The sequence below is a fragment of the Thioalkalivibrio sp. ALE19 genome (genome assembly GCF_000428605.1).
Taxonomy (GTDB): Bacteria; Pseudomonadota; Gammaproteobacteria; order Ectothiorhodospirales; family Ectothiorhodospiraceae; genus Thioalkalivibrio.
This window is the reverse complement of sequence record NZ_AUAG01000027.1, coordinates 1-55,055: the sequence shown is the minus strand read 5'-3', so window position 1 is coordinate 55,055 and position 55,055 is coordinate 1. Positions and strand designations below refer to the sequence as shown.

The window sequence follows — 55,055 nt, the reverse complement described above, 5'->3', positions numbered from 1 at the left end:
TGATAGTCCTGCACCGCCACTCCGGGGCTGAGCTGCTTGATGGCGACGGCGACGCCATCGCGCAGTTCCGCCAGGGCGTCGTCCTCATCGCGACGGATGCCGAGGGCGGCACCCAGCAGACCAAGGATGGCCGAGCGGGAAGGGTGGCGCGCGCTGCGACGAATCTCGCCGGTTGCGGCCTCTCCCCAGCTCGCCATCGGCGCGTATAACTGGAATACGAGGTAGCGCATTTCTTCCTCCTCAGCCGGCGGCGACGAACTGCTTGAGTTCATCCAGGCTGCCGGAGCCCTGGAGGGCATTCATGGAGCAGCGGTCGTCCGCGCAGGCCCCGTACACCCGGTCGAAGTTTTCCATCTGCCGTTCCAGTGCCTGGATGGCGTCTTCGCCCTGGCCCTTCACCGGCTTGAGGAAGGCCACGGAAAGCGAGCGCGGCTGCTGTGCGCCTTTCTCGGCCAGCACATAGGAGGCATAGGCTCGGGAGCCGAAGCTGTTCTGCTTGCCCCGTGGCGCCACCTTCACGGCCGCCTCGATCAGAGCCTGGATGGAGCGGTCGGCGAGTGCCTGGTCGCCGCCCAGGTTCTCGATCAACTGCTCCCGGTCGATGCAAAGGTAGCTGTAGAACACCCCGGCGGCGAAGCCGGTCTCGCCAATATGCCCGGCACCCATGTCTTCTTCGCCCGTGTTCAGATCGTCTACGGCGGTGAAGTAATCGTCCTCGACCACCACCGGATGGACGGTGATGGCGTGCGCGACCTGGCAGGCGGCCTCGACGTTGTAGACGGGGTGGGCCGCCAGCATCCGTCCGAACAGGGCGATGTCGGCGGCAGCGGGGTTGGTGCGCAGCAGATTGAGTTCATCTTCCGTCGGTTCGCGGTTTTCCTCGACCAGCGTGTCACAAAGCGCGTCCACGGCCTGGTGCTCTTCCGGGCTGATGTGCGCCAGCTGTTCGATTTCGACGCTGTCTTTCTGGAGCTTGCCGAAGACGCCGGCGATCTTTGCCGCCCACTCATGAGCGGACTTTTCCTTGACGCCACCTTTGAGCAGGCGCTGCTCGACTTCGATCCCGAGGCGCTTGGTCCGGGTGCCAAGGCTGTCGGCGAGGGCGCTCTGGAACACATCCGAGGTGCGCCAGTGGCGCTTGAGGCTCTGCGAGGAAACCCGCAGGCGTTCGACGCCACCCATGCGGGCGGTCTTGGGCCGGCCGATGTCGTCGCGGTTGAGATTGGCCGGCGGGTAGGACGTAAGCATGTGCAGCTGAATGAAACGGCTCATGATCGATTCTCCGTAAGGTGTTGGGGCCTAGCTGGCGTTCCGGGATTTTTCGTAGGTCGCGAGTGTGGTGAAGTAATCGTTTGCCCAGCGGACGGCGAGCCGGCGGTCGGGCCTGGGGGCCAGGTCGCCGCCTTTCTCGCGGTTCCAGTGGAGGATGTCGTCGGCCAGCGAGACCACGTTGACGTCCCTCTTCAACAGTCGAACTGCGCGCCGGATGCGGCGCAGGAAGTCATCCAGGTCATCGCTGCGCAGCAGCTGCTGGAAGCGAAGTTCGCTTACGCGTGGTTTGCCGCTGCCGGCTTCGGATTCCGAGCCCATGGCGGTCGCCAGACTCCTCGTAGAGTCGTGGCTGTTGACCTCCGCCAGGGCGGCGGCCACGCAGCCCCAGGCGCGCATATCCCATGTACCGCGGCGGCCCGGGGGCAGGGCGAACCAGAGATTCCGGAACCCTTCGGTCAACAGCGCATCGTCGGGCCCGCTGGCATGGCGCAGTTCCGCACGGGCTGCCCTGTCGTCCTCTGCGATGCGTTGCCACCATTGAAGGACGGTGTCCGCGACACCTTCTTCATCCTCGCGGTCCCGCAGGGCCACCAAGTGAAGATTGAATGCGTGTTCGTTCATGCGGCTTCCTCCTGTTCCGCCGCCTGGCGGAGGTTCTTCATTTCCTTGCCCTTGAAAAGCCAGCCACGGAGTTTGCCGCGTGCCGCGATGACCCGCTTGAGGTCCGCGGCTTCGGTCTCGCCGGACAGGGCCAGGTCGTCAAAGGTGTGCATGGCCTGGTCGCGCAGGGCCTGCTGCCACCGCTGCGCAATCTGCGGGGGCAGGCCAGCGCGGCGCGGCAGTTCGGCGGGCATGTCCTTGAGGCAGCCATAGAACGCGCCGGTGGTTGCCTCCCATACGCGCTGATCGACGAATGTGAAGTCGCCTTTGGCATCGCCCGGGCGGTTGAACCATGCGGCCTTGACCGCCGACCGCGTCTGCCAGGCCGCCTTTTCCGCGGCGTCACTCAGCTGGCGGACCCAGTGAAGCATCCGGTCCCGGTGTTCTTCGTCGACGGCGACCAGCGGCATCTCGGTGCTGTACCAGCCGCGAGGTTTGTTCTGCTTGAGGTCGTAGCCGAACACCCACAGCCGGGCCTGGCGGGAAACGGTTGTCGTGTCCGATGCGAACCTGAGGGTGTCGGCCTTGGTGGTCAGGTAGTCCTGCACGACCTGCGCCGGCAGGTTTCCCTGGTCCTTCTCGTCCTTCAGCACCAGGGATTCCCAGTGGCGGTAACCAATGCCCCCGGGCTGGCCTTTCTGGGAGAGCGGCGGGTCCGACTTTTTCGGGTCGAACCGAAATGGGGTCAGCGGCTGAATCCAGCTGCCATCGTAGTTGTAGCCGTAGTTGGTCACCCGCATGCTTCGGACGCGGCGTTCGTCATGACGCCCGCAGACACGGCACTCACAGGTTTCATCCTCCACTTCGAGGCGGAATCGGTTGGGCATGGCCCAGTACACATGCAGCGGATGCATGTCATCCGGAGTCGTCGTGAGCGTGGGAGAGCCTTTTTCGCTGGTTCGGGTCGGCACAAGCCACGGAAAGATGTGGCCGTCGTCCGGCTGCGGGTCCGGATAGGTGAACCGGTCGCGGCTGAGCAGATTGAGCAGCAGCTTGTGCCACAGCGAGGCTTCCTTGTCATGAGGCAGGACCAGGGTGGTCAGTGGCCCGCCGCCTCGCAGCCCGACACGATAGCCGGTGCCGCCCGCCGGACCGGTAAGCTGCATGGTGAGCAGGGCCAGGCCAGCGCAACGGGGGCACATCTCCTCGCCCACCCCGCGTTTCACGAAGTGATCGGTATTCTGCTTGAGGCCCTGTTCGCCAGGGGCTTCGATCAGAAGGCCCGCGGCCGGGGCTGTTTTGGCCTGTTCCATAGGATCCAGGTCCTGCATGAAGCGGGGGCCGTCGCCGAACAGTTCGAATGTTCCGGCATACGGGGCGAACCGCGCCTGCAGATCGTCCGTCGAAGATGGCTCCATCCACATCTGCAGCCACTGCTTGCGGCTGCCCGGGGCGCTGGCGGTTTGCAGCAGCCCGATCAGGAACTGCCAGGCCGAGCCCTGAAAATCCGCGCGGGGCAGTGCAAGGTCAACGAATTCCGGGTTGGCCACAGCCGTGGGCGGGCCGTATTCCACCCCGCCATCGTGCCGCCGAAACGGCAGCCAGGGGTCGTTAATCAGATTCATGCTTTTCTCCTTCTCCTGGGCTTCGTGCGATGACTGCACCCAGGGTTTTGTCGTACTGGCATGTGTCTTCTTCGGTGGGAAGCCAGAAAACCGTGTCGCGGAGAAAGCGGTGCGTTTCGCGAAGGCGGTCCGCTTCCGATTCCAGTGCCTGTGGCAGGGGCGGCAGTCGGCGTGCCTGGCTTTCCCGTAGCTGTACCGTGCTCATCGCCCATGGGTGCCGTTCGTGCTCGTGCAGCGGTAGCAGGCGGCCATCAGTCTCCTTCACCAGGGCGACAGAAATGGTCTTCTCGTTGCTGAGTCGCGTACCCAGTTCCTGGTCGTCGTCCCAACCGGCTCCGTCGAGCTGGATCTGGTATCCCCGTTCCGGCCTCAGTGCATTGAAGCGGGCCACCGACTGGGCGACGTTCTGGTCGGCGTAGTGGTCGTAGTGACTGTCCTCGAGTCCTTCCGGGAGCACGCGTGTGTCGCCGTGGACGGCTTCGAGGAGGGTCCGCGCCCGCTCGGGAAGGCGGATGGCCCCTTCTTCGCGCAGGATGCGGCAGGTGTTCCAGAGCTGTGCGGTGTCGGGGTAGACGTAGCCGGTGCCGCGTAACGAGGGCGGCAGCCAGTTCGGCTCCGGTGTCTCGGTCCATTCCGGGGCCAGCACATGGAGGGTCGGGGCCGGGCGGTCCTCTCCGGCCTGAGCGTGATCCACGCGGTTGCCCCGGGTATCGCGCCGGTGTCGGTGGAGCCGGCCGGCGCGCTGGATGACGAGGTCGATCGGGGCCAGGTCGGTGACCAGGACATCGAAATCCAGGTCCAGGCTTTGTTCGACCACTTGCGTGGCGACCAGCACCTGGCCCTGCCTGTCTGCGGCCGTGGAGTCGGAGCCGAAGCGCTGCAGGGCAGCATTTTCGATGCGCTGGCGATCCGCCATGGTGAAGCGGGCATGGAACAGCATGGCCTGCTCCGGCGAGGCGAGCTGTTCGCTCACCTGCTGATAGGCCGCGATGGCATCGTCCACGGTATTGCGGATCCAGCATGCGCAGCGGCCCTCGCGGGCGGCACCGAGTACGAGGTCCAGGGCCTCTTCGGTGGTGTGGACGAATTCCACCGGCAGGTTGCGACCACTGAAGGGGCTGGCCGCCAGCGGTGTTTCGTCGACTTCGGCGCCCCGCACGTGGGTGGCCAGCGGGAAGCTGTCGTTGTTCAGGGTTCCAGCGGTGTTTTCGTCGCGGCCTTGCTGCCAGGCACCAACGAGGTCTTCCCGCAAGATCCTCGGCATCGTGGCGGAGAGCAGGATGGCCGACCCGCCCTGCCGCGCGTGGGCGTCCAGCAAGGCCTTGAGCAGACCGCTGGTGTAGGTGTCGTAGGCATGGACTTCGTCGACGATCAGCACCTTCCCGGCGAGCCCGAGCAGGCGGAGGGGCTGATGCTTGCGCGGGAGGACGGCGAGCAGGGCCTGGTCGATGGTGCCCACACCCACCTCGGCCAGCAGGGCCTTCTTGCGGTTGTCGGCGAGCCACGCGCGGCAGGCGCTGCCCGCGCTGTCTTCGGTGTGCGTGTAGGGGGCGTCGTTGCTGGTGGAGAGAACAACGGATTGCCGGAAGGTTTCGTTCAGGTCCCGGGCGCCGTGGGCCAGGATCAGCGAGGGCTCGGTGTCAGGCGGATAGAGGCGGCGATAGTAGCTGCCCAGGCGCCGGTACATGGCGTTGGAAGTCGCCATGGTGGGCAGGCCGAAGTACAGGCCTTCGTGCTGGCGTTCTGCGAGCAGTCGGTGGGCCAGGGTCAGGGCGGCTTCGGTCTTGCCGGCGCCGGTGATGTCCTCCAGCAGAAACAACTGGGGGCCTTCGGCCAGCGGTACCGTCTCGGCCCAGGCCTGGAGGGGCGTGGGCTGGAATCCGAAGGCCGACGTAAAGCCGGGGTAGGAAACCGGGTGTGGGCGATGAAGGAGGCCCGTTTCCGCCAGGGCCCGGTGGGCTCGTGGCAGGGCCGTTTCATTCCAGTATTGCTCCAGCGGAACCGGTTCGGCCTGATAGGCAAAAATATCGGCATTCGAACCCAGCCAGTCGGCGAGCACGGCCACGCCGGCGATCTGCCAGCTTGCGGGCGCCAGAGTTTCTTTACGCCACGCTTCGTCGGCGAGCAGTTCGCTGGGCCAGGCCGGCTGAAGCAGGTCTTCCGCAGCGCGGGCGAAGGCTTTCAGGGCGCGAAGATCCTCCTCCAGGAAGGCCGCACTCAGCGGCGCACTGCCCCCCTGGACCGGCTTGCCGTGGTGTCCGAAGAAGCAGCCCATCCACAGGCTCAATGCGTCTTCCTCGTCCATCAAGTCCAGCCTCGATGCCCCGGCTTGCAGGCGCTGTTGCCGCCTGACGGGCAGGAGATGTTCGTTCCAAACCCGTGCCCCGAGACTGTCGTGCCTTTCGCTGTAAGGCAGCCCGGCAGGCTGGACCAGGAATGGAAGTGGCGGACGGGCGAGACCCTGAAAGGAGCGGGCGAACTTTCCCAGATCGTGAAGGGCGAGGGAGTAGACGAAGAAGGAAACCAGCGTCTCCGCATCCATGTGCAGACTGTCCGCCAGTTGCCTCGTTCGGGTGGGGGCACCCTCCAGCAGCACCTGACCGACGGCTGCCACATCAAGGGCATGGAACGGGAGCAGGTGACAGGGGACGTTGGTCGAGCGCTCTCCGTTGGCTTTGCCCCAATAGCGAAAGAGGAGTGGAATCTCTCCCGCCGAGGGTTCCGTTGTATCTGGCCTCTGTTCCATGGGCCTCGCTCCATCATCCGTTGTCTGGCCACCCTGCCATCTCGGCGCGGCATATTCCATGGCTGGCGGTCGGGTTATCGCTGCTACGCCACCATTGAAGCACCCGAGGTGGCTCACACAGTGAGCCGCCCCCGTACGTTGAGGTGACGATTCAGGCCGCTATCCACGAAAACCGGCCGAAGTGATAATAGTGGCCATCGCTATTTTCACGCGAGAACATGGCCCGCAGCGGGCCAGGAGGTATGCGCGGCGAGGAAGGTTCAGGTGTAACGGGCGGCGGCTTCGCGCAGGGTTTCGGCGACGCGCTGGCGCAGGGATTCGGGGGCGATGACTTCCACGCCGGGGCCGTGGCGCAGGATTTCCTGGATCAGTTCGGTGGGGTCGGAGTAGGGGATCTGCAGTTCCCAGGTGTCGCCGCGGTACTGGCCGATCTGGTCGGGGTGCCAGGTTTCGTCGGCGACCCAGCGGGCGTGTTCGGGGGTGAAGCGCAGTACGGCCCATTCGCTGGCGGGGCCGGTGAAGATGCCGAAGGCGGCGCCGATGTGGCGGTCGAGGTCGGCATCGGCTTCTTCGCGCAGGGGGGCGTCCTGCACGGGGGTGGCGGCGCGGATGCGTTCCAGGGCGAAGGTGCGCAGGGCTTCGGCGTTTTCGCACCAGGCGATCAGGTACCAGTTGTCGCGGTAGTAGAGCAGGCGCTGCGGGTGGATGCGGCGGCGGGTGGCGCTGTCGCGGGCGCGGCCGTGGTAGTCGATGTCCAGCGGGTGGCCGGCGAGGGTGGCCTCGGCGGCGACGCGGAAGGTGTCGGCGGCGCTGGTGCGGTGGGCCTGGGGCTGGATCTGGATGCGCCGGCGGAGTTCGGTGGAGTCCTGGCCGCCGGTCTCCAGCAGGCGGCGGATGCGGGTCTTCATCGGGCCGATGACGGGGGCGAGCAGGCCCGGCTGCATGTCTTCCAGCAGCTGTTCGATGGTCAGCAGGGCGAGCAGCTCGGATTCGTTGAACCACAGCCCGGGCAGTTCGAAGGCCGGGGCGTCGGGGTCGTAGCGGTAGCCGTTGGCCTGCGCGTCGTACTCGATGGGCGCCTGCATGAAGTCGCGCATGTATTCGATGTCGCGCTTGAGGGTGGCGCGCGACACTCCGAGCTGTTCCACCAGCTGCGCCAGCGAGGGCGGCTGGCGGCTTTCCTTGAGCCGGCGATGCAGGTGGAAGATGCGTTCGGCGCGGTTCATGGGGCGGATCCGGCGGCGGATCAGTGCAGCCGGCGGCTGACGCGGATGATCTCGTCGTCGGAGGTGAGGATCTCGCGCTGGAAGCCGTGGCGGCGGGCGAGGGCGAGCATGCCGTCGTTGTGGCGCAGCACCTCGCCGAACAGTTCGCGCAGGCCGTTGCGCCGGGCGGAGTCGATGATGGCCTCCATCAGCAGGGAGCCCACGCCGCGGCCCTGCCAGGCGTCGCTGACGACCACGGCGAATTCGGCGCTCTCGCCGTCGGGCTCGGTGGTATAGCGGGCCACGCCCACCTGGACTTCCTGGCCGTCGGCGTGATCCACGGCGATGAAGGCCATCTCGCGGTCGTAGTCGATCTGGGTGAAGCGCACCAGCATCTCCGGGGTGAGTTCCTCCAGCGAGCGCATGAACCGCAGGTAGCGGGTCTTTTCCGACAGGCTGCGCACGAAGGCCTGTTCGATGGCGGCGTCTTCGGGGCGGATCGGCCGCAGTTCCAGCTCGTGGCCGTCGCGGGTGGTGACGGTGTGCGCCACGTGCCCGGGATACGGGTGGATGGCCATGTGGGCGTAATGGCGGGTGTCGTGCCCGGGGTCCGCCAGTTCGATGCGGGCGTCCACGGCCATTACCCCGTGCTCGCCGGCCTGCAGCGGGTTGATGTCCAGCGACGCCAGCTCGGGCAGTTCGCAGGCCATCTCCGAGACCCGCAGCAGCACCTGCTCGACAGCCTCGCGCGGTACCGGCGGGGCGCCACGGAACTCGCCCAGGGTGCGCGCGGCGCGGGTCTGGTCCACCAGGCGTTCGGTCAGTGACTGGTTCAGCGGCGGCAGGGCGATGGCCTGGTCGCCGATGACTTCCACCGCGGTGCCGCCCAGGCCGAAGGCGATCACCGGGCCGAACACCGGGTCGCGCGAGATCCCGACGAGGAGTTCGCGCGCATGCCCGACCTCGGACATGCGTTCCACGGTGACGCCTTCGACGTCGGCGTCGGGGAAGTGCTCGCGGATCTGGTCCAGCATCTCCTGGGTCTGCTGACGCACCGTCTGCACGCTGCGCAGGTTGAGCCGCACGCCGCCGAAGTCGCTCTTGTGGCTGATCCCGGTTGCGCTGATCTTGAGCGCCACCGGAAAGCCCAGGGTCTCGGCGGCCAGCATCGCGTCGGCCGGATCGCGCGCGAGGATGCTGGGGTTGGTGGGGATGTGGAAGGCGGCCAGCACGGCCTTGGACTCGCGGATGCTGAGGACCTTGCGGCCGTCGTTGCGGGCGTTCTGCAGGATCAGGCGGGCGCCCTCGACGTCCGACGGGGTCTCGTCGCACAGCGGGCCGGGGGTCTGCAGCAGCATGCGCTGGTTGCGGCGGTGTTCGATCAGCCAGGCGAAGGTCTCGATCGCCGCTTCGGGCGTGCGGTACTGCGGGATCCCGGCCTCGTCGAAGCGCCGGCGCGCGCTGGCCACCAGCGGGTCGCCCATCCAGCAGGCCAGCACCGGCTTGCGGCTGTTGCGCGCCTGTTCGATCACGGCCTCGGCGCAGGCGTCCGGGTCGGTCATGGCCTGCGGGGTCAGCAGCACCACGGCCATGCTCACCCCGGGGTCGGCCAGCGTGATGCGCAGTGCCTCGCCGTAGCGTTCGGCGGTGGCGTCGCCGAGGATGTCGATCGGGTTGCCGTGCGACCAGTGACCGGGGAGCAGGTCGTTCAGCGCGTCCATGCTCTTGTCCGCCAGGCTGGCCAGTTCCAGGCCGAGGTCGGCGGCGCGGTCCACGGCCATCACCCCGGGCCCGCCGCCGTTGGTGAGGATCGCCAGGTTTTCGCCGCGCAGGCGCATGCCCCGGGCCAGGATGTGCGCCGCGGAGAACCACTGCGACACGCGCTCCACGCGGACCACGCCGGCGCGTTCCAGCGCGGCATCGAACACCGCGTCGGAGCCCATCATCGCGCCGGTGTGGGTGGCCGCCGCCTGGGCGGTGGCCGCGTGGCGCGCCGACTTCAGCACCACCACGGGTTTCATGCGGGCGGCGGCGCGCAGGCCGGAGAGGAAACGCCGGGTGTGGCGGATGCCCTCGACGTACAGCAGGATGCCCTGGGTCTCGGGGTCGACCGCGAGGTAGTCCAGCAGCTCGCCGAAGTCGACGTCGGCGGCGTCGCCGGTGGAGGCCACCCCGGAAAAGCCAATGCCGGTGGACTGTGCCCAGTCCAGCACCGCGGTGACCAGCGCGCCCGAGCTGGAGACCAGCCCCAGCTTTCCGGGCAGCGCCTGGTTGTGGCTGAAGGTCGCGTTGAGCCCGATCCGCGGGCGCATGATGCCGAGGCAGTTGGGGCCGATCAGGCGCATGCGGTAGCGCTGCGCGATTTCCACGCATTCCTGCTGCAGGCGCTGGCCCTCGCGCCCGGCCTCGCCGAAGCCGGCCGACAGGATCACCGCGCCGCGCAGGCCGGCCTCGCCACAGTTGCGCAGGATGGCGGGCACGGCCCGCGCGGGCGTGGCGATCAGCGCCAGGTCCACGCGGTGCTCGCCGGGGCGCAGTTCGGGCACGCAGGGCAGCCCCTGCACCGTGTCATGCTTGGGATTGACCGGGACCAGCGTGCCTTCGTAGCCGGCGGTCAGCAGGTTGGCCAGGACAGTCTGGCCCACGGCCCCCTCGCGCTCGGTGGCGCCGAACACGGCGACGCCGCGGGGATTGAAGATCTTGTCGAGGATATGGGTGCCCATGCATGCTTCCTGCGGTGGTGGATCCGATGAATTGGTGCTGCCCGGAGGGGCCTTCATAACATGAATCTTGCCTTTTTATCTCCCGATGCCGGGCTGGAACACGACAACGGGCCCGGGCATCCGGAGTGTCCCGAGCGGCTGACCGCGATCCGCGACCAGCTGGTGGCCGGCGGGCTGGACCCGTGGATCCTGCATCGCGAGGCGCTGCCGGCCGGACGCGCCGACCTGCTGCGGGTTCATACCGAGGCCCACGTGGCACAGGTGCTGCGGCATGTGCCGGCGGGCGAGCGGGTCATGCTCGACGGCGACACCGCGCTGTCCCCCGGCAGCCACGAGGCGGCCCTGCTGGCGGCGGGCGCGGGCATGACCGCGGTGGACTGGGTGATGGGCGCGCAGGGCCGGCGCGCGTTCTGCGCCGTGCGTCCGCCCGGGCACCATGCGCGCGCCGACCGCGCCGCGGGCTTCTGCCTGTTCAACAACGTGGTGATCGCCGCCCGCCACGCTCAGGCCCGCCACGGCATCCGCCGCATCGCCATCGTGGACTTTGACGTGCATCACGGCGATGGCACCGAGTCGCTGGTGGCCGGGGACCCGTCCATCCTGTTCGCGTCGTCGTTCGAGCATCCGGCCTATCCCGGATCGGGCGTAACGCCACTGGGCGCTAACTGCCTCAACGTACCCGTGCCCGGTGGCTCATCCGGCGGACAGTGGCGCGAGGCAGTCGCCGCGGCCTGGTTCGAGCGGTGGGATGCGTTCGCCCCCGAGCTGGTGCTGGTGTCGGCCGGTTTCGATGCCCACCGCGAGGACGAACTCTCGCGCCTGGCCCTGAGCGAAGACGACTACGCCTGGATCAGCGCGCGCATCGTGGAGCTGGCCGAGCGGCACGCGCAGGGTCGGGTGGTCTCCATGCTGGAAGGCGGCTACGCCCTGCACGCGCTGGGGCGCAGTGCGGTGGCCCACATGCGCGAGCTCGGAGGGCTGTAACCCCCGGCGCTATTCGTGCGCGGCCACGCGGTTGCGGCCGCGACGCTTGGCCTCGTACAGGGCCTCATCGGCGCGCTTGAAGGTGTCCTTCAGCGGTTCCCCCGGCTGGTGCTCCGATACCCCGATGCTGACGGTGATATGGCCGGGGCCCGGGAAGACTGCCTTCCCGACCCGCGAGCGCAGGGTTTCGGCGACCTTGCGCGCACGGGGCAGTTCGGTGGCCGGCAGCAGGATCATGAATTCCTCGCCGCCCCAGCGGCCCACTACATCGGACTTGCGCAGGCGGTCCTGAAGGACCCGCACCAGGGTCTGCAGCACCTCGTCGCCCACGTCGTGGCCGAAGGTGTCGTTGACGTCCTTGAACCGGTCCAGGTCCAGCAGCAGGATCGAGAACGAATCACCGTGGCGGTCGGTGCGGTGGGCCTCCTGTTCCAGCAGGCTCTCCAGGTGGCGCCGGTTGGGCACGCCGGTCAGGCGGTCGTGCAGTGCCTGGCGTTCCAGCTCCGCCTCCAGGTGCTTCTGCCGCGAGATGTCGTGGAACACCGCCACGTAGTGTTCCACCGGTCCGTCGTCCCCGGATCGCAGTGCGGTGATGGACATGTACAGGGGGATCCGCGTCCCGTCCTTGCGCCGGTCCCAGACCTCGCCTTCCCAGTGGCCCTGCTCGTCGAGGCGGCCGAACAGGTCGGAATAGAAAGACCGGTCGTGCTCGCCCGATTTCAGCAGCTCCCGCGGGTTGGTGCCGATCGACTCCGCCGCGCTGTAACCGGTGATCTCCTCGAACGCCGGGTTGGCCCGCAGGATTCGCCCGTCGGCGTCGGTGATGAAGATCGCATGGCTGGCGCGGAAGGTCGCCGCCAGCAGTTCCAGCTCTTCCTCCAGTTCGCGGCGTTCGGTGATGTCGACCAGGTAGCCGTGATAGTGATCAACCGCCCCGAATTCATCGCGTTCGATGGTGGTGAAGTCGAGCATCCAGCGCCACCCGCCATCACGGTGGCGCATGCGGTAGGGGCTGTGCTGGAAGTTCGCGCTGCGGTCGTCGGTGTGCGCCAGCACTTCCCGGTCCAGGCGTTCGCGATCGTCGGGATGCACCAGATCGTTGTGCGGCCTGCGTTCCCCGGCCAGTTCCTGCGGGTCGTAGCCCAGGATCTCGCGTACGTTGGGCGAGACATACTGGATGGGCCAGCCCGGGGCGTTGTCCCAGGCAAAGACCAGCGTCGGACCGGCCATGAACAGGTTGCGCTCGCGCTCCAGCGCCAGGCGCTGTTCGCGCCGGGTCAGCTCATGTCCGATCCACTGCGCCATCAGGGTGATCAGGTCGCGCTCGAAGGGCACGAAGGGCTCGCGCGGGTGCCGCGCGACGAAGCTCAGCACCGCGCGCAGTTCGCCGTTCACGTGTACCGGCATGCCGAAACATGCGCCGGCCGCGGGCGTGTCCGAGATGCTGCAGCCGTCGGTCCGGGCCTCCGGGGCATGGAAACCCACCGGGCCGGTTTCCGCGAGGGCGTTGTCGCAGAAGGTGGCACCCGTTTCTCCGGCTTCCCGCGGGCCCTCCGGCCAGTCGCCGGCGGCCTCCAGGATGCGTCGGCTGCCGTCGTCCACCCGCACCAGGCGGCCGTGGTCCATGGCGAATTCGCGCAGGCCGAGTTCCAGCAGCGCGCGCAGCTTGCCGGCGTCTTCGGTGTCCGCGGTGCTGGTGATCCGGTGCAGCTCCTGCAGGGCGTTCTGCCGGCGCTGCTCCAGGGCCTCGCGCGCCTTCTCCGGGCGGATGGCACGGATGATGGTGGAGTAATACTCGGGCTCGCCGTCGCCATCGAAGTGCGCAATGATCCTCTGCGACACGGGTATCTCGTGGCCGTCGACATCCAGCAGCGCGGACTCGCCTTCCCAGAAACCGGTGCGGCGGGCGGTCGGGAGCCCTTCCCGCTGCAGTCGGCGCGTGGCCCATTCGGGGTGAAGCCACTCGCCGGCGCGCTCTCCGGAGAAGTAATCGCGATCCTGCTCCGGGGCCGCGCCACCTTCCGCGCCCGGCAGGCCCAGCATCTCCTTGCCGCCGCGGTTCACGTAGTGGATGCTGCCGTCGGCATCGGCCATGGGGACGAAGTCCGGCGTAGCCTCGAGGATCTGGATCAGGCGTTCGCGGCCGCGCTCGGCCTCGCGCTGCTCGGTCACGTCGATCCCCACCCCCTGGAACCAGGCGGCCCGCCCGTCCGCGTCGAAGAACGCCCGGTTGCTCCACATGATGGTGCGCAGCTCGCCGTCGGCCCGCGGCAGGGTGTTCTCGAAATGTCCGACCGGCTGTTCCGGGGTAAAGCTGTCCAGATGCGCGCGGACCCGTGCGACGTCGGCGTCCGGGGTCCAGTCCAGCCAGCGCTGACCCAGCAACTCTTCCGATGTGCGGCCCAGGTGCTCAAGCATGCTGCGGTTGGCATGCAGCAGCGTGGTATCCGGGAGGTAGCGGGTGACCAGGTGCGGGTGGTCCTCCACCAGGCTGCGGTACAGCGCCTCCTGCTGTGCCAGTTCGCGGCGCGCGCGGTGGCGGGTCACGGCGTAGACCAGACTGCGCTGAAGCAGGTCTTCGCCCAGCCGGTTCTTGCTGAGGAAATCCTCGGCCCCCGCCTCGATGGCGTGCGCCCCGGTGGCCGCATGGTCATCGCCGGTGAGGACCACCACGGGGAGCTCGCGGGTCGTCGACAGCACCCGTTCCAGGGTCTCGTCCGGGTCCGAATCGGGCAGGTTCAGGTCCAGCAGGATCGCGTCGAACGCAGTGGCGTCGCGTGCCAGGTGCTCCCGGGCCTCCTGCAGCCGGCCGCAGTGTGTGGTGTCGAACCGCGTGGTCCCGGTCGGGATTGTCAGCAGATCCCGTACCAGGGCCGCATCACCCATGTTGTCCTCGATCAGCAGAACGCTGAGGCGAGGGGAGTCCTCGGGGCGGGGGATCTCGGACGCTCGGGGCGGCATCGGTTCCTTCCGTGCATGGTTCACGGTCTGCAGGATAACCGCTGCCTGTCGGCGAATACAGCGACGGTGCCCGGGCTCAGGCCGGGGCGGGTACGGCGGACCACTCCGGCGGGGGTGTCCAGTGTTCCAGCCAGCCCTCCAGCGCGTCCGGCGGCAGCGGGCGGGCGATGGCATAGCCCTGGCCGTTCTCGCAGCCCATGCCGATCAGGATGCGCCCCTGTTCGACCGTTTCCACGCCCTCGGCCAGGACCAGGCGGTCGAATGCCCGGGCCAGGCCCACCACCGCCTCGATGATGGCCCGGTCATCGGCGTCCTCCAGCATGTCGCGGACGTAGCTGCGGTCCATCTTCAGCGCGTTGGCGGGCACGCGCTTGATGTAGGTCAGCGACGAGTAGCCGGTGCCGAAGTCGTCGATGCTCATGGACACGCCCAGTTCGCGGACCGCACGCATGTTCGCCTCCGCCGCCGCGGCGTTGTCGAACGCGGTGCTTTCCAGCACCTCGATCTCGAGATCGGCCCGCGGGATGTCCGGATGGCGATCCAGGATGTTTTCCAGGCGTCGTGGCAGGTCGCCGCTCTCCAGCTGCAGGGCGCCGATATTGACGCTGACCGGCAGATGACGGCCGGCCGCGCGCCAGGCCTCCATCTGGCGCATCGCCTCCTCCAGCATGTACTCGCCGAGCTCGATGGAGACCGGGTCGTTTTCAATGGTCGGGAGGAACTCGCCCGGCGTCAGCAGGCCGTGATCCGGATGCCGCCAGCGCACCAGGGCCTCAACGCCCAGGATGGTGCCGGTGCGCATGTTCACCTTGGGCTGGTATTCCACGCTCAGTTCGTTGCGATGCATCGCCTGGCGGAAGGCGCTGATGGTGCGATGCCGGCTGGCCACCCGCTGGTACTGGCCGTGGTCGAAATATTCCCAGGCCCGGTCGCGGCGCAGCTTGGACTCGTACAGCGCATGGTCGGCCTGGCGCAGGACCGTTTCCGGGTCGAGGCCGCTGCGTGGCGGGCGGATCGAGATCCCGGCGCTGACCGAGACGTTCTCGCTGGCGCCGGCGGGTCCCTTGTCGGACACCGGCAGGTGATGCCCGGCTTCGATCACGGTACCCATGACCTCTTCCAGGCGTTCGATCGCCTCGGAGCTGCGCAGCACCAGGATGAACTCGTCGCCGCCGCGGCGTCCGAGCAGGGCATCGTCATTCAGGCGTTCGCGCCAGCGGCGGCTCAGTTCGGCCAGGATCCGGTCCCCGGCCGCCGTGCCCAGGCGGTCGTTCAGTGCGCCAAAGTCATCCACGTCGATGGATATCAGGGCCAGGGCCGTATCGTCGTGCTCGGTGGAGACCTGTTCCAGCGCCTGCATGATCCCGGCCCGGTTGGGCAGGCCCGTCAGCGGATCATTGAACGAACGCCATTCCAGTTCGCGGCGGTGTTCCAGCTCGCGGGTCATGTCCTCGTAGAAGGCGACGCGCAGCCTGCGGCCGTGATCGCGGAGTTCGCCGCCGCGGGTGATGCGGACCGGGACGTCGCGCTGCGTCGCGCTGCGTGGCGGTGCGCACCCGGCTGTACAGCGGCGGACTGTCGTGTCCGGCGGGGGCCTCGGGCGGTGCCGTCAGGTGCGCGGCAATCCGCTCGCGTTCGTCGTCCGGGTGCAGATCGGTGATGGGCCGCTGCTTCAGCTCGTCCTCCGCGTGGCCGGTCATCCTGCAGGCGGCGGGGTTGGCGTCGAGTATGCTGCCGTCTTCGGCATCCAGGATCAGCAGGGGGTGGATGAAGCAGTCGAACAGGGTGCGAAAGCGGTTCTCGGCCTCTTCCTGCCCGTGCGAGGCCAGATGCCGGGCGAACTGCGAGACCTGGCGCTCGATCTGTACGTAGGTGTTGAGGAGGGATTCCAGACTCGCCGATGACTGTTCGCGGAAATGCCGCGCGGCCCGTTCGCGCGCCTCGGCCACCCCGACCCCGGCTTCCAGTGCGTTGATGGCGGCGGCCATCTGCTGGTCGCTGCGCAGGATGTGCAGGGTCAGCCAGCGGACCAGGAACTCCAGCAGGGGCTGCAGGCGATATTCGTCGGGGCCCTCCAGGGCGGCGATGCGGTCCAGTTCGTCGATGAACCCCGCGTGGGCCTGGCAGTGGCGGGCGAACCATTCGTCGTCACGGAAGGCCCGTGCCCAGATGCCTTCCTCGGTCTCGAAGTGGTAACGCGCGTAGTCGCGCAGTTCCGCCACGATCCCGTCGGCCGTGGCCTCGTCGGTGCCTTCCAGCACCGTGCGGGCCAGGCGGTTGATGAGGTCCACCAGGTAATGATGCTGGCGGTCCACCTCGGGGATGCGGGTCAGGAATTCATCGCCCCAGGGGAAGATCTCGAATTCGTCCGTGTTCATGGTGCTGTTCCAATTCCCGCTGATTCCTCCGGGTAGAGTGTACGCACCGGATAGCGGGTTTTCCCAGCGGCCGTTTGCAGCAGTCTTCCGGGGCCTGGTGTTTCCTTCAGGCGTCCAGGCGCAGGACGAGCCGCGGGTCGCCCGCGGCCGGCTGCGGGGAACGGTGCACCGCGGCCTGTCCGGCGCCGCCGGGAAAGCGTTCGCCCTTCATCAGGATCACGTGCCCGCGGGCGATCCGCAGGGGGTCATGGCCGGTGAGCACGCCGTCGTTGTCGCCGCAGCCCAGGCGGCTGCGGTCGACGTGGCGGTCGTCCACGTATTCGGTGCCGGGGCCGGTATAGCTGCACAGCATGCGCAGGTCCAGCTGGTCCACGTGGAAAAGCGGGCAGGGTTGTTCGTCCAGCACCTCCAGTTGGACGCGCAGGATCACGCGCCGGGTGACCACCGCGAAGTTGCGGGCCAGGTGTTCGATGTCGAGGGCCAGGTGATGGATGTCGAACGGCCGCGTTCCCGCCGCCTCCAGCAGGCCGGTGCGGATCTGGTCCGGCCGGCCCCGGAGGTCGAGTTTCAGTCCGGGGCTCTGCTCCGCCAGGGTCTGTGCCTGAAGCCGCAGCTCCTCCGTTTCCGTACGACGCCAGATCAGGGCGTTGACGTCCTCGCGCCGGATCCCGTGCAGCTCGGCGGCCCGGTCAATGAAACGATGCCGGGACGCTGCGGTCGCGCGGGTGCGGGGACGGGTGGTCACGAGATCACCTCGGTTTCTTCTTCGGTCTCTTCCGCGCCGTTCTGCAGCCGCCACTCGGGGAAGGGGTCGCGATACTCGCGCCAGGCGTCGGCTCCCGCGGCCAGCTCGTCGTCGTCCAGCAGGCAGGCGTCCAGGCGCTGGCGGATGGTGTCGGGATCCATGTCGATGCCGATCACCACGATCTCCTGGCGGCGGTCGCCGTAGCGCTCGTCCCAGTGGGGCGCAACGTGGTCCTGCCACCAGTCGGCGTCCACCGGCCGGCGTTCCGGAGGCACCGAGGCCCACCAGAAGCCGGCGGCGTGATGGGTCAGCGCGCCGCCGGCCTGCGACAGCGTGCCCACCCAGTCCGGTCGCGACGCCAGCCAGAACCAGCCCTTGCTGCGGATCACGCCGGGCCATTCCTGATGGAGCAGGTCGAAGAAACGCCCGGGGTGGAACGGCCGGGTCGCCCGGTAGACGAAACTGTGGATACCGTACTCCTCGGTTTCGGGGGTGTGGTCACCCATCAGCTCCCGCGCCCACCCGGGGGCCTGTGCCGCACGGTCGAAGTCGAAGCGTCCGGTGCCGAGCAGTTCGCGCGGGTCCGTGCGCCCGTGCGTGATTTCCAGCACCCGGGCCTCGCGGTTCAGGGCCCGTACGACCCGATGCGCCTGGCGGCGCTGCTCGTCGGTGGCGCGGTCGATCTTGTTCAGCAGGATGACGTCGGCGAACTCGATCTGGTCGACCAGCAGGTCCACGACGGTGCGTTCGTCATCCTCGCCCAGCGATTCGCCGCGGTCGCTCAGGTCGTCGGTGGAGGCGTAGTCCTGCAGCAGGGAGGCGGTGTCCACCACCGTGACCATGGTGTCGAGGCGCGCGACGTCATCCAGCGAGGCATCGTTCTCGTCGCGGAAGGCGAAGGTGCTGGCCACCGGCATTGGCTCGGAGATGCCCGTGGACTCGATCAGCAGGTAATCGTACTGGCCGGATTCGGCCAGGCGGCGTACCTCCACCAGCAGGTCGTCGCGCAGGGTGCAGCAGATGCAACCGTTGCTCATCTCCACGGTGCGGGCGTCGGTGCGCGAGACGCCGCCCTGATCACCGTGGTCGACGTGGTCGCCTCGCACCAGCGCGCCGTCGATGTTGATCTCGCTCATGTCGTTGACGATCACGGCGACCTTGAGCCCTTCCTGATTGTGCAGCAGGTGATTGAGGACGGTGGTCTTGCCGGCGCCGAGGAATCCGGAAAGGACGGTAACGGGCAGACGTTCGGTCATGGCGGGCTCCCGGGGATTGTGTTGGATGTCACTCATGGAACAGATGCTCGGTCGCTTCCATGCGCTCCTTGGCCTCCACGCTCAGCGTGGCGGTGGGGCGGGCCAGGAGTCGGGGCAGGCCGATGGGGTCCCCGGTCTGCTCGCAGAAGCCGTAATCGCCGGTCTCGATGCGATAGAGGGCCTCGTCGATCTTCTTCAGCAGCCGGTTTTCGCGTCCCCGAATCCGCAGTTCGAGCTGGCGGTTTTCCTCTTCGCTGGCGCGGTCCAGTTCGTCCGCGGCCTGACTGCTCTGGCGCAGATCGCTGCGCACCTGCTCGATATCGTCGAGGACCTGTTCACGCATGGCCTGCAGGCGTGCGCGGAAGAACTCGAGCTGCTGCGGGTTCATGTAAGCCTCCTCGGGCATCGCGAGGAGCTCGTCTTCGGTGCGGGGGGTGTTATGGATCGTCTCGCTCATGGCGTTACAATATAACGTTACTGACCCACGGTCACAACGGCCCCGGGCCGATGACCCGAACTCTTGCGGGAGAAACGATGGACGCATACAGCGAGCACCGGAGCACCGACCTGCCGGACGTGGCGACGGGGACATCGCGCCGCGCCTCGAGCCTCGACTGGGTGGGCATGGAGCGCATCGCACTGCCCCTGCAGGTGGCCGGGCAGCCGGTCGCCGCGCGCGCCGATGCCGGGGTCAGCCTGGACGATCCGGAGGCCCGCGGCATCCACATGTCGCGGCTCTACCTGGCCCTGCGCATGCTGATCCACCGCGAGCTGGGCTGCGCGCGGCTGGACCACGTGCTGGATGCGTTCCTCGAGTCGCACGAAGATCTGTCGGGGCGCGCCGCGCTCTCGCTGGAGGGCGAGGCACTGCTGGAACGGCCGGCCATGGTCAGCCCCCTGGCGGGCTGGAAGGCGTATCCGTTTCGCGTGGATACGGAAAAGGACGACCGCGGTACGCAGATCCGCCTCGGGATCGAGATCGGGTATTCCTCGACCTGTCCCTGCTCGGCGGCACTGGCCCGCCAGGCCATCCAGGAACGCTATGATCAGGACTTCGGGACGGCGCCGCCGGATCCGGACCGGCTGCGTGAATGGCTGGGCAGCGAGGCGGGCATCATGGCGACACCGCACAGCCAGCGCAGCCGGGCGTGGGTGGAGGTGGGCCTGCGGCCCGATGCGGAGACCTTCCCGTTCCGCTTTCTGGTCGATCGGGTCGAGCAGGCGCTGGGCACCGCGCTGCAGACCGCGGTCAAGCGCGCCGACGAGCAGGCGTTTGCGGTCGCCAACGGCGGCAACCCGATGTTCTGCGAGGATGCCGCGCGGCGACTCGACGAGGCCCTGGAGGCCCCGTTCGGGGCGCGCGGTTACCGCATCCACGTGCGCCACGAGGAGAGCCTGCATGCGCACGATGCGGTGGCGCGGGTCGAGCGGCCGCCGCGCGGGGCCTGAGGCCGGGCAGCAGGGTTATGCCTGTTCTCCGTCCTGTTCCCCGGCCTGACCGTAGAAACGCTGCAGCGGGTCCTCGAAGCTGCGGTGACGGTCGGCCATGGGCTCCGCCGAGATCAGATAGTCGGCGCCGTACTTGAGTCCTTCCTTCTGCCGGGCGATCGGCAGGGCGCGGGCGCGCAGCTGCTCGATGTAGCCGCGCATGGACTCGGCGGTCCCCGGATCGGTGAAATGATCCAGCTGGCGCAGCGCGAGGTCGAGCTGTCCGTTCACGAAGCGTTCGCGGTAGCGGATCGGGAAGTAGCGCGTCTCCATCACCCGGAAGCCCGCCTGGCCCAGCTGGCGGAGCACCCAGGGGGAGGGATACTCGCGGTACGGCATGCTGCCGCTCAGCAGCAGGCAGGCATCGCGGACACGGCCGATCTCGCGCACCAGGCGTCCGGCCTCGGTGTCGGGTTCGCTGGGCACGTAGGGTTCCACGCCGATGATGTACAGCCGCTGGCCGACATGCGGCCGGATACGGTGCAGGGCCTGTTCCTGCCAGTAGGGAGAGAAGCCCTCGATGGCACCGATGAAGTAGTCCAGCAGTACGGTGTCGAAGCGCTCGCCGTACAGCAGGTGTTCGGAGTGCCAGTTGCCCACCAGCACGCGGTCCTGTGGCCGTCGCCGGTCGCCCGCGGCCTCCTGCACCGTGCGCGCCATGTTCTGCGAGGAGGTGATGGCGGTCCAGCGTTCGGTGCCGAGCGCGGTGATCCACTCGATGGACTTGCGGCCGGTCCCGGCATCGAGAAAGCTGCCCCAGGGCAGCGATCCCTGCATCTGCTCGATGGCCTGAAAGATCGGCGAGCTGGTACCCGAGCCCTGCGGGTTTTCACTCATGGTTGCATTCCTTGGTTGCAGAGGGAGATCGGAGAATCAGTGTGTGCGCCGCAGGGCGGCGCCCGCCCGGGCCAGCAGAGCCAGAAGCAGCAGCACGACCACCAGCACCGGTGCAAAGGGTTGATCCAGTGGCAGGCTGATGGTCCAGGCGACGAGGAAGCCCGCGATCGCCAGGCTCTGGGTCCACAGCAGCGCGCCGGTCAGGCCGCGGGCCAGAAAGGCCGCCCCCCAGGCCGGCAGCAGCAGGGTGGCCAGCGCCGCGGGCATGCCCAGCACCATGCTCCCGAGTACGATCACGGCAACCAGCCATGCGGTCTCCAGCCAGCGCGCGACCGTCGGGGGTGCCGGCGCGGCGGAAACGTCCGGGGCGAGCTGGGCATGCAGCCAGACCCGGCGCAGCCACGGCCACAGCACTGCGCTGGCCACCCCGGCGACGACCACCGCGACCAGCTCGCCCGGGCCGGCGAAATACAGCTGTCCCTCGGCCCAGGCGGCCGCCGCGATGCTTGCCTGCGAGAAATTGGCCGCCAGCAGCGTGACCGCGGCCAGCCCGCCCAGGAACAGCGCCAGCGGCAGGCGCTCGGTATCGCGTACCCGCTGCAGCAGGGCCATCACCCCGGCCCCCAGGGCCAGCGCGACCGGCAGCACCGGCCAGTGCAGGACCGAGGCCAGTACGCCACCGGCGGCGGCCCACTGGCCCAGCGCCAGCGCCTGCCAGACCGAGCCGCGCAGGAACAGGCCGCTGCCCGCCAGCGCCAGCACCAGCGTGATCAGGAATCCCGCCACGAAAGGCGTCAGCAGCAGATCAGTCATGGGCGTCGAGGTAGTCCTGCAGGGGGTGGCGTTCGACGCCGAGGGCGCCCAGCAGTTCGTCGTCGTGGCTGGTCATGACCAGAGTGGCGCTCGCGGGTAGGGCGGTGATCAGTTCCACCGCGTCGGCGCGGACCTCGGCATCCAGGTGGTTGGCGGGTTCGTCCAGCAGCACCAGGTGGGGACGGCCGGTGTCGGCGCCGGCCTCCACGGGCGCCAGTACGGAGGCCAGGCGCAGGAGCTGCCACTGGCCGCCGCTGAGTTGATCCAGACGCCGGCGCAGCAGCGCCCGGATGCGAGGGTGTTCGGGCACGCGCGTACCCATGGCCCGGAACCAGTCGTGTCCGGAAAGGGGCCATGGGTACGGGCGCGGATGATCTTGGGCCAGCAGGCTGATGCGGGTGCCGGGAGCGGTGGTCAGCCGCCCCCCGTGCACCCGCGCCTGCCCCGTCAGGCACTTGAGCAGCAGCGACTTGCCGGACCCGTTGGGGCCGGTGAGCGCCCAGCGTGCCCCGCCCGGGACCGCAAGACTGAGCGGCCCGAGGACGGGGCGGTCAAAGCCCGGGCGCGCGGCCCGGGCCTCGATGACGGGGGAGTCGGACATCCGCGCAGCCTAGCGGGTGCGGAAGGTGGATGCCCAGGTTTCCATCAGCTCGAGGTAGCCGTCCAGGCCGGCGTCCTGGGGCGGATCCAGCGGTACGGCGTGGCTGTCCCAGCCGAGTTCGCGCTCGAGGAACTCGGCACCGCGCGGCGGCTGGAACTCGGCGTACAGCACGTGGCCGTCCATGCCCTCCAGCTCGCCGACCAGGCTCTGCAGGTGGCGACCGGTGGGCGGGATACCCGGTGCCGGTTCGAGGTAGCCGATGACAGTGGCGGGCAGCCATTCCTCGAGATAGTCGAGGTCTTCGTGATAGACCACGATGTTCTGGTCGGGGGCCAGTTCGCCGGCGAGGTCTTCGGCATGCTCGCGCAGCCGCTGCGCGGTCTCTTCCGCGCGTTCGCGATAGACGTCCGCATTGGCGGAGTCGAGCTCCGCGAGCCGCTCGCCCAGGGCCAGGCCGACCTCCGCCATGCGCAGGGGATCGACATTGAAATGCGGATTGCCCTCTTCATGGACGTGGCCCATGTTGGGCCCGTCCTGGGTGATGGAGCGGCGCAGATCGACCTTGCCGGCGGCATAGAAATGGCCGGGCTGCCCCTCGTTGATGGCCGGGTTGGACGCACCGCGGGTGGCGGCCGGCAGCCAGCCTTCTTCCAGCCCGGCGCCCAGTTCCAGCAGCAGGTCGGCGTTGCGCAGGGCGGCCATGAAGCTGGGCCGGGCATCCAGATAGTGGGCGTCTCGGTCGGGCGCCGCCAGGACACGCACGCGGGTTTCGTCGCCGCCGATTTCACGCGCAAGCGCTCCCAGGCTGGAGGTCGTGGCGACCACGTTGAGCTCGTCCGCGGAGGCCTGCGCGGGCAGGAACAGTGCGGTGGCGAGTGCGGCGCCGGTCAGGGCGGAGAGCCCGATGGCCGGACGTTGCTGCGGGGTCTTGCGGTTTTTCATGGGTACTCCTTGAAAAATGCAGGCTTTGCGCGAGGCCCGTGGCGGGGCCTCGCGCTCCGTGAGGGGTCGATCAGAAGCGGTGCGCGCCGTGGGCGCCCAGCGCCACGTTCACCTGGAACATGAATTCGAGGCCGCGATCGCGGTCGCCATGATCGTCGACGAAGTCGTTCTGCGTGAGCTGCGCGCGCAGGAACACCGGCTCCACCGGACGGAAGGTGACCTGGGCCGAATGGCGGTACGAGGTGTCCATCGATTCGATCGTGAAGTATTCGTCCCCGTGGTGATGGCTGCCCTCGACCGCGTCGTTGGTCAGACCGAGGGCTTCGGTCCGCAGACCGGCCTGCCAGCGGGGAGCGAAGCCGTAGATGCCCTCGACATAGAGACCGTCCTGCTTCTCGGTCAGGCTGTCCGTCCCTTCCCAGTGCATATGGGTGTGGTGGCCATGGCCGTGTTCGTGGCCGTCAAACTGGTCCAGGCTGCGGCGGACGTAGAAATATTCGCCCTTCACGTTCCAGTCGCCGTGGCCGTAGGCACGGCCGGAGTCGTACTTGTAGACCGCGTCCAGGCCGGCGAACCAGGCATCGCCTTCAAGGGCGTGGCCATGGTCACCATGGATTTCGGTCACCCCGGTCTGGGTGACATAGCCGCCGGAAACGCCGAACCGGGCGGCATGATCGGGGCCGAAATCGGGCCCGACCCTGGCGAAAGCGGTGGCGATGCGCGGCCCGCTCTTCTCCGAGACCGGGCCGTCATCGAACGCGGCGATGCCGCCGTCCTGATCCCCCTGCAGGAGCTCCACGCCCAGCTGGGTGTAGGTCTCGGTCGGCGCGACCCAGGTCCCCTGCACGCCGATTTCCTGCAGGCCGTGGTCGCCGAACAGGTATTCGTTCACCAGCGGGCGGTCGACGAAATCCCAGTCGTGGACGTGGCGGCTGTTGATGTAGCCGATATCCGACAGGAACTTGCCTGCCTTCAGCTGGAGGCCGGCCGGCAGGGAGCGGGTGGTCAGATAGGCCTCCTCGACCTCGATGTCGCTGTCGTCGAAGCCGATCATCAGGGTGCCGTCCAGCAGGCCGCCCAGGTCGGCCTCGAACACCAGTTCGTTGTGGCCGAGATTGAAGCCGTCGTCGAAGGAGTGGTCGTGGTCGTGATCATGGCCGTGGCCATGGTCGTGCCCGTCGTCGAATCCGGCGGGCTCGTGAACCCCTTCGCTCATCTCGTTGTAGTAGACCCCTTCCAGGATCAGCGAGATGTCCATGCCCCAGTCCGATCCCGAGTCGTCCTGGGCCTGGGCGGCGGCCAGGGCCGGCGTGGCGCAGGCCAGAACGGTCAGGCCCGTGAGGGCGTTGCGATGGTGTCGCGCGTTCAGCATGTCTTTTCTCCCCTTGTGAACACTGATTGCCTCCGTACATCGCTATTAAGACGTTATAGCGTAACGAACGAGCGCAAGAACGATATAATGTAACAATAGAGCGGTACAAGGGGCCGTCACCCCGGTGGGGGCAATGCCGGGAGGGAGAACGGGAAAAAGGAGCCGCCCGTTACAGCGGGCGGCCAAGCGTAGCGGAGGTTGGAGAGACAGGGGAGCGAAGAGGCCCCGGTCCCGGCGACACGCCAGAGTCCGACAACAATCGCGCATCTAAGTGAGAATTATATGCATCCGCGTTTGGGTGTCAACGTGGCCGATTCCAATGGCGCGGTTCATCGACCCAGCGGGGCGGCGGGTTGCCGGGGCTCAGGGCGCCGGGGCGCCCAGCCCGGCCTCGCGGAAGGCCTCGGCCCAGCGTTCAAGCTTGGCCTCGAGGCCCAGTCGGGCATTGGCCGGGCTGGTGGAGGGCAGGCGCACCGCGCTGACGCCCAGCGCCCGGGTCTCGCCGATGCGGCGGGCGCTTTCCGCGCCGTTGTGGACGATCAGCCGCAGGCCGGGGGCCTCGCGTGTCAGCCGACCGAGATCGTTGGGCTGCGGGTTGCGGATGGCGCTGTCCAGACTGCCCTCGCGTGCGCAGGTGCCGTAGATGTCCCACAGCCCGACCCCGCAGTCGAGCAGCCGGGCGTAGCGCTCCGGCCAGGGCAGTTCCGGGAACGGCGGTCCGAGGATGCGCGCCATGATCGGCCAGAACTGGTTGCGCGGATGGGCGTAATAGGCGGCCGCCTCCAGCGAGGCGACCCCGGGGAAACTGCCCAGCACCACGGCCCGGGTATCCGCGCGCAGCACGGGCTCGAACGCCCGCAACTCCGGACTGGAAAGCGGCACGGTCATCCCCGGAGCACTTCGGGCCGAAAGGTCAGGTCGACTGACAGTCGCGGCACAGGCCGTGAAGTTCCACCGTGCGGGTTTCGATGGCGAAGCCGGTCTCGGCCGCGGCGGCCTCCAGGGCATGGCTGGCGGTATCCGGGGTGTGAAATTCGATGATGCGGCCGCAGCCGTCGCAGATCATCAGCGCGGATTCGTGGCGTTCCCCGGGGTGGCTGCAGGCGACGAAGCCGTTAAGGCTCTCGATGCGGTGGATCAGGCCCTGTTCCAGCAGGAAGGCGAGGGTACGGTAGACCGTCGGCGGCTTGATGCTGCGGTCCTCGGACGACAGCGCGTGGATCAGGTCGTAGGCCTTGATCACGCCGTCGGTGCGCAGGATCTGCTCGAGGATGCGGCGGCGCTGCTCGGTCAGGCGCGCGCCGCGCCGGGTGCAGACCCGCTCGGCCTCGTTCAGGGCCTGCTGGATTGCGGCGTCGTCGGTGGTGTGCTGGCGGGTGGCCGTGGTCATGCCGCCAAGCTTAATCCATATGCACGCGCGGGGGCGAACACGGTCCGGAGCGCTTACTGCAGCAGCGACAGCGGAGGGGCCTCGGCGTCGGCGTCCTCCCAGGGGGTGCGATGATGATAGACCACGTTGTTGCGGCCGACGTGCTTGGCATCGTAGAGCGCGTTGTCCAGCCGCTTGAGCAGGGTATCGGCATTGTCGTCCCGGTGGATGACGGTAACCCCGAGGCTGACGGTCACGTGCCCCGCCCCCTCGAACGCCGTGGCGGCCACTTCGCGGCGCAGCCGCTCCGCCATCCGCCGGGCGCCGTCGGGGCCGGTCTCCGGCAGCAGCACGACGAACTCCTCGCCGCCCCAGCGGGCCAGGAAATCGGTCCGGCGCAGGGCGTCGGTCGTCCGGCGCGACAGCTCGACCAGTACGCGGTCGCCGGCGTCGTGGCCGCAGGTATCGTTGAGACGCTTGAAATGGTCGATGTCGAACAAGATCGCTCCCGCAGCGGTCCCGTAGCGCCGGGTGCGGGCGAGGGCGCGCTCCAGCTCGGCATCGAAGCGCTGGCGGTTGAACAGGCCGGTCAGGCGGTCGGTGGTGGCCTCCCGTTCCAGCTCGGCCTCCAGCCGCTTCTGTTCCGAGATGTCGTGGAACACCGCAACGTAGTATTCGAGCTGGCCGGCCTCGTTGTGCACCGCGCTGATGGTCTCCCACTGCGGATACACCGTCCCGTCGCGCCGACGGTTCCAGATCTCGCCTTCCCATTGCCCGCGGGTCTGCAGCTCCTTCCACATGCGGTGGTAGAACTCCAGGTCCTGATGACCGGACTGCAGGATGCGCGGGTTTTCGCCCAGGACCTCCTCCTCGGCGTATCCGGTAATGCGGGTAAAGGCCGGGTTGGTGCGCAGGATCCGGCCGTCGGGGCCGGTGACCAGGATCGCCTGGGCGCTGTCGAAGGCGGCGGCCATCAGGCGCAGTTCGCGCTGGCTGCGGTAGCGCTCCATGGCATAGCGCAGGGCGCGCGACAGCAGGTCGGGCTGCAGCTCGTCCTTGGGCAGGAAGTCCTGAGCCCCCAGACGGATCGCCCCGGTGCCGGTGCCGCGCTCCTGGTGGCCGGTCATGACCACCACCGGCACGCCGGCTCCCGCCTTCAGCAGCAGGCGCAGGGTATCCAGCCCCTGGGAGTCGGGCAGTCCCAGGTCGAGCAGGACCGCATCGAACGGGCGGTCCCGCAGCCGGTCCAGGGCCTCGTGCAGGCGGCCAGCGCGTTCCACCGTGTACCCCGGTTCGGCGACTTCCTCCAGCAGGTCCTCGACCAGGTCGGCGTCGGCCGGGTTGTCCTCGACCAGCAGGAGCCGATGCCGGGTCATGGGCACATCCGGGACGGGTCCGACGGGGGCAGGCCCGCGCGCGAAGGCAGGCAGACGCTGTCGATCCAGAATTCGCCCAGACACCGGATCAGCTCGAGGAACTCGTCGAAATCCACCGGCTTGGTCAGGAAGGCATTGGCCCGATGGGTGTACGAATGCACGACGTCATCCGGTGCCGAGGAGGTGGTCAGGACCACGATCGGCAGGGTCTGCAGCTGCGGATCGTTCTTGACCGCGGCCAGCACCTGACGGCCGTCCATGCGGGGCATGTTGAGATCCAGCAGCAGCAGGTCGGCCCGGGGTGCGTCGGCGTACGGACCTTCGCCGCGCAGATAGGCCATGGCCTCCACCCCGTCGCGTACCGGGCGCAGGTCGGCCGAGAATTGATGGTGCTCGAAGGCCTCCTGCAGGAGCTCGACGTCTTCCGGCGAGTCTTCGGCCAGGAGGATGGTGACGGGTTTCATCGGTTACGGTCCGGTGCTGGCAATTCTGAAGTTGACGGTAGTCTATCGATTGCCCTGTGGCCAATGCGATTGTCCCGTCGCTCCGCGCTGGAGTTCACTCGGGGACAGTCGCAGCCACTGGTTGCCGCGGGAGGGTTAAGCAGAACGTCGTGCCGTGCCCCTCGCCTTCGGACTCGGCCCGGATCTGCCCGCCGTGGCGCTCGACGATTCGCCGGGCGAGCGCCAGCCCGGCGCCGGTGCCCTCGTACTCGCCACGGCCATGCAGGCGCTGGAAGACCTGGAAGATGCGTCCGATCTGTTCCGGATCGATGCCGATGCCGTTGTCAGTGACGCGGATCTCCCAGTGATCGCCCCGGTCCGTGCAGCCCACGTGGATCTCCGGGGTGGTTTCGCGGTCGCGGTACTTGATGGCGTTGGACAGCAGGTTCTGGAACAGCCGCATCAGCTGGCCGGCATCCCCCTGCACCGTGGGCAGTGCCTCGCGGGTGATGCGGGCCCCGCTGTCGGCAATGGCGGCCTGCAGATTGTCGCAGGCATCGTCCAGCGCCCGGTCCAGCGCCACCGGCGCGAAGGCCTCGCCCATGCGCTGCACGCGGGAGTACTCCAGCAGGTCCTGGATCATCTGCCGCATGCGCGCGGCCGCGTCGGTGGCGGTGTCGATGTAGCGCCGCGCCTTGTCGTCCAGTGCCTCGGCATGGCGCCGCTCCAGCAGCCCGAGGTAACTGTTGATGATGCGCAGCGGCTCCTGCAGGTCGTGCGAGACCGCGTAGGCGAACTGCTCCAGCTCGGCATTGGAGCGTTCCAGCTCCATCTCGATGCGCTTGCGTTCGGTGATGTCGCGGATGATCGTCGAGGTCTGGGCGATCGCACCATCCGCGTCGCGATGGATCAGCACCACCTGCGACGCCGGTCGTTCGCGGCCCTCGGCGTCCAGCAGGGCGGTCTCGCCCTGCAACAGACCATGTTCCATCGCGGCCGGGAGGGCCTCCGTGCGGACGCGTTCCAGCGCCCAGGGTGGATGCACGCGCTCGATGGTGCCTTCCACGGTGTTCATCTCGCCCGGCAGCCCGGCGCGGTTCCAGCCGGTCTCGGGGTCCCAGTGGTCGGCGAGCTCGGGCTCCGGCAGGCCCATCAGCCGGCGACCGGCGGCGTTGAGATAGAGCATCGCCCCGTCCGGGCCGTGCATCGACACCACGTCCGGGGTGCTGTCGAGGATCGAGACCAGACGCCGCAGGCTGTCCTCCAGCTGACGCTGTTCGGTGATGTCCTGCACCGTCCCCAGCATGCGGATTGCCCGGCCGTTGTCGTGGAACTCGGTGTGGCCGCGCTCGCGCACGGTACGGACCTCGCCGTCCGGCTGCACCACGCGGTGCACGATGTCGTAGGGCTCGCCGGCGAACGAGGCCTCCAGCGCCGCCTGCACCGCCGTTCGGTCATGCGGGTGGACCGCCTCCATGAAGGTCTCGTGGGTCACCCGGCCTTCTTCCGGCCGGCGGCCGAAGATGCGGTAGATCTCGTCCGACCAGCGGATCTCGTTCACGCGGAAATCCGAGACCCAGCTGCCCATGCGCGCGATCCGCTGCGCCTGGTTGAGCTCCGCCTCCCGTTGACGCAGCGCCTGCTCGGTGGCCACGCGCTCGGAGATGTCGCGGATGATGGTCGAATAGCGGCGCACCGCGCCGGTTTCGTCGAAATGCGCGACCACGGTCTGTGACACCGGCAGCTCGCGGCCGTCGCCGGCCAGTATGGCCATCTCCCCCTGCCATATGCCGTTGTGGCGTGCCTCGGGCAGGGCCTCTTCCTGCAGGCGGCGCCGGGCCCACTCGGGATGGAGACCGCCGACATCGTGGAGGCTCGCCTCGGCCGAGTCTGCGAACCCCATGGCACGGTTGAACGAAGGGTTCTGATACAGGATGCGGCCATCGGGGTCGGCCATGCCGATGAAATCGGGCGCGGCTTCCAGGATCTGCAGCAGCTCCCGTTGTTCGCGTTCGGCCCGATGGTGTTCGGTGACATCGTGGATGATGGAGTGCAGATAGCGCTTGCCGCGCAGCCACACCGGGCCGGAATAGACCTCCACGTCGCGGATCTCACCGCTCGCGACGCGGTGGCGAAAGCGGAAGTACAGCCGCTCCTCCTCAGCGGCCCGTTCCATCTCGGTCCGCACCTCCTCCGCGGAGAGGGTGTTGATCGCCTGGATGGGGCGGTTTTTCAGCTCTTCGATCGACCAGCCGTAGAAGGTCTCGGCGGCGGGATTGGCGTCGACGATGCGGCCGTCGTCCGGGTCGATCAGCAGCTTGACCGCGACATTGTTGGTGAACGTCTGCTGGTAGAAATGTTCGAGTTCGTCGCGCTCGGCCTCGCTGGCCTTGCGTGCGTCGATGTCGGTGGCGGTCAGGGCCAGGCGCGCGGCGCCATCGTCGGCGTCGGGCAGGCGGCTCAGCGCCAGTTCCACCCACAGCGGCGGGCCCTGCCGGGGGAGCAGGCGGCATTCGTCGCGCCACTCGCCGGTGTCGCCGTGAACGACCGAATGGATCGCGGCTGCCACCCGGTCGGCCTCGGCGGAGGCCAACCACACCGTCAGCGTCTGCCCGACGAGGACGTCCGCTTCCCGGTCCAGCAGCCCGGACAGGCGCCGGTTGGCGGCGCGCAGACACCCGTCGGCGTCCACCACGGCCATGCCGACCGGGGCGTGTTCGAAGAAGGCGGAATGCGTGTTCTCGGGATCCATGGCGTGTTGCCCGCCGAAGATCGGGCGGCGGTCGGGAGACAGGGCCGCCAATTCTGCCACGCAGCGTCTGCCCGCACGAGGCGGGGGCAGCGTCAGTCGGCGTGGCGTTCGTGCGGTACGGCGCCGAAGCCGGCGGGGCGGCAGCCGAAACGGGCGGCGGCCCAGGCCGCACGTGCCGCCTGGGGTTCTTCGGCGGTCTTGCGAATGTGCTCGTCGACCGCGCGCAGGCGGGGGCGAAGGCCTTCGCCATTGGCGATCTGGATCGCCAGCCCCGGCCGCGCGTTGAGCTCCAGAATCAGCGGGCCGTGGCGGCGGTCGATGACCACGTCGACGCCCAGATAGCCGAGGCCGCTGAGTTCGTAGCAGCCCGCGGCGAGTTCCATGAGTTTGTCCCACCCCGGGATCGCCAGGTCCACCAGGCTGGCCTCGGTGTCCGGGTGGACCCATACGGGCTGGTTGTGCTGCACGCCGCCCAGGGTGTGTCCGCTTGCGAGGTCGATGCCGGTGCCCACCGCCCCCTGGTGGAGGTTGGCCTTGCCGTCCGATTCCTGCGTCGGCAGGCGCAGCATGGCCATTACCGGGTATCCGCGATAGACCACCGTGCGGATGTCCGGAACGCCGGTATGGGTCACCTCGGCGAAGACCTCGGAGAACTCCACGCGTTCCTCGATCAGTGCCACGTCCGGACGCCCGCCGAGGCTGTACATCCCGGACAGGATCCCGGACACATGGTCCTGCAGCTCGCTGATCTCGAGCATGCGCCCGCCGGCCCGGCGGAGCCGCTCACCGCGCCAGCCGGAGATCACCATGATCCCGTCGCCGGCCGCGCCATGGGCCGGTTTGATGACGAAACCGTTCGCGTATTCGCGCAGTTGCCGTTCCAGGCCGCGCAGCTGGTGGTGACTGTGAATGACACCGATGAGCTCCGGCACGGCCAGGCCGGCGGCGCTGGCCAGCTGCTTGGTCATCCGCTTGTCGTCCACGCGCGGATAGTGGCGCCGTGCGTTGTATTCGGCGATGTACAGGCCGTTGCGCGCATTCATGCCGAGGATGCCCTGTCGGCGCAGGGTCGACGGGCGCACGAAACGGGGCCACCAGCCGCCCATCAGTCGGGTTTCCTCAGGGCGTCCTGCATCTTCCCGAAGCGGAACAGCTCGGTCACGCGGTAGCCGGTGTAACGCCCGAGCAGCAGGGTCACGGCGAGGATGACCAGCAGGAGTTCGGGGAACACGAACAGCAGGTGCTCGAGCTGGCGACTGGCCATCAGGCCATAGGCCGCGGCCGCCACGATCAGGCTGCCGACCCCCTGGGAGATCGCGTCCGCCGGGCCGTGTTCCTCCCACACCACCGACATGCGCTCGATAGTTATGGCCAGGATCACCATCGGGAACAGCGACAGGGCCAGCGCGCGTTCCAGTCCCAGGTGGTGGGCCAGGATCGAGAGCGCCAGCATCAGCATGATCACCACGCTGACCACGGCGGCCAGGCGGGGTACCAGCAGGAGCCGCAGGTGTTCCAGGTAGAAACGCACCGCCAGTCCGAGCGAGACGATCAGGGTGAACAGGATGACTCCGGCCAGCAGCTGGGTCTCGCGAAAGGACAGGGCGATCAGCACCGGCATGAACGTGCCGAAGGTCTGGATGCCGATCACGTTGCGCAGCAGCACGATGATCATCGCTCCCAGGGGGACCATCAGCAGCACGCGATAGGTGTTCTGCGTGCCCAGCGGCAGTTCCAGCGGCGAGAAATCGAGGATGCGGGTGTCCAGGGTCTCCCCCAGACGCTGAGCGGTGCCCAGCGCGTCCTGCACGCTGCGGGTCACCGCGAAGCGCAGTTCTTCTCCGGTGCCGTTACGGACCTCGAGGATCGGCGCGTCGCCATGGCTCCAGACCACCACGTCGTCGGGGTAGTCGATGTTGCCGTTCAGCGGATGCACCGGAACCCAGCGTTCGGTGTTGTGCACCTCCAGCCAGGTCTCCGGCTCGATATTGCGATGCCCGTCGCGCAGCGGGATGACCGTGACCGCGCGGGCGGGGATGCGGGCGACGGAGAGCAGGTCGATCAGGGTCTGCGTGCGCAGTTCGCGGTTGCCGTCATCCATCACGAACAGCGACGCGTTGCCGTCCGCTCCCGCGCCTCCCAGGTCCCGGACCAGCACCGTGGCAAAGCTCTGGATGCCGGAGGAGCGTTCGCGCACGCTCTGGATCAGGGCTTCGGCGGCCGAATCGAAGGGTTCGTCCCATTCGCGGGGCGCCACCGGTCCGGGGTACTCCGCATGGGGGCCGGCGCTGGCGTCGCGATAGAGCGTGGTGCGGTAATAGAGCGTCTGCTCTCCGCGCGGGTCGCGCGAGGTCCACTGCGCGACGCGGTCATCCGTGCCGTGCGAGGTGGTCAGGCCGTAGCCCCGGGATATGAAGTTCTCGTCCAGCCGGGCGAAGTTCGGGAGCCGTTCGGGGATGCGCAGCCGGACTTCGGCCGCCCCGCCGGTTGGCTGGAAGCGGATGCGCGATTCCACCACCCAGGTGTCGGCCGTCGCACCCGGCTGCAGGGGCATGTCGAGCAGGGTGGCCTTGTAGAGAAAGATGCCGAACCCCGCCCCCAGCAGGAGCAGGATCAGCAGGGGCAGATGGAACCGTTTCATTCGACGGCGTCAGTGCTGTCTTCGTCCGTCGGGCAGTCCGGTGGCAGCAGGTGTTCGTTGCCGGAGTCCACCAGGATGTGCCCGGCCATGTGGCTGCGGCCCACCAGCAGCTGGTAGGTGAGTTCCGTGCGGTCCACCAGGGTGGTGTCGGCTTCGATCTTCCGGTCGCCGAGGCACAGTTCGAGGCGCACGACGTGCCGTTCATCGAGTTCGCCGCTATGCTGACGGATGCGGGCACTGCGCTCGATCGGGCGTTCCAGGGTGATGCGTGCGTCCGCGTCCTCCGGATCGACGATCTCGAAACGGATCCACTTCTCGTCATCGCGCTCGAAGGTTTCCTGCTGAAGCGCGTTGAGGGACGAAGACGTGGCGCCGGTATCCAGGCGCGCTTCCAGGGTGATGTCCTCCTGGAGGATGCCGGCGTTCTCGACCGTGCCGAGGATGGTCAGGGAAGAGGGCGTTCCGGCGGTCGCGGGGAGCCACGCCACGGGCGCTAGCAGGGCCACAAAAACCGTGGCCGTTTTGAGTACACTGATGGGCAGGTGCATACCGTCCGCAAGGGTGCAGGGAAGAGTCCTCGAGGATACGGCATGTCCGCCTGCGCCGCCCCGACCCGATTCACACAATCAAGGAGCCGGCCATGAGCTGGGTGATCGACCTCGCCGACCTGACCATGAACGATGTTGCCGAGACCGGTGGCAAGAATGCCTCTCTGGGCGAGTTGCTGGGGCAGCTGGGGGCCGCCGGGGTGCGGGTGCCGGGCGGTTTCGCCACCACTGCCTCGGCGTTTCGCACGTTCCTGGCGCGCGACGGGCTGGATGCCCGTATCAAGGAGCGGCTGGCCGGGCTGGACATCAACGACATCGAGGCCCTGCGCGACGCCGGGCGCGAGGTGCGCGGCTGGATCGAGGCCGCTCCGCTGCCGCAGGAGCTGGAAGACGCGATCCGCGAGCATTACGCGAAGCTGGGCGAGGACGTGCCGGTGGCGGTGCGCTCGTCGGCCACCGCCGAGGACCTGCCCGAGGCCTCGTTCGCCGGACAGCAGGAGACCTTCCTCAACGTGCGCGGCATCGATGCCTTGCTGCAGCGGGTGCGCGAGTGCTTTGCCAGCCTGTACAACGACCGTGCCATCGCCTACCGCGTACACAACGGCTTTGCCCACGACGAGGTGGCGCTGTCCGCCGGGGTGCAGCGCATGGTGCGCTCGGACATCGGCGCCTCCGGGGTCATCTTTACCCTCGACACCGAAACCGGCTTCCGTGACGCGGTGTTCATCACCGGCGCCTGGGGGCTGGGCGAGACCGTGGTGCAGGGCTCGGTGAACCCCGACGAATATCAGGTGTACAAGCCGGCGCTGGCGGCCGGCAAGCGCGCGGTGATAGGCCGCACGCTGGGCACCAAGGCGATCCGCATGGTGCTCACCGAGGACGGCACGCAGACCGAGGATACTCCGGAAGAACTGCGCCGGCGTTTCTGCCTGTCGGATGCCGACGCCGAGCAGCTGGGCCGTTTCGCGGTGGCGATCGAGCAGCACTACGGCCGGCCGATGGACATCGAGTGGGCGCAGGACGGCGAGACCGGCGAGCTGTTCATCGTGCAGGCGCGCCCGGAGACGGTGGAGAGCCGGGTGGAGGTCGGCGGTGGCGAGACCTACCGGCTGGGCGAGCACGACGTCGAGCCGCTGGTGACCGGGCGCGCGATCGGCTCGCGGATCGGCAGCGGCGTGGTGCGGGTGCTGGAGTCGCCCGACGAGATGCACCGCATGGAAGAGGGCGACATCCTGGTGGCGGACATGACCGATCCCGACTGGGAGCCGATCATGAAACGCGCCGCGGCCATCGTGACCAACCGCGGCGGGCGCACCTGCCATGCCGCGATCATCGCGCGCGAGATGGGCGTGCCGGCGGTGGTCGGCTGCGGCGATGCCACCGAGAAGCTGAGCGACGGCTTCGAGGCCACGGTGTCCTGCGCCGAGGGCGACGACGGCTACGTGTACCCGGGGTACATCCCCTTCGAGGTGGAGCAGGCCAGCCCGGAGGAGCTGCCGGAGCTGCCGCTCAAGCTGATGCTCAACGTCGCCAACCCCGGGCGCGCCTACGCCTTCTCGCAGCTGCCGCATGCGGGCATCGGTCTGGCGCGGCTGGAGTTCATCATCAACGGCACCATCGGCGTGCATCCGCTGGCGCTGCTGGACTATGCCGAGGATCCGCAGCGCCTCGAGCCGGCGGTGCGCGAGCGGATCGCCGAGCGCCTGCACGGCTTCGATGACGGCCCGCGCGAGTTCTTCGTGCGCAAGCTGTCGGAAGGGCTGGCGACCCTGGCGGCGGCCTTCGCGCCGGAGCCGGTGATCGTGCGGCTGTCGGACTTCAAGTCGAACGAATACGCGCATCTGATCGGCGGGAGCGGCTACGAGCCGGAGGAGGAGAACCCGATGCTGGGGTTCCGCGGGGCCTCGCGCTACCGCGCGTCGGTGTTCCGCCCGGCGTTCGCGATGGAATGCGAGGCGCTGCGCCGGGTGCGTGACGAGATGGGCCTGGACAACGTGCAGATCATGGTGCCGTTCGTGCGCACCCTGAAGGAGGCCGACGACGTCCTGCAGGTGCTGGAGGAGGAAGGCCTGAAGCGCGGCGAGAACGGCCTGAAGGTCGTGATGATGTGCGAAATCCCGTCCAACGCCCTGCTGGCGGATGCCTTCCTCGAGCGTTTCGACGGGTTCTCCATCGGCTCCAACGACCTGACCCAGCTGACGCTGGGCGTGGACCGCGACTCCGGGCTGGTGGCGGACTCCTTTGACGAGCGCGACGAGGCCGTGAAGCAGCTGCTGGCGCTGGCCATCCAGGCGGCGCGGCGCAAGGACAAGTACGTGGGGATCTGCGGCCAGGCGCCGTCGGACTACCCCGAGCTGGCCGGCTGGCTGATGGAACAGGGTATCGACTCGCTGTCGCTCAACCCGGATGCGCTGATCTCCACCTGGAAGAGCCTGGCGCAGCTGCGTCAGGCGGGCGGCGGGGGCTGAACGATGGGCGCCGGCGATCCGGCTGCTTCGGGCGAACCGCGCTGCCCGCAGGTCTATCTGGTCTCCGACGGCACCGGCATCACCGCGGAAACCCTGGCGCGCTCGCTGTTCACCCAGTTCCCGGCGCTGGCGCCGGACTGGCACCGTCTTCCGTTCGTGCAGTCACCCGGGCGTCTGTCGTCGGCGTTCGCGCGCATCGAGCAGGGGCCGCAACCGGCGCTGGTGGTGGCGACCCTGGCCGATGGGCAGCTGCGGGCGCAGCTGGAGAACTGCCCGGTGCCGGTGATCGACGTGCTCGGGGAACACCTGGGACGCCTGGAGGCGATCCTGGGGACACAGGCCGAGGCGGTTCCGGGGCGGGCCCACGGGCGCGGCGATGCCGAGCGTTACGATCGCCGGATCGATGCCCTCAACTACACCCTGGCACACGACGACGGCCTGGCCAGTACCGATCTGGCGGTGGCCGACGTGGTGCTGCTGGGGGCCTCGCGCTCGGGCAAGACCCCCACCAGCCTGTATCTGGCGATGCACTACGGCCTGTTCGCGGCCAATTATCCGCTGGTGCCGGAAGACCTGGATCATGGCGGGACGCCGCACATGCCGCAGCCCCTGCGCGGGCTGGAGGGGCGCATGGTCGGGCTGACCATTCATCCGCAGCGTCTGGCACAGATCCGCGAGGCGCGGCGCCCGGGCAGCCGCTACGCCAGCCTGGAGCAGTGCCGCTCCGAGACCCGGGCGATCGCGACCTTTCTGGAGGTCTGGGAGATCCCGCAGCTCGACGTGACCGAACGCTCGATCGAGGAGATCGCCACCCGGGTGCGCGACCTGCTGGACCCGCAGGCGCGCTGAGCGCGCGTTACGCGGCGTCGGGCAGTCCGAGGCGGGCGAGCCAGTCGGCGGGGTCGCCGTTGCAGACCAGGAATTCCGGGTTCAGCAGGCTGTCGCGGGTGTTGTAGCGCAACTCGTTGCCGTCCAGATCGGTGACGCGGCCGCCGGCCGCGCGCACCACCGCGTGGGCGGCGGCGGTATCCCATTCCGAGGTCGGTCCCAGACGCGGGTAGATGTCGGCGCTGCCCTCGGCCACCAGGCACAGCTTCATGGAACTGCCGAGGCTGACCAGTTCGTGCGGTCCGAGCCGTTCCAGCACCGCGTTCAGACGTTCGGCGCCGTGCGAGCGGCTGCCGGCCACCCGGACCGTTTCTTCCGGAGAGCGTGGCGTGGACACGTGGATGGACGTGCGCGGCCCGTCGGCGTCACGGCGAAAGGCCTCGCCGTCGATCTGCCCGGCGTACAGGCGCTGCAGCACCGGGCACCAGACCACGCCCAGCACCGGTTCATGGTTGTGGATGAGCGCGATGTTGACGGTGAACTCGCCGCTGCGCTTCACGAACTCGCGGGTGCCGTCCAGCGGGTCGATCAGCCAGTAGGTGTCCCAGTCCTGGCGGGTGGCGAACGGGATGTCCTGGCCTTCCTCCGACAGCACCGGCCACTGCGGGGCGATCTCGCGCAGTCCGTCGCTGATCACACGGTGGGCGGCCAGATCGGCCTCGGTCAGCGGCGAGCGGTCGTCCTTCTCGGTGACGGCAAAGCGGGTCTCGTAGATCTCGAGGATCGCGCGGCCGGCGTCCTCGGCCACGGTGCCGACCTCGTTGAGCAGGGCGGACAGGGCCGCGCCTTCGGGTACGGCGGCGGATGCATTGTCGGTCAAGATTGTTTCCTTAAGTGTTCGCGGATCATGTACAGGGCGGCGATGGAGCGGGCCTCGGTGCAGTCTTCGCGCTGCACCAGTTCCTCCAGGGCTTCCAGGGGCCAGGGCACCACCTCGATGGTCTCGGGTTCGTCACCCTCGGCGCGCTGCTCGTAGAGGTCCTCGGCCAGGACCAGATGGGTCTGATGGCTCATGTAGCCGGGGGCCACGGTCAGGCTGCCCATCGCCGTCAGGCGACGGCCGGCATAACCGACCTCCTCCATGATCTCGCGGTTGGCCGCGGCGATGATCTCCTCCCCGCGCTCCATGCGCCCCTTGGGCAGGCCGAGTTCGTAGCGGTGGGTGCCGGCGGCGTATTCGCGGATCAGGAGGACATGGCCATCGTCGCGTACCGGGGCGATGATCACGGCCCCGTTGCCGCGGCTGACCAGGCGTTCGAAACAGGCGTGGGCCCCGTTGCTGAATTCCAGGTCCAGCTCCTCCACTTCGAACAGGCGGCTTCGGGCCACCGTGCGGCGTTCGTGGACGGCGGGCTTGTCGCGGCTCATTGCGGGTCCATCGGTCGGGGCGTCCGGGAGCAGACAGGCTGCTCCCGGACGCGGGTCACTCGTCGCGGCTCAGCCGGATCCGGGTCTCCAGCTCGCCCTCGAAGGTGGTGTCCAGGATCATGCCGTGCTCGAAACCCCGGACGTCCACGCCGGGCTGCCGTTCGGGGATCGTGTCTTCCAGCGACAGGTCCAGATCCCCCCAGGACAGCGTGAGCGTCACGCGCATGGGGAAGTAGCCGTCCAGGAAGCGGCGCATGAACGGCCCGTTCTCCAGCACGTATTCGCCGTTGCCCCGGTTCTCGACCACGCGCATCTCGGCTTCGACGCACAGCTCCGAGGCCTCGGTGACGCCAATGACGACGACCCGGTCGTCCTCGGCCCAGGCATCTTCGACCTCGTCGGCGCTGGCCACCCGCAGGCCCCGGATGTTCGGCTCATTGTACACGATGGACATACGGCTGATCTCGGCCAGGCCACTATGGCACTGGCGCAGCCGCACCCATCCGTCGTTCAGGCTGTCTTCGTCGAGGGTCAGGTGGTTGTCGTGGTGATGCAGCGGTGTGTCGCGCTCTGCCGGCGGCTCGGCGTAGATCCGGAGTTCCGGGCTGGTGGTCTGGGCGTCCTCGGGATCCACCTGACCGGGGCCCGGGGGACCGTCCTCCCACAGGCTGTCGTCCTCCAGCGGGTCGTAGTCCGGGTCATCCGGGTCCATGGCCATGGCGGGTGCCGTCGCCAGGGCGCCGCCCAGGGCCAGGATCAGCCCCGTCGCAATCGCGCCGGGTCCGCGTGCGGTTCGTGTTTCGGTTATTCTGTGCATCGTCAATCCCGTCGTTGCTTTCCCACATCCCATGGACTCGCAGACCCGCGCGAAAAATCCCGAGACGCCCGCCGCGCCGGTGGACTGGTCGCGGGTGGATACCGTGCTGTTCGACATGGACGGCACGCTGCTGGACCTGCACTTCGACAACCGGTTCTGGGGGGAGCTGATCCCGCAGGAATACATGCGCTGCCAGCCCGATGACCCGGAATGCGCGCGCCGGCGGCTGGAAGACGAGATGCAGCGGGTGCGCGGGCGGCTGGAGTGGTATTGCGTCGACCACTGGACGCGTTTCACCGGTCTCGATGTGCTCGCGCTCAAGCGCGAACTGGCCCATCACGTGGCGATCAAGCCGCACGCCGTCGAGGTCCTGGACCGGATCGCGGCCAGCGGGCGCGAGCGCGTGCTGGTGACCAACGCGCATCCCGAGGTGTATGCCTTCAAGCACCGCCTGACCGGGATCGGGGACCATCTCGACCGCATTGTCTCCGCCCATGACCTGTTCTGTGCCAAGGAGGACGCGACCTTCTGGGAGCGCCTGCACGGCGTGGCCCCGCATGATCCGGCGCGCACCCTGCTGGTGGACGACAACCTGCATGCCCTCGCCAGCGCGCACCGGGCGGGTATCGCCCAGCTGCGCGGCATGCGCTACCCGGACGAGCGCGGCACCCCGATGGCGAGCGATGACCGGGTGCTGCTGGCGGACCTGTCGGATCTGCTGGACGGGCTCACTTGACCGGCGTGGGCATGTTCCGGATCCGGTCCAGACGGATGTGCACGGTCTCGCCCTCGCAGGTGCCTTCCAGCCAGTGATGCCCGTGGTCGTCCGCGGTGACCTCGCACGGGGTGACCCGGCCCATCCAGGCGCGCCCGGCATCGGGGCCGTCATCGGGGCCGGCCCAGTGCAGCTGCAGGGTTTCGCCGGTCAGGATGGCGATTTCCAGGCGTTCGAGGATGTGGCGCGGGGTTTCTTCGGTCATGGTGTCTGCGGTCCGGGTGGCTGGCGGTAGTCGGTCGGGTCGGGGACGTCGGCCGCGGCGAAGGCGGCCTGGCGGGCGTGGCACTGGGGGCAGCGGCCGCAATGGCGTTCCTGACCCAGCAGGCAGCTCCAGGTCAGGCGCCATGGCACTCCGTCCTGTGCGCCCCGACGGATGATATCGGCCTTGCCGAGTTCCTGCAGCGGGGCGGCCACCGACAGGCCGGGAACCAGCCGGGCGGCCAGCGAGCCGAAGTCCTGCAGGAAGGCCGCGCCGCTGCCCGGGCCGTGCCCGGCGTCCTCGCGGTTGAGCGCGAGCAGGATCCGTCCGGCACCGTGGTGCTGGGCCAGATTGACCGCGAGCGCCAGGATCAGCAGATTGCGCTGCGGCAGCGGGACATGCCCGACCCAGTCGGAACGCCGGGTGAACGCCTCGCGCAGGGCCCCGGTTTCCACGGTTTCCAGGCGCACGCCCTCGGCTTCGGCCAGGGCGCGGACCGCGGCCCGCTCACGCGCGGCATTGCGCTGGCCATAGTCGGCCCAGGCGGCGATGACGGGGCGGTTTTCGGCGCACCATCGGCGCAGCAGGGCGGCGCTTTCGACGCCGCCGGAGAGCAGGAGCAGGTCGGGTTCCGGGTTCATGGCTACAAATTATGCGCCGCGCGGGAACGTCGCCAGAGACCGGGACGGGGACGGGGTGGGAGCCGCGGAACCCGGGGGCATGGTCGTGGCCTCATTGATGGGACTTCACCGGGAGCAGACAGACGATGATTGAGCAGTTGCGGGCGCGCTGGCAGCAGCTGATGCGCGCCGAACGCAGTGACAGCGAGACCGGCGACGAACAGGAGCGCCTGCAGCGGGCCGCGGCCGCGCTGATGATGGAGGTGTGCCGTGCCGACTTCCAGCTGGTGGATGCGGAGCTGGAGACCGTGCGCGCCAACCTGATCGAGATGTTCGGACTGGACGACGAGGCGGCCGATGCCCTGCTGGACATCGCACGGGAAAAGAGCGATGCGCTGGTCTCCCTGCATCCGGTGGTGCGCGAGGTGAACGCTGCCTTCGATGCCGACCAGAAGGCGGCGATCATGAAAGGCCTGTGGCGCTCGGCGCTGGCCAACGACGAGCTGCACAAGCGCCAGGAGGCGGTGATCCGGCGGCTGGCGGACCTGCTGTACGTGCCGCATGCCACCTTCATCCGCACCAAGCTGGCGGTGCTGGAGGAGCGCGGCGAGGCACCGGAAGAACAGGGCGGCCGGGAATGACGGTCGCACGACATCATGGCTGATCCGGGTACGCTGCTGGCGGCCGCCGCGGTGGGCATCCTCGGCGGGGTGCACTGCCTCGGGATGTGCGGCGGGATCGTGGGGGCCATTTCCATGGGGCATGCCGGGCGCCGTGGCCCGGTGTGGCCGCTGCTGCTGGGTTACAACATCGGCCGCATGACCAGTTATGTCATCGCCGGGGCGCTGGCGGGCTGGCTGGGTGCCACGCTGCTCGGGGGGCTGCCCGCGGGGCAGACCATCCTGCAGGTGGTGGCCGCGATCTTCCTGATCCTGCTGGGACTCTACATCGCCGGGTGGTGGCCGGTGCTGGCGCGGCTGGAGCAGGTGGGCGGCGTGCTGTGGCGGCGCATCGAGCCGCTGGGCCGGCGCTTTCTGCCGGTGCGCAATCCGGGGCAGGCGCTGGTGGTTGGCGGGTTGTGGGGCTGGCTGCCCTGCGGTCTGGTCTACAGCGTGCTGGCCTGGTCGCTGAGCGCCGGCGGCGCGCTGGAGGGTGCGGCGCTGATGGCGGCGTTCGCGCTGGGGACGCTGCCCAACCTGCTGCTGATGGGGGTGTTCGCGGCGAAGCTGGCGGGTTTCGTGCGTCGGCCCTGGGTGCGCCGGGTCGCGGGAGCGGCCATCGCCCTGTACGGGGTCGGGATGCTGGTGGTTCTGCTGGTCTAGAACGGCCCGGAGCGGCGGTGCAGCCCCGCCCCGGGCACGGACTTCAGTCGACGTAGAACTTCTGCTCGAACTCGATCGGCAGGACCTCGTCCGACCCCGCGGGCGTGATCTCCAGATTGAAGGTCATTTCTTCGCCCGCGCGCACCGTCATTTCCGAGAGGTGGTAGATCGCGTCGCCGTCCTCGATCTCGCGAAAGCGCAGGCTGCGCGACTGCTGATTCATGTTGACCGCGTTGCCGCTGACATCGGCGGAAACGGCCTGCAGACCGTCATCGGTGCGTTCCATGACGGTGACGTTGATCATTGCACGGTTGCTGCTGCGACGGACGTCATAGGCACGCGCAACTTCGGGCGACAGGAAGGTGGTGTTGATGACGTTGTAATAGACCACGTGATCGTCGAACCCGGTCTCGTTCGCGTTCGCCACCGAACTGCCGAGGGCGAGGGCGGCCACGATCGAGACGACGCCACCGAGAACACGCTGCACTCTTGTCATATCGGACTCCTCATTCGCTTGAACCATGCCCCGGGATCCATACCGGAGCCGGGCGGCGGGTTCCGCCCCTGATTTCGAGTCTAGTCCTTCTGGCACTATTTGCGCAGCCGGGTCTCAGAAGATCCCGCGCACGATGATGGTCAGGATATACAGCCCGACCAGGGCAATCATCGGCGAGAAGTCGATGGCCCCGGTGGACGGGAGCATGCGCCGCAGCGGGCCCAGGATCGGGCGGTTCACGTCGGCCGCCAGCCGCGCGATGGGGTTGTAGCCGCCCCCGCCGCCGGCCTGTACCCAGCTCATCACGACTTCGACGATCAGGGCGATGATGAACACCCAGATCGCGGTGATCAGGAGTTCGCGGACAGCCACCAGCAGCAGGACCACCGGGTCGGCTTCCATGCCCAGTACGGCGACGCGCAGCCACAGTTCCAGGAATTTGAGGACGACCATCAGCACGATGGCTGCCGTGTCGACGCGCCCGATGGAGGGGATGATCGGCCGCAGCAGGTTCAGCGGCGGCGTGGTCAGCATCAGGATGGTCTGCGAGATCGGGTTGCGGTAGTCGGCCCGCACCAGCCCGAAGATGACCCGCAGCATCAGCAGGATGATGGCGATGCCGAAGGCAACGCCGATGAGGAAGTTGAGGATCTCCTGGCCGGTGGTCATGGCTCCGGGGTTCATGCTGGCTCCTGGCGGTCTGCGCGGCGCGAATGAAGACGCGTATTTTCCTCCAGGGTTGTCGGGAAGCCAAGGGACATGGCCGGGGCGATCCCGTCAGCCCCGGCCGAGTTCCTCGCTGCGCGCCGCCGCCGCCTGCATGGCACGCTTCATGAGGCCGCGCAGATCGCCTTGCTCGAGCGCGTTGACGGCCTGTTCGGTGGTGCCCCCGGGCGAGGTGACGCGCCGGCGCAGCTCCGCGGCATCCTCGGGGCTGTTGGCCGCCAGCCGGGTGGCCCCGGCCAGGGTGCCCAGGGTCAGTTCGCGCGCCGTCTCCGCCGGCAGCCCCAGTTCTTCGGCGGCGGCCTGCATGGCCTCGATGATCAGGAAGACATAGGCCGGACCGCTGCCGGAAGTCGCGGTCACGGCGTGCATCAGTTCTTCGTCTTCCACCCACAGGGCGCGGCCGACGGCCTCCATCAGGGCCGTTGCAGCCCGGCGGTCTTCCTCGCCCACGCCGGGCCCGGCGAACAGGCCGGTGACACCGGCGCCCACCAGCGCGGGCGTGTTGGGCATGGCCCGTACGATGCGCGCCTGCGGTCCCAGCCATTCGCCCAGCCGGGCGGTGGTGACCCCGGCGGCCACGGAGACCACCAGCGGGTCGCCGCTGGCTACTGCGTCGCGCAGCGTCGGCGCGACCTCGGGCAGGGTCTGCGGCTTGACCGCCAGCACCAGGATGGCGCTGTCGCCGGCGAGTTCTTCCGCCGCGCCGGCCCCCAGCCCGGGAAAACGCTGCTGCAGGGCGTCGATGCGCTCGGGACGGCTGTCGGCGATGGCCAGGCTGGACGGTTCACGGCCGCTGTCGACCAGCCCCTGGATCAGGGCCTCGCCCATATTGCCGGCACCGATGAAGGCGACTGCGCGGGAATGCGTGGACATGCGGGCTCCGGGCTCGGGTGGTGGATTCAGGCGGGTGGTGTCGGGCGCGGGCCGAACAGGTCGGTACCGATGCGGACCAGAGTGGCCCCCTCGAGGATGGCGGCCTCCAGGTCGCCCGACATCCCCATGGACAGGGTATCGAGTTCGTGGCCGCGACGGCAGAGGTCGTCGCGCAATTCGCGCAGGCGGGCGAACGGGATGCGCTGGCGTTCCGGGTCGGTTTCGGCCGCCGGCAGGGTCATCAGGCCGCGCAGATGCAGGTGCGGCAGGGCGGCGATCGCGTCCGCCAGCGCCGCGAGTGCGTCCGGCTCCACGCCCGCCTTCTGCGGTTCGCCGGAGACATTGACCTGGATGCAGACCTGCAGTGGACCAAGGTGTTCGGGACGCTGCTCGCTCAGGCGTCGCGCGATCTTCTCGCGTTCCAGGGTGTGGACCCAGGCCGCGCGTTCGGCCACCGCGCGGGTCTTGTTGCTCTGCAGCGGGCCGATGAAGTGCCATTCGATCCCGGCCGGTTCCGGGGGAGCCTCCAGGGCGTCGTGCTTGTCGATGAGCTCCTGCACGTAGTTCTCCCCGAAAGCGGTCTGGCCGAGGCGGTGCAGGGCCCGGATTTCCGCGACATCGCGGGTCTTGGAGACCGCCAGCAGGCGGACGGAATCCCGCGGACGGCCGGCACGGTGGCAGGCCTGCGTGATGCGGGCGTGAACTCGTTCGAGGGCGGCTTCTGGCGTGCTCATTGGCCTATGATATAGTCCTGAAGACATGATCAGAAGTGGTGTCTTTATCGGCGCCATCCACGGTCGCCACGGACGGAGCGCGCGGCGGCCCGGAACAACGGGGGATTGAATGGATATCACGCAGCTGCTGGCGTTTTCGGTCAAGAACGGGGCCTCGGACCTGCACATCTCCGCGGGCATGCCTCCGATGGTGCGCATCGATGGCGACATGCGCCGGGTGAATGTCCCGGTGATGGAGCACAAGGAAGTGCAGGGCCTGATCTACGACATCATGAACGACCGTCAGCGCAAGGACTACGAAGAGTTCCTGGAGACGGACTTCTCGTTCGAGGTGTCGGGGCTGGCGCGCTTCCGTGTCAACGCCTTCAATCAGGACCGCGGCGCGGCGGCGGTGTTCCGGACCATCCCCTCCAAGGTCCTGACTCTGGAAGACCTGGCCACGCCGAAGATCTTCGAGGACATCGCCAACTACCCGCGCGGGCTGGTGCTGGTGACCGGCCCCACCGGTTCGGGGAAATCGACCACCCTGGCGGCGATGGTCAACCACCGCAACGAGAACGACTACGGGCACATCCTCACCATCGAGGACCCGATCGAATTCGTGCACGAGTCGAAGAAATCGCTGATGAACCAGCGCGAGGTGCATCGCGATACCCACGGCTTCTCCGAGGCCCTGCGCTCGGCCCTGCGCGAGGACCCCGACACCATCCTGGTCGGCGAGCTGCGTGACCTCGAGACCATCCGTCTGGCACTGACTGCGGCCGAAACCGGCCATCTGGTGTTCGGCACGCTGCACACCAGCTCCGCGCCCAAGACCATCGACCGGATCATCGACGTCTTCCCGGCGGCGGAAAAGGACATGGTGCGCGCGATGCTGTCGGAATCCATGCGTGCGGTGATCTCGCAGACCCTGATGAAGAAGATCGGCGGCGGGCGCATCGCGGCCCACGAGATCATGCTGGGGACCCCGGCGATCCGGAACCTGATCCGCGAAAACAAGATCGCGCAGATGTACTCCACCATCCAGACCAGCGCCGGCACCGGCATGCAGACCCTCGACCAGTGCCTGAAGGATCTGCTGGCCCAGGGCCAGGTGAGTCGCGAGGACGCCCGCCGCAAGGCCGTGAACCCCGACGCGCTGTAATCTCGAGCTATCGCCATGGTCGCCCGGCGGGGCGGCCACGCCAATCGGAGGATGCCCATGGATCGTGACAAGGCGATCAAGTACATGCACGACCTGATGAAGGCCCTGGTGGACCGGGGCGGGTCGGACCTGTTCATTACGGTGGGCATGCCGCCGGCGGCCAAGATCGACGGTCGCGTGGTACCGCTGACGGAGCAGAAACTGACCCCGTCGCATACCCAGGCACTGGCGCGCGCGATGATGAACGACAAGCAGTCGGCCGAATTCGAGCGTAATCAGGAATGCAACTTCGCGGTCGGTCTGGCGAGCATCGCGCGCTTCCGCGTGAACGTCTTCACCCAGCGTGGCAGCGCGGGGATGGTCATGCGCGTGATCAATTCGGAGATCCCGCGCTTCGAGGACATCCGCATGCCGCCGCAGCTGGAAGAGATCACCATGGAGAAGCGCGGCCTGGTGATCTTTGTCGGGGGTACGGGTTCGGGCAAGTCGACCTCGCTGGCGGCGATGATCGGTCATCGCAACCGGTCATCGTCGGATCACATCGTGACCATCGAGGATCCGATCGAATTCGTGCATCAGCACGGCAAGAGCATCGTGACCCAGCGCGAGGTCGGGGTGGACACCCACGATTACCAGATCGCGCTGAAGAACACCCTGCGTCAGGCGCCGGACGTGATCCTGATCGGCGAGATCCGCGACCGCGAGACCATGGACTACGCGGTGGCCTTCGCCGAGACCGGTCATCTGTGCCTGTCCACGCTGCACGCGAACAGCACCAACCAGGCGCTGGACCGCATCATCAACTTCTTCCCCGAGGACCGGCGCGAACAGCTGCTGATGGATCTTTCGCTGAACCTCAAGGCGGTGGTTTCGCAGCGTCTGGTGCGCCGCGAGGACGACCAGGGGCGTGTGCCGGCGGTGGAGATCCTGATCAACACCCCCCTGATGGCCGATCTGATGCTCAAGGGTGCGGTGCACGACATGAAGGAGCTGATCTCGCGCTCGCGCGAGCAGGGCATGCAGACCTTCGACCAGGCGCTGTTCGACCTCTACGAGAGCGGCGAGATCAGCTACGACGAGGCCCTGCGCAACGCCGACTCGGTGAACGACCTGCGCCTGCGGATCAAGCTCGACAGCGAGCGGGCACGGCGCGACGGTGCCCCGGCAGTGGCCGATACCGGCGAGGGGATTTCGGTGGAAGACGATCCGGAGGATTTCCGTGTCCGCTGAAGCACAGAATACCGGTTCGGACGGTGCGGCCGCCGGGGAGTCCGCGAAGCGCCAGCTGCAGATCGAGCCCTATCTCAAGCTGATGGCGCAGAAGTCGGCCTCGGACCTGTTCTTCCTCACCGGGGCGCCGGCGTCGATCAAGGTGGATGGCGTACTGCAGCCCATCGCGCGACGGGCCCTGGCGCCGGGGCAGACCGAGGGCATTGCCCGCGAGATGATGAACGACCATCAGGCGCGCATCTTCGACGAAGAGACCGCGGTCAACTTCGGTCTGACCCGCGAGGGACTGGGCCGCTTCCGCGTCAACGTCTATCGCCAGCGCGGCGAAGTGGCGATGGTCATCCGTTTCATCCGCAGCTCCATCCCCACGATCGAACAGCTGGGCCTGCCGGAGGTGCTGAAGGAGTTCATGACCTACCGCGACGGTCTGATCCTGGTGGTCGGTTCGACCGGGACCGGGAAATCGACCACGCTGGCATCGATGATCGACCATCGCCTGACCATCGATACCGGGCACATCCTTACGGTCGAGGACCCGATCGAGTTCCTGTTCCAGCACAAGCGGGCGATCGTCGGCCAGCGCGAGGTGGGGATCGACACGCCCAGTTACGAGCACGCCCTGCAGGAGGGTATGCGCGAGGCGCCGGACGTGATCATGGTGGGCGAGGTGCGTAACCGCGAGACCATGCGCGCCGCACTCAACTACGCCGACACCGGGCATCTGGTGCTGTCGACCCTGCATGCCACCAACGCCTCGCAGGCGCTGGACCGCATCATCAACCTGTTCCCCGAGGATCACCGTTCGCAGATCCTGTCGGACCTGTCCCTGAACCTGCGGGCGATCATTGGCCAGCGCCTGCTGCAGAAGAAGGACGGCTCGCGGGTGGCGGCGCTGGAGATTCTGGTGAACACGCCCTACATCTCCGAGCTGATCCACAAGGAAGAGATCGGGGAGATCAAGGAGGTCATGGCGAAATCGGCCTCGGTCGGCATGCAGACCTTCGACCAGGCGATCGTGAAGCTCTTCAAGTCGGGTGACGTGATGCTCAACGAGGCGCTGAGCAAGGCCGATTCGCGCGCCAACCTCGAGTGGAAGCTCAACTTCGGCGGCGGCGTGGGGGCCGCCGAGGAAGGCGGCGAGGAAGAGCTCAAGCCGCCGGAATAGCCCGTTACGGGGCCGGTTCGGGGAAGACGTCGGCGGAGGCGAAGACCGGCCCGTCGACGCAGACCCGTTTCATCGCCACGCCTTCGCCGGTGCGCACCGGTACGGTGCAGCCGGCACAGCCGCCCACCGCGCAGGCCATGAATTCCTCCAGCGACACCTGGCAGGGCAGGTCGAATTCCGCGGCCAGTTCGGCGCAGGCCTCCAGCATCGGGTGCGGCCCGCAGGCGAAGATTTCCACCTCCCCGCGTTCGGCGGGGTCCAGTCCGTTCAGCCAGGCGCGTGCGAGGTCGGTGACGAACCCGTCGAACGCCCCCGGAATCCCGGCCTTCGACGTCAGGCGGCAGGAGATGCCCCAGTCCTCCAGCAACGGAAGCGTGCCGATGGCGCCCTCCGGCAGCCCCGGCCACAGGATCTGCGACGGCCGCGGGCGAAACGGAAACGGGACCTCGGATCCCAGGATCGCCCGGGTTGTGCCCGCCTCGCCCTGCTGGCGCAGACGGTCGGCGAGAAAGATCATCGGCGGGATGCCGACGCCGCCACCCAGCAGCAGGCGCCGCGGCCGCTCCGGGTGCAGCGTGAACGGCCGGCCGATCGGTCCCAGCACCTGCAGGCTGCGGCCCACGGGCTGTTCCGCCAGCGCCCGGGTGCCGTCGCCCACTGTCTTGTACAGGAATTCCACCCAGCCGGCGTCGGGGTCGACGCGCTGGATCGACAGCGGCCGCCGCATGGGCAGGCGCGGCGAGCACTGGATATGGGCGAACTGCCCGGGCTGCGCGCGCCGCGCGCATTCCGGAGCCTCGACCCGCAGAATCCACTGGCCACTGCCCGCATCTTCATGCGCCAGGATACGGGCGGACTCTTCGAACAGGGTGCCGCGATGCGGCGGGTGCTGCGGGCTCATGCGTCGTCCTCGCCGGGGCGGGTCCAGGTAGGGCGTCCGGCGACCCAGGTCTCGCGGACCTCGCCGCCGAACGTCCAGTTGAAAAACGGGGTGTTGTGGCCGGCGCTGAGCCACTGATCCCGCTGGAGATCGTGGATCGCGCCCGGGTCGAACAGCACGAAATCGGCCCGTGCGCCGGGCGTCAGGCGGCCATGTTCCAGTCCCAGCACCTCCGCGGGGCCGGTGGTGATCCGCGACAGGGCCTGCTCCAGGGTCAGCAGCCCGTCTTCGACCAGGCGCAGGGTCAGCGGCAGCAGGGTTTCCAGCGCGGCGATGCCGGGCAGGGTGTCGGCGAAAGGCCCCAGCTTGCTGTCGGCTTCATGCGGCTGGTGATCGGAGCAGATGGCGGTGATGCTCCCGTCGGCCACGGCCGCCCGCAGCCCGTCGCGGTCGCGCTGGCTGCGCAGCGGCGGGATTACGTGGCAGTCGGGATTGAATTCGGCTACGTCGACCTCGGTGAGGAACAGCTGGTGGGCGGCCACGTCGGCGCTGATCGGGAGGCCGTCGCTGCGTGCCTTGGCGATCATCTCCGCGCCCCGCCGCGTGGACAGCCGTGCGACATGCACCCGCGCCCCGGTCTGTTCCACCAGCGCCAGGATCGCACCCAGTGCGGCGGTCTCCGCGGCCTCGGGAATGCCGGACAGCCCAAGGCGGGTGGACACCGGGCCCTCGTGCACACAGCCGGAGCCGGTCAGCGCCGGATCCTGGGCCGACAGCACGGTGGTCAGATCGAAGGTGCTGGCATATTCCAGCGCGCGGCGCAGCACCAGCAGGCTGGCCAGCGGACGCTGCCCGTTGCTGACCCCGGGGGCGCCGGCGCGCACCAGCGCGGCCATCTCCGCCAGCTGCTGGCCTTCCAGCCCGTGGGTCAGGGCGCCCAGGGCGTACACCCGCACGCCACAGGCCTCGCGCGCGCGGCGGGTGATCAGCTCGAGCACCGCCGGCGAGTCCACCGGCGGATGGGTATCCGGCGGCATGACCAGGGTGGTTACACCGCCGCGCGCCGCGGCGCGGGTTTCCGAGGCGATGGTCGCCTTGTGCTCCTCGCCCGGTTCGCGGGTACGGGCGGCCAGATCGACCAGCCCCGGAAACACCCACAGGCCGCTGCCGTCGATGCGCCGGCGCGGCTCGAAGCCCTCCGGGGTGGTGCCGCGCGCGAGGATCTCCTCGCCCTGCACGCACAGGTCGCCCACCGCATCAAAACCGTCGGCGGGGTCGAGGATGCGGACGTTTTCGATGACCACGCTCATGACTGATGAGCTCCCATCACCATGGACATCACGGCCATGCGCACCGAGATCCCGTAGGTCACCTGTTCCAGGATCACCGAGTGGGGGCCGTCGGCGACCGCGGATTCGATCTCGACGCCGCGGTTGGCGGGGCCGGGGTGCATCACCAGGCAGGTGGGCGAGGCCAGTTGCAGGCGCCGGGCGGTGAGCCCGAAGCGCTGGAAATACTCGTGCTCGGAAGGCAGATGGGCGTGCTCCATGCGTTCGCGCTGCAGGCGCAGCATGATGACCACGTCCACATCCTGCAGCCCGCTGTCCAGATCATGGTGCACATGCACGCCCAGCTGCTCGACATCCGCCGGCAGCAGGGAGCGCGGGGCGACCACGCGCACCTCGCCGGTCTGCAGGATGTTGAGGGCGTGGATCTGCGAGCGGGCCACACGCGAGTGCAGGATGTCGCCGACGATCGCAACCTTCAGTTTGGTGAAATCGCCCTTGTGCCGCCGGATGGTGAACATGTCCAGCAGGGCCTGGGTGGGATGGGCGTGGCGCCCGTCGCCGGCGTTGAGCACGCTGATTCCCGGGGCCGCGTGGCGGGCGATGAAATGCGCGGTCCCGCTCTCTTCGTGGCGCACCACGAACATGTCCACGTTCATCGCCTCGAGATTGCGCAGGGTGTCCAGCAGACTCTCGCCCTTCACCGCCGACGAGGTGCTGACATTGATGTTGAGCACGTCGGCGGACAGCCGCTTGGCGGCCAGCTCGAAGGTGGTGCGCGTGCGCGTGCTGGCCTCGAAGAACAGGTTCACGATGGTCTTGCCGCGCAGCAGCGGGACCTTCTTGACCGCCTTCTCGTTCATGTTGGCGAACGATTCGGCGGTATCCAGAATCTCGGTCAGCAGCGTGCGGTTCAGCCCCTCGATCGTGAGCATGTGCCGCAACTGGCCCTCGTCGGTCAGCTGCAGGCGGTTGGGGAGCGGACCGGGCTGGGGCAGGCGGCTGGTGTGCGCGGCAGGCAGCTCCGTCATCCGTCAGTGCCCTCCGGGGGCTCCACCGCCACGCGTTCGAGGCTCAGCGGCTCGGGACCGCGCAGCTTGATCTGCTCGGCCAGGCCCAGCTCCATGTGGGCGCCCGCCACCGCGGCACACACCGGCAGTTCGCGGCCGTCACGCTCGACCAGGACGACCAGCGAGACCGAGGCCGGGCGGCCCCAGTCGAACAACTCGTTCAGGGCGGCGCGGATGGTGCGGCCGGTGTACAGGACATCGTCCACCAGCAGCACGTGTTCGCCGTCCAGGTCCTCCGGCAGTTCCGAGGGGCGCACCTGCGGATGCATGCCGATGCGCGAGAAATCGTCGCGGTAGAAGCTGATGTCCAGCTTGCCCAGCGGACGCTGGATGCCCAGGCGCTCGCGCAGATGTTCGGCGATCCACACACCGCCGGAATGGATGCCGACCACGATCGGGGACTCGATCCCGCGGGCTTCGAGGAGCTCGCGGGTCCGCGCGGCCATGTCGTCGAGCAGGGTGGGGACTTCATGCGTCATGGGCATTCTCCAGAAACCAGCCTTCGAGGATGACGGCCGCGGCATGGGCATCCAGCCCCGGGTCGTTGCGGCCCGACCGGCTGCGGTCGCGGGCCAGGTGCGAGCTCAGCCGCTCGTCCGACCAGTATACCGGCTTGCCGAAGCGCGCTTCGAGCGCCGCACCGAATTCGCGGATGGCCGGGCCCAGCGGGGTCGCCTGGCCGTCCGCCTGGGTGGGCCAGCCGACCACGAACCCCTCCGGGCGCCATTCCGTGACCAGCGCGTCGATGCGTGGCCACGGCGGCGGCGACCCGCCGGCCAGCGTGACCAGGCCCCGCGCCGAACCGGTCAGCGGTTCGCCCACCGCCACGCCGATGCGGCGGCGCCCGTAGTCGAACGCCAGGAAGGCCACGGGTTCAGGCGTGCCCGGAGGCCGAGCTGATCAGGTTGACGTCGATGCCGATGAGTTCGGCCGCGCGCGACCAGCGCTCCGCCGGCGGCGTCTCGAACAGGATCCCCGTATCCGAAGGGGCGGTCAGCCAGGCGTTTTCGCCCAGCTCGCTTTCCAGTTGCCCGGGGCCCCAGCCGGCATGCCCCAGGGTGATCAGTACCCGCTGCGGACCCTCGCCGGCATTGATGGCCTCGAGGATGTCACGCGACGTGGTCAGGCTGACCTGATCGGTCAGCGGCTGGGTCGCGCGCCACTGCTGCTCCGAGGAATGCAGCACGAACCCGTGCTCCGGCTGTACCGGCCCGCCGCGGAACACCGGCAGCTCCGGCAGGTCGTCCCTCGGCTCCAGCTCCACGTGCTGCAGCAGGTCGCGCAGCGTGAGTTCCGTTGGCTGGTTGATCACCAGCCCCAGCGCGCCCTCCGCGTCGTGTTCGCACACGTAGGCCACGGCGTGGCTGAACAGCCCGTCGTTGAGGGACGGCATGGCGATCAGGAACTGATCGCGCAGGCTCGATTCCAGAGTGCCTGAGCTTGCGGTATCCATGGGATCCAGTATCGGCTTGTGCCGGGCTGCGATCAATCACCGTATCCCGCGATACGCCAAGACCCGCTGTTGACAGGACAAACTGACGCCGACGATGCTTAACCCCTGAACATGGAAAGGGATAAGCCATGGACTCGTCACGGAACGATGCAGTCTCCGGTTCAACACCGAAGCTGGTAGCGCCTTGCTGGTCCGCGCCGACTTCGCTGGATTTTCCATCGGCGAAGGGGGCGTCGCGCGGTGCCGCCCGCCCGCTGGCTTCGGTGGCAACCTCGCGTGCGCACGGCCGTGAGCCCGGGGGCTCCCCATGGGCTGGCTGATTCCCTACGCGATCGCCTTCCTGGCGGCCGTCGGCATCCTCTCGGAACGCCGGCGGGCCGCGATTCGCACACGGGTCTTCTACGCCGCCGCGGTGCTGGCTGTGCCTCCGGCGCTGATGACCGGCGTGGCCGGGCTTGTGGAGTCACGGCATGGCGAAGCCGCGTTCGTCGCCGTGGTTCTGCTGGCTTTCGTCGTCGTGCCGCTGGCCCTGGCGTGGCATTTCCTTCGACGCCATCCCCATCCGGGCACGCCCGACCCCGGGCTCAAGAGTTTCCGGCTCTCGGTCGGTGCCTGGCCGCGCCATATCACGATCCTGGGCATCCTGGCTTTCGTGGTCGCGGGGGTGATGGGGACTCTCAATCCTCTGACGCGGCTCGTCTACGACCGTATCGGTGCGGACCATCTTGAACAGGAGGTGGTCCGTGCCGAGGTCGCGGGCCAGCACTTCGACATCCCGATGAGATATTTCTTCATGGAGGGGTATGCCAAACGCGGCTACTGGCCCCGTCCAAAGGAAGGGCGTGTGGAAGTCGAAGCGCTGGCCTTCAGCGCCCTTCTCCCCGATCTCAGGCCCTACGATCCCGACGAGAAACACCTCTGGAATATCGATGGAGGGGGACGCGGTGATCGCATTGACGTAACGATTTGGGCAGAAGACTTCACCGAGAACAACGTGCGGGCCATGCGAAGGGGGCTTGACGACCGGGATCAACGCTTGCCCGCAGAAGCTGCGAAACCCTACGGCATTGAGTTGGACAATCAAGGCCTGGACGTTTTTCGGGGCGCTGGCGTCCGTTTCCTTCCTCGGGATGAATCCGAAGCATCCGTTATCTATTGCGCAGATCCCGAGAATGTGCCCTCGCCCTCCTGCAGGGTAAAGAGCGCGTTCAGTCATGGCATCGTGCTCGAGTATCGCTTCTCCCTCGAATACCTTCCCGACTGGAGAGAGATCGACCGTGAGCTCGGTGAGCTGGTGATGCAATTTCGCGGGCAGGATTCCCCGTAGCCAATGATCGTCTTCGTTCAAGGAGGAAATGAGTATGACGACCGCACTTGATTGTTCCGAACCTGGCCCCCCCGGGCTTGCGCATCTGCGCCCGCTGGCGGCACCTGCCGCCACGCATGCGCAAGCGAAAGATGTTAGTACCGCTTGATCTGCGCATATTCGGTTTCAGTCAATCGGGACATGGAAAGCCTCGCGCATGATCTACGGGTATCTGATCCTTATTGGCGTTATGGCCGTCATCCTTCTCGCGCCGGCCGTGATCATTGCGTTTTCCCGCCAGGTTCGAAGATGGAGAAAGTTCAAATGGATCGTTCTTGCGCTGCTTCCGATTGTTCTGGTGCCCAACGTCGGCATCTTCCTCGCGGCCCTGATCTTTCAGGGGCGGCCCGAAGGTGCGTTGATGGCGCAGGGGCCGGTGATGCTCGCATGGTACCTGTCGCCATGGGTGGTTCTGATCGTTTTCTTCCTGATGCCGGACTCCGGTCGCAAATTATGAGCGGGCCTGCGGTCGACGAAGTCCGGACATTCAGCCCG

Annotated in this window: 53 protein-coding genes (1 of these 53 running past the window's edge); 12 read left to right on the top strand and 41 right to left on the bottom strand. The window is 68.2% G+C overall.

The features are described 5' to 3' along the window. The 7 genes from cas5e to F787_RS0111315 form a co-directional block, all read right to left on the bottom strand. Positions 1-230 carry the 5' end (the start) of a type I-E CRISPR-associated protein Cas5/CasD gene (gene cas5e / locus F787_RS0111345; protein ID WP_028492251.1) on the bottom strand. Its footprint begins 502 nt before the window's first position, so only the first 230 of its 732 coding nucleotides appear in the window; it begins with the start codon at positions 228-230; its stop codon lies beyond the left edge, outside the window. Positions 231-240: 10 nt separating this feature from the next. After that, positions 241-1,272, bottom strand: coding sequence for a type I-E CRISPR-associated protein Cas7/Cse4/CasC (gene cas7e / locus F787_RS0111340; protein ID WP_028492250.1), 1,032 nt, complete (start codon positions 1,270-1,272; stop codon positions 241-243). A 27-nt stretch (positions 1,273-1,299) separates the two neighbouring features. Beyond that, the gene (casB, locus tag F787_RS0111335) at positions 1,300-1,893 is read right to left on the bottom strand and encodes a type I-E CRISPR-associated protein Cse2/CasB (protein WP_028492249.1); all 594 of its coding nucleotides are present in this window, start codon (positions 1,891-1,893) and stop codon (positions 1,300-1,302) included. Further along, complete coding sequence (casA, locus tag F787_RS0111330; protein WP_028492248.1) at positions 1,890-3,497, bottom strand: type I-E CRISPR-associated protein Cse1/CasA; 1,608 nt, start codon at positions 3,495-3,497, stop codon at positions 1,890-1,892. The genes casB and casA overlap by 4 nt, the downstream gene beginning before the upstream one ends. Beyond that, positions 3,484-6,243, bottom strand: coding sequence for a CRISPR-associated helicase/endonuclease Cas3 (locus tag F787_RS0111325; protein ID WP_081694126.1), 2,760 nt, complete (start codon positions 6,241-6,243; stop codon positions 3,484-3,486). The genes casA and F787_RS0111325 overlap by 14 nt, the downstream gene beginning before the upstream one ends. Before the next feature lie 260 nt (positions 6,244-6,503). Further along, the gene (locus F787_RS0111320) at positions 6,504-7,469 is read right to left on the bottom strand and encodes a YafY family protein (protein ID WP_028492246.1); all 966 of its coding nucleotides are present in this window, start codon (positions 7,467-7,469) and stop codon (positions 6,504-6,506) included. Positions 7,470-7,489: 20 nt separating this feature from the next. Beyond that, a complete protein-coding gene (locus tag F787_RS0111315) occupies positions 7,490-10,171 on the bottom strand; it encodes a bifunctional acetate--CoA ligase family protein/GNAT family N-acetyltransferase (RefSeq protein ID WP_028492245.1) in 2,682 nt (893 codons plus the stop codon). A gap of 60 nt (positions 10,172-10,231) precedes the next feature. Between F787_RS0111315 and F787_RS0111310 the strand changes: the two genes are divergently transcribed. After that, positions 10,232-11,155, top strand: coding sequence for a histone deacetylase family protein (locus F787_RS0111310; RefSeq protein ID WP_028492244.1), 924 nt, complete (start codon positions 10,232-10,234; stop codon positions 11,153-11,155). A 9-nt stretch (positions 11,156-11,164) separates the two neighbouring features. On the opposite strand, the gene F787_RS0111305 is transcribed toward F787_RS0111310, so the two are convergent. The 6 genes from F787_RS0111305 to dksA form a co-directional block, all read right to left on the bottom strand. Continuing rightward, positions 11,165-14,116, bottom strand: a complete 2,952-nt coding sequence (locus tag F787_RS0111305) for a PAS domain S-box protein (protein ID WP_028492243.1) — start codon at positions 14,114-14,116, stop codon at positions 11,165-11,167. A 76-nt stretch (positions 14,117-14,192) separates the two neighbouring features. After that, entirely contained in the window at positions 14,193-15,563 is a 1,371-nt protein-coding gene (locus F787_RS17190; RefSeq protein WP_231373434.1) for a bifunctional diguanylate cyclase/phosphodiesterase, read from the bottom strand. Then, entirely contained in the window at positions 15,511-16,494 is a 984-nt protein-coding gene (locus F787_RS17185) for a bacteriohemerythrin (protein ID WP_231373433.1), read from the bottom strand. Before F787_RS17185 ends, F787_RS17190 begins: the two co-directional genes overlap by 53 nt. A 106-nt stretch (positions 16,495-16,600) precedes the next feature. Further along, a complete protein-coding gene (locus tag F787_RS0111295) occupies positions 16,601-17,239 on the bottom strand; it encodes a DUF1826 domain-containing protein (protein WP_028492242.1) in 639 nt (212 codons plus the stop codon). Continuing rightward, entirely contained in the window at positions 17,236-18,495 is a 1,260-nt protein-coding gene (zigA, locus tag F787_RS0111290; RefSeq protein WP_028492241.1) for a zinc metallochaperone GTPase ZigA, read from the bottom strand. The genes F787_RS0111295 and zigA overlap by 4 nt, the downstream gene beginning before the upstream one ends. Before the next feature lie 28 nt (positions 18,496-18,523). Beyond that, positions 18,524-18,952 carry an RNA polymerase-binding protein DksA gene (dksA, locus tag F787_RS0111285; protein ID WP_019022647.1) on the bottom strand — a complete coding sequence of 143 codons (429 nt, stop codon included), beginning with the start codon at positions 18,950-18,952 and terminating at the stop codon, positions 18,524-18,526. Between the two features lie 77 nt (positions 18,953-19,029). Between dksA and folE2 the strand changes: the two genes are divergently transcribed. Then, positions 19,030-19,944 (top strand): GTP cyclohydrolase FolE2, encoded by a 915-nt coding sequence (gene folE2 / locus F787_RS0111280; protein WP_028492240.1) that lies wholly within the window; start codon positions 19,030-19,032, stop codon positions 19,942-19,944. 15 nt (positions 19,945-19,959) lie between these two features. On the opposite strand, the gene F787_RS0111275 is transcribed toward folE2, so the two are convergent. From F787_RS0111275 to F787_RS0111215, 13 genes are all read right to left on the bottom strand, one after another. Further along, positions 19,960-20,820 carry a class I SAM-dependent methyltransferase gene (locus F787_RS0111275; protein ID WP_028492239.1) on the bottom strand — a complete coding sequence of 287 codons (861 nt, stop codon included), beginning with the start codon at positions 20,818-20,820 and terminating at the stop codon, positions 19,960-19,962. 36 nt (positions 20,821-20,856) lie between these two features. Further along, a complete protein-coding gene (locus F787_RS0111270; RefSeq protein ID WP_028492238.1) occupies positions 20,857-21,633 on the bottom strand; it encodes a hypothetical protein in 777 nt (258 codons plus the stop codon). After that, positions 21,626-22,234 carry an ABC transporter ATP-binding protein gene (locus F787_RS0111265; protein ID WP_028492237.1) on the bottom strand — a complete coding sequence of 203 codons (609 nt, stop codon included), beginning with the start codon at positions 22,232-22,234 and terminating at the stop codon, positions 21,626-21,628. The genes F787_RS0111270 and F787_RS0111265 overlap by 8 nt, the downstream gene beginning before the upstream one ends. Positions 22,235-22,243: 9 nt before the next feature. Then, positions 22,244-23,176, bottom strand: a complete 933-nt coding sequence (locus tag F787_RS0111260; protein ID WP_028492236.1) for a metal ABC transporter substrate-binding protein — start codon at positions 23,174-23,176, stop codon at positions 22,244-22,246. Positions 23,177-23,246: 70 nt separating this feature from the next. Next, positions 23,247-24,548 carry a hypothetical protein gene (locus F787_RS0111255; protein WP_028492235.1) on the bottom strand — a complete coding sequence of 434 codons (1,302 nt, stop codon included), beginning with the start codon at positions 24,546-24,548 and terminating at the stop codon, positions 23,247-23,249. 363 nt (positions 24,549-24,911) lie between these two features. Beyond that, a complete protein-coding gene (locus tag F787_RS0111250; protein ID WP_019022654.1) occupies positions 24,912-25,436 on the bottom strand; it encodes a DNA-deoxyinosine glycosylase in 525 nt (174 codons plus the stop codon). Positions 25,437-25,461: 25 nt separating this feature from the next. Next, a complete protein-coding gene (locus tag F787_RS0111245; protein ID WP_028492234.1) occupies positions 25,462-25,938 on the bottom strand; it encodes a Fur family transcriptional regulator in 477 nt (158 codons plus the stop codon). Between the two features lie 53 nt (positions 25,939-25,991). After that, on the bottom strand, positions 25,992-27,293 hold the full coding sequence (locus F787_RS0111240) for a diguanylate cyclase (RefSeq protein WP_028492233.1): 1,302 nt from the start codon (positions 27,291-27,293) through the stop codon (positions 25,992-25,994). Further along, a complete protein-coding gene (locus F787_RS0111235; RefSeq protein WP_028492232.1) occupies positions 27,290-27,757 on the bottom strand; it encodes a response regulator in 468 nt (155 codons plus the stop codon). Before F787_RS0111235 ends, F787_RS0111240 begins: the two co-directional genes overlap by 4 nt. A 94-nt stretch (positions 27,758-27,851) precedes the next feature. Beyond that, positions 27,852-30,548: a PAS domain S-box protein gene (locus F787_RS0111230; RefSeq protein WP_231373432.1), complete on the bottom strand. Its 2,697-nt coding sequence runs from the start codon at positions 30,546-30,548 to the stop codon at positions 27,852-27,854. A 32-nt stretch (positions 30,549-30,580) separates the two neighbouring features. Further along, positions 30,581-31,594 (bottom strand): alpha-L-glutamate ligase-like protein, encoded by a 1,014-nt coding sequence (locus F787_RS0111225; RefSeq protein ID WP_018869656.1) that lies wholly within the window; start codon positions 31,592-31,594, stop codon positions 30,581-30,583. Beyond that, positions 31,594-33,129 (bottom strand): inactive transglutaminase family protein, encoded by a 1,536-nt coding sequence (locus tag F787_RS0111220; RefSeq protein WP_028492230.1) that lies wholly within the window; start codon positions 33,127-33,129, stop codon positions 31,594-31,596. The genes F787_RS0111225 and F787_RS0111220 overlap by 1 nt, the downstream gene beginning before the upstream one ends. After that, the gene (locus tag F787_RS0111215; protein ID WP_019569445.1) at positions 33,126-33,677 is read right to left on the bottom strand and encodes a RimK/LysX family protein; all 552 of its coding nucleotides are present in this window, start codon (positions 33,675-33,677) and stop codon (positions 33,126-33,128) included. Before F787_RS0111215 ends, F787_RS0111220 begins: the two co-directional genes overlap by 4 nt. A 92-nt stretch (positions 33,678-33,769) precedes the next feature. Here F787_RS0111215 and ppsA point away from each other — a divergent pair, with 92 nt between their 5' ends. Both ppsA and F787_RS0111205 read left to right on the top strand, forming a co-directional pair. Then, positions 33,770-36,145 (top strand): phosphoenolpyruvate synthase, encoded by a 2,376-nt coding sequence (gene ppsA, locus F787_RS0111210; RefSeq protein WP_028492229.1) that lies wholly within the window; start codon positions 33,770-33,772, stop codon positions 36,143-36,145. Positions 36,146-36,148: 3 nt separating this feature from the next. Further along, a complete protein-coding gene (locus F787_RS0111205; protein ID WP_028492228.1) occupies positions 36,149-36,994 on the top strand; it encodes a pyruvate, water dikinase regulatory protein in 846 nt (281 codons plus the stop codon). Between the two features lie 7 nt (positions 36,995-37,001). Here the strand turns inward: F787_RS0111205 and cysQ are convergent, their stop codons facing one another. Genes cysQ through F787_RS0111190 form a run of 3 tightly spaced genes read right to left on the bottom strand, consistent with a single transcriptional unit; the run spans position 37,002 to position 39,218 of the window. Continuing rightward, positions 37,002-37,853, bottom strand: a complete 852-nt coding sequence (cysQ, locus tag F787_RS0111200; protein WP_028492227.1) for a 3'(2'),5'-bisphosphate nucleotidase CysQ — start codon at positions 37,851-37,853, stop codon at positions 37,002-37,004. After that, on the bottom strand, positions 37,850-38,401 hold the full coding sequence (gene nudE, locus F787_RS0111195) for an ADP compounds hydrolase NudE (protein ID WP_028492226.1): 552 nt from the start codon (positions 38,399-38,401) through the stop codon (positions 37,850-37,852). Before nudE ends, cysQ begins: the two co-directional genes overlap by 4 nt. Positions 38,402-38,456: 55 nt before the next feature. Continuing rightward, on the bottom strand, positions 38,457-39,218 hold the full coding sequence (locus F787_RS0111190) for a hypothetical protein (RefSeq protein ID WP_028492225.1): 762 nt from the start codon (positions 39,216-39,218) through the stop codon (positions 38,457-38,459). A 31-nt stretch (positions 39,219-39,249) separates the two neighbouring features. Between F787_RS0111190 and F787_RS0111185 the strand changes: the two genes are divergently transcribed. Continuing rightward, positions 39,250-39,954 carry an HAD family hydrolase gene (locus F787_RS0111185; RefSeq protein ID WP_042805909.1) on the top strand — a complete coding sequence of 235 codons (705 nt, stop codon included), beginning with the start codon at positions 39,250-39,252 and terminating at the stop codon, positions 39,952-39,954. Here the strand turns inward: F787_RS0111185 and F787_RS0111180 are convergent. Next, complete coding sequence (locus F787_RS0111180) at positions 39,947-40,198, bottom strand: hypothetical protein (protein WP_028492223.1); 252 nt, start codon at positions 40,196-40,198, stop codon at positions 39,947-39,949. The two genes, F787_RS0111185 and F787_RS0111180, sit on opposite strands and share 8 nt — an antisense overlap. Beyond that, entirely contained in the window at positions 40,195-40,836 is a 642-nt protein-coding gene (locus F787_RS0111175) for a 7-cyano-7-deazaguanine synthase (RefSeq protein ID WP_028492222.1), read from the bottom strand. Before F787_RS0111175 ends, F787_RS0111180 begins: the two co-directional genes overlap by 4 nt. A 125-nt stretch (positions 40,837-40,961) precedes the next feature. Here F787_RS0111175 and F787_RS0111170 point away from each other — a divergent pair, with 125 nt between their 5' ends. Then, positions 40,962-41,456 carry a TerB family tellurite resistance protein gene (locus tag F787_RS0111170; protein ID WP_024329642.1) on the top strand — a complete coding sequence of 165 codons (495 nt, stop codon included), beginning with the start codon at positions 40,962-40,964 and terminating at the stop codon, positions 41,454-41,456. 15 nt (positions 41,457-41,471) lie between these two features. Beyond that, positions 41,472-42,137: a sulfite exporter TauE/SafE family protein gene (locus tag F787_RS0111165; protein WP_018947583.1), complete on the top strand. Its 666-nt coding sequence runs from the start codon at positions 41,472-41,474 to the stop codon at positions 42,135-42,137. Between the two features lie 43 nt (positions 42,138-42,180). Here the strand turns inward: F787_RS0111165 and F787_RS0111160 are convergent, their stop codons facing one another. From F787_RS0111160 to F787_RS0111145, 4 genes are all read right to left on the bottom strand, one after another. Further along, on the bottom strand, positions 42,181-42,633 hold the full coding sequence (locus tag F787_RS0111160) for a DUF4426 domain-containing protein (protein WP_026279470.1): 453 nt from the start codon (positions 42,631-42,633) through the stop codon (positions 42,181-42,183). A gap of 114 nt (positions 42,634-42,747) precedes the next feature. Continuing rightward, positions 42,748-43,317, bottom strand: coding sequence for a YggT family protein (locus tag F787_RS0111155; protein ID WP_019569452.1), 570 nt, complete (start codon positions 43,315-43,317; stop codon positions 42,748-42,750). Between the two features lie 93 nt (positions 43,318-43,410). After that, positions 43,411-44,232 (bottom strand): pyrroline-5-carboxylate reductase, encoded by an 822-nt coding sequence (gene proC, locus F787_RS0111150; protein ID WP_018869671.1) that lies wholly within the window; start codon positions 44,230-44,232, stop codon positions 43,411-43,413. Positions 44,233-44,258: 26 nt separating this feature from the next. Next, the gene (locus F787_RS0111145; protein ID WP_028492221.1) at positions 44,259-44,966 is read right to left on the bottom strand and encodes a YggS family pyridoxal phosphate-dependent enzyme; all 708 of its coding nucleotides are present in this window, start codon (positions 44,964-44,966) and stop codon (positions 44,259-44,261) included. A 109-nt stretch (positions 44,967-45,075) separates the two neighbouring features. Between F787_RS0111145 and F787_RS0111140 the strand changes: the two genes are divergently transcribed. The 3 genes from F787_RS0111140 to F787_RS0111130 are packed head-to-tail and all read left to right on the top strand — an operon-like array spanning position 45,076 to position 48,505. Next, complete coding sequence (locus F787_RS0111140; protein WP_028492220.1) at positions 45,076-46,110, top strand: type IV pilus twitching motility protein PilT; 1,035 nt, start codon at positions 45,076-45,078, stop codon at positions 46,108-46,110. 57 nt (positions 46,111-46,167) lie between these two features. Beyond that, on the top strand, positions 46,168-47,340 hold the full coding sequence (locus F787_RS0111135) for a PilT/PilU family type 4a pilus ATPase (protein WP_028492219.1): 1,173 nt from the start codon (positions 46,168-46,170) through the stop codon (positions 47,338-47,340). A gap of 55 nt (positions 47,341-47,395) precedes the next feature. Then, positions 47,396-48,505, top strand: coding sequence for a PilT/PilU family type 4a pilus ATPase (locus F787_RS0111130; protein ID WP_028492218.1), 1,110 nt, complete (start codon positions 47,396-47,398; stop codon positions 48,503-48,505). A gap of 4 nt (positions 48,506-48,509) precedes the next feature. Here F787_RS0111130 and F787_RS0111125 read toward each other — a convergent pair whose 3' ends face one another. From F787_RS0111125 to F787_RS0111100, 6 genes are read right to left on the bottom strand one after another with little or no spacing between them, the layout of a single operon-like run. Then, positions 48,510-49,406 carry a dihydroorotate dehydrogenase electron transfer subunit gene (locus F787_RS0111125; RefSeq protein ID WP_028492217.1) on the bottom strand — a complete coding sequence of 299 codons (897 nt, stop codon included), beginning with the start codon at positions 49,404-49,406 and terminating at the stop codon, positions 48,510-48,512. Next, positions 49,403-50,695 carry a dihydroorotase gene (locus F787_RS0111120; protein WP_028492216.1) on the bottom strand — a complete coding sequence of 431 codons (1,293 nt, stop codon included), beginning with the start codon at positions 50,693-50,695 and terminating at the stop codon, positions 49,403-49,405. The genes F787_RS0111125 and F787_RS0111120 overlap by 4 nt, the downstream gene beginning before the upstream one ends. Next, positions 50,692-51,702 (bottom strand): aspartate carbamoyltransferase catalytic subunit, encoded by a 1,011-nt coding sequence (locus tag F787_RS0111115; RefSeq protein WP_018869678.1) that lies wholly within the window; start codon positions 51,700-51,702, stop codon positions 50,692-50,694. The genes F787_RS0111120 and F787_RS0111115 overlap by 4 nt, the downstream gene beginning before the upstream one ends. Continuing rightward, a complete protein-coding gene (gene pyrR / locus F787_RS0111110; RefSeq protein ID WP_028492215.1) occupies positions 51,699-52,220 on the bottom strand; it encodes a bifunctional pyr operon transcriptional regulator/uracil phosphoribosyltransferase PyrR in 522 nt (173 codons plus the stop codon). Before pyrR ends, F787_RS0111115 begins: the two co-directional genes overlap by 4 nt. Then, positions 52,210-52,611, bottom strand: coding sequence for a Holliday junction resolvase RuvX (gene ruvX, locus F787_RS0111105; protein ID WP_018869680.1), 402 nt, complete (start codon positions 52,609-52,611; stop codon positions 52,210-52,212). The genes pyrR and ruvX overlap by 11 nt, the downstream gene beginning before the upstream one ends. Positions 52,612-52,615: 4 nt before the next feature. Then, a complete protein-coding gene (locus tag F787_RS0111100) occupies positions 52,616-53,194 on the bottom strand; it encodes a YqgE/AlgH family protein (protein WP_018869681.1) in 579 nt (192 codons plus the stop codon). A gap of 307 nt (positions 53,195-53,501) precedes the next feature. On the opposite strand from F787_RS0111100, the gene F787_RS0111095 reads away from it, so the two are divergent. Then, positions 53,502-54,521, top strand: a complete 1,020-nt coding sequence (locus tag F787_RS0111095; protein WP_028492214.1) for a hypothetical protein — start codon at positions 53,502-53,504, stop codon at positions 54,519-54,521. Between the two features lie 196 nt (positions 54,522-54,717). Continuing rightward, positions 54,718-55,017 carry a hypothetical protein gene (locus F787_RS0111090; protein ID WP_028492213.1) on the top strand — a complete coding sequence of 100 codons (300 nt, stop codon included), beginning with the start codon at positions 54,718-54,720 and terminating at the stop codon, positions 55,015-55,017. Positions 55,018-55,055 lie beyond the last annotated feature (38 nt).

What these genes read in the sequence shown, in the direction of transcription:
- F787_RS17185 (WP_231373433.1), bottom strand. Translation starts at nt 16,494, where the DNA reads ATGAACACGGACGAATTCGAGATCTTCCCCTGGGGCGATGAATTCCTG.
- F787_RS0111115 (WP_018869678.1), bottom strand. Translation starts at nt 51,702, where the DNA reads ATGACGGAGCTGCCTGCCGCGCACACCAGCCGCCTGCCCCAGCCCGGT.
- F787_RS0111215 (WP_019569445.1), bottom strand. Translation starts at nt 33,677, where the DNA reads ATGCACCTGCCCATCAGTGTACTCAAAACGGCCACGGTTTTTGTGGCC.
- F787_RS0111320 (WP_028492246.1), bottom strand. Translation starts at nt 7,469, where the DNA reads ATGAACCGCGCCGAACGCATCTTCCACCTGCATCGCCGGCTCAAGGAA.
- F787_RS0111165 (WP_018947583.1), top strand. Translation starts at nt 41,472, where the DNA reads ATGGCTGATCCGGGTACGCTGCTGGCGGCCGCCGCGGTGGGCATCCTC.
- F787_RS0111315 (WP_028492245.1), bottom strand. Translation starts at nt 10,171, where the DNA reads ATGGGCACCCATATCCTCGACAAGATCTTCAATCCCCGCGGCGTCGCC.
- F787_RS17190 (WP_231373434.1), bottom strand. Translation starts at nt 15,563, where the DNA reads ATGACCCGCGAGCTGGAACACCGCCGCGAACTGGAATGGCGTTCGTTC.
- casA (WP_028492248.1), bottom strand. Translation starts at nt 3,497, where the DNA reads ATGAATCTGATTAACGACCCCTGGCTGCCGTTTCGGCGGCACGATGGC.
- F787_RS0111160 (WP_026279470.1), bottom strand. Translation starts at nt 42,633, where the DNA reads ATGACAAGAGTGCAGCGTGTTCTCGGTGGCGTCGTCTCGATCGTGGCC.
- F787_RS0111100 (WP_018869681.1), bottom strand. Translation starts at nt 53,194, where the DNA reads ATGGATACCGCAAGCTCAGGCACTCTGGAATCGAGCCTGCGCGATCAG.
- F787_RS0111120 (WP_028492216.1), bottom strand. Translation starts at nt 50,695, where the DNA reads ATGAGCGTGGTCATCGAAAACGTCCGCATCCTCGACCCCGCCGACGGT.
- F787_RS0111090 (WP_028492213.1), top strand. Translation starts at nt 54,718, where the DNA reads ATGATCTACGGGTATCTGATCCTTATTGGCGTTATGGCCGTCATCCTT.
- F787_RS0111140 (WP_028492220.1), top strand. Translation starts at nt 45,076, where the DNA reads ATGGATATCACGCAGCTGCTGGCGTTTTCGGTCAAGAACGGGGCCTCG.
- F787_RS0111270 (WP_028492238.1), bottom strand. Translation starts at nt 21,633, where the DNA reads ATGACTGATCTGCTGCTGACGCCTTTCGTGGCGGGATTCCTGATCACG.
- F787_RS0111185 (WP_042805909.1), top strand. Translation starts at nt 39,250, where the DNA reads ATGGACTCGCAGACCCGCGCGAAAAATCCCGAGACGCCCGCCGCGCCG.
- dksA (WP_019022647.1), bottom strand. Translation starts at nt 18,952, where the DNA reads ATGAGCGAGACGATCCATAACACCCCCCGCACCGAAGACGAGCTCCTC.
- F787_RS0111265 (WP_028492237.1), bottom strand. Translation starts at nt 22,234, where the DNA reads ATGTCCGACTCCCCCGTCATCGAGGCCCGGGCCGCGCGCCCGGGCTTT.
- folE2 (WP_028492240.1), top strand. Translation starts at nt 19,030, where the DNA reads ATGGACGCATACAGCGAGCACCGGAGCACCGACCTGCCGGACGTGGCG.
- nudE (WP_028492226.1), bottom strand. Translation starts at nt 38,401, where the DNA reads ATGAGCCGCGACAAGCCCGCCGTCCACGAACGCCGCACGGTGGCCCGA.
- F787_RS0111205 (WP_028492228.1), top strand. Translation starts at nt 36,149, where the DNA reads ATGGGCGCCGGCGATCCGGCTGCTTCGGGCGAACCGCGCTGCCCGCAG.
- F787_RS0111145 (WP_028492221.1), bottom strand. Translation starts at nt 44,966, where the DNA reads ATGAGCACGCCAGAAGCCGCCCTCGAACGAGTTCACGCCCGCATCACG.
- F787_RS0111135 (WP_028492219.1), top strand. Translation starts at nt 46,168, where the DNA reads ATGGATCGTGACAAGGCGATCAAGTACATGCACGACCTGATGAAGGCC.
- F787_RS0111245 (WP_028492234.1), bottom strand. Translation starts at nt 25,938, where the DNA reads ATGACCACGGCCACCCGCCAGCACACCACCGACGACGCCGCAATCCAG.
- F787_RS0111170 (WP_024329642.1), top strand. Translation starts at nt 40,962, where the DNA reads ATGATTGAGCAGTTGCGGGCGCGCTGGCAGCAGCTGATGCGCGCCGAA.
- F787_RS0111225 (WP_018869656.1), bottom strand. Translation starts at nt 31,594, where the DNA reads ATGGGCGGCTGGTGGCCCCGTTTCGTGCGCCCGTCGACCCTGCGCCGA.
- ppsA (WP_028492229.1), top strand. Translation starts at nt 33,770, where the DNA reads ATGAGCTGGGTGATCGACCTCGCCGACCTGACCATGAACGATGTTGCC.
- F787_RS0111155 (WP_019569452.1), bottom strand. Translation starts at nt 43,317, where the DNA reads ATGAACCCCGGAGCCATGACCACCGGCCAGGAGATCCTCAACTTCCTC.
- F787_RS0111220 (WP_028492230.1), bottom strand. Translation starts at nt 33,129, where the DNA reads ATGAAACGGTTCCATCTGCCCCTGCTGATCCTGCTCCTGCTGGGGGCG.
- F787_RS0111125 (WP_028492217.1), bottom strand. Translation starts at nt 49,406, where the DNA reads ATGAGCCCGCAGCACCCGCCGCATCGCGGCACCCTGTTCGAAGAGTCC.
- casB (WP_028492249.1), bottom strand. Translation starts at nt 1,893, where the DNA reads ATGAACGAACACGCATTCAATCTTCACTTGGTGGCCCTGCGGGACCGC.
- F787_RS0111250 (WP_019022654.1), bottom strand. Translation starts at nt 25,436, where the DNA reads ATGACCGTGCCGCTTTCCAGTCCGGAGTTGCGGGCGTTCGAGCCCGTG.
- F787_RS0111255 (WP_028492235.1), bottom strand. Translation starts at nt 24,548, where the DNA reads ATGCTGAACGCGCGACACCATCGCAACGCCCTCACGGGCCTGACCGTT.
- F787_RS0111305 (WP_028492243.1), bottom strand. Translation starts at nt 14,116, where the DNA reads ATGCCGCCCCGAGCGTCCGAGATCCCCCGCCCCGAGGACTCCCCTCGC.
- F787_RS0111190 (WP_028492225.1), bottom strand. Translation starts at nt 39,218, where the DNA reads ATGCACAGAATAACCGAAACACGAACCGCACGCGGACCCGGCGCGATT.
- F787_RS0111175 (WP_028492222.1), bottom strand. Translation starts at nt 40,836, where the DNA reads ATGAACCCGGAACCCGACCTGCTCCTGCTCTCCGGCGGCGTCGAAAGC.
- proC (WP_018869671.1), bottom strand. Translation starts at nt 44,232, where the DNA reads ATGTCCACGCATTCCCGCGCAGTCGCCTTCATCGGTGCCGGCAATATG.
- zigA (WP_028492241.1), bottom strand. Translation starts at nt 18,495, where the DNA reads ATGACCGAACGTCTGCCCGTTACCGTCCTTTCCGGATTCCTCGGCGCC.
- F787_RS0111180 (WP_028492223.1), bottom strand. Translation starts at nt 40,198, where the DNA reads ATGACCGAAGAAACCCCGCGCCACATCCTCGAACGCCTGGAAATCGCC.
- F787_RS0111095 (WP_028492214.1), top strand. Translation starts at nt 53,502, where the DNA reads ATGGGCTGGCTGATTCCCTACGCGATCGCCTTCCTGGCGGCCGTCGGC.
- F787_RS0111275 (WP_028492239.1), bottom strand. Translation starts at nt 20,820, where the DNA reads ATGAGTGAAAACCCGCAGGGCTCGGGTACCAGCTCGCCGATCTTTCAG.
- F787_RS0111240 (WP_028492233.1), bottom strand. Translation starts at nt 27,293, where the DNA reads ATGACCCGGCATCGGCTCCTGCTGGTCGAGGACAACCCGGCCGACGCC.
- F787_RS0111325 (WP_081694126.1), bottom strand. Translation starts at nt 6,243, where the DNA reads ATGGAACAGAGGCCAGATACAACGGAACCCTCGGCGGGAGAGATTCCA.
- F787_RS0111235 (WP_028492232.1), bottom strand. Translation starts at nt 27,757, where the DNA reads ATGAAACCCGTCACCATCCTCCTGGCCGAAGACTCGCCGGAAGACGTC.
- pyrR (WP_028492215.1), bottom strand. Translation starts at nt 52,220, where the DNA reads ATGACGCATGAAGTCCCCACCCTGCTCGACGACATGGCCGCGCGGACC.
- F787_RS0111310 (WP_028492244.1), top strand. Translation starts at nt 10,232, where the DNA reads ATGAATCTTGCCTTTTTATCTCCCGATGCCGGGCTGGAACACGACAAC.
- F787_RS0111260 (WP_028492236.1), bottom strand. Translation starts at nt 23,176, where the DNA reads ATGAAAAACCGCAAGACCCCGCAGCAACGTCCGGCCATCGGGCTCTCC.
- cas7e (WP_028492250.1), bottom strand. Translation starts at nt 1,272, where the DNA reads ATGAGCCGTTTCATTCAGCTGCACATGCTTACGTCCTACCCGCCGGCC.